Source organism: Bradyrhizobium sp. 87 (genome assembly GCF_023073015.1).
Lineage (GTDB): Bacteria > Pseudomonadota > Alphaproteobacteria > Rhizobiales > Xanthobacteraceae > Bradyrhizobium > Bradyrhizobium canariense_D.
In genome coordinates this window covers 457501-512722 of sequence record NZ_JADPIQ010000128.1, presented here as the reverse complement: position 1 = coordinate 512722, position 55222 = coordinate 457501, and the positions used below count along the sequence as shown (strand labels likewise).

General features: G+C 63.9%; 56 protein-coding genes and 2 pseudogenes (2 of these 58 running past the window's edge). 23 read left to right on the top strand and 35 right to left on the bottom strand.

Annotation, left to right across the window (positions count from 1 at the left end):
- Window positions 1–236 carry the 3' portion of an MAPEG family protein gene (locus IVB50_RS33880; protein ID WP_018453326.1) on the top strand. It extends 163 nt beyond the left edge of the window, so 236 of the gene's 399 nt are visible here — the last part of the coding sequence; its start codon lies off the left edge, out of view; its stop codon occupies window positions 234–236.
- 153 nt (window positions 237–389) lie between these two features.
- Here the strand turns inward: IVB50_RS33880 and IVB50_RS33875 are convergent, their stop codons facing one another.
- From IVB50_RS33875 to IVB50_RS33865, 3 genes are read right to left on the bottom strand one after another with little or no spacing between them, the layout of a single operon-like run.
- Window positions 390–1490, bottom strand: a complete 1101-nt coding sequence (locus IVB50_RS33875; protein ID WP_018453325.1) for a nickel/cobalt transporter — start codon at window positions 1488–1490, stop codon at window positions 390–392.
- Window positions 1487–2125 (bottom strand): DUF1007 family protein, encoded by a 639-nt coding sequence (locus tag IVB50_RS33870; protein WP_247299312.1) that lies wholly within the window; start codon window positions 2123–2125, stop codon window positions 1487–1489. The genes IVB50_RS33875 and IVB50_RS33870 overlap by 4 nt, the downstream gene beginning before the upstream one ends.
- The gene (locus IVB50_RS33865) at window positions 2125–4206 is read right to left on the bottom strand and encodes a M3 family metallopeptidase (RefSeq protein WP_018453323.1); all 2082 of its coding nucleotides are present in this window, start codon (window positions 4204–4206) and stop codon (window positions 2125–2127) included. The genes IVB50_RS33870 and IVB50_RS33865 overlap by 1 nt, the downstream gene beginning before the upstream one ends.
- 135 nt (window positions 4207–4341) lie before the next feature.
- Between IVB50_RS33865 and IVB50_RS33860 the strand changes: the two genes are divergently transcribed.
- The 5 genes from IVB50_RS33860 to IVB50_RS33840 all read left to right on the top strand — a co-directional run bounded on the left by IVB50_RS33860 (window position 4342) and on the right by IVB50_RS33840 (window position 9156).
- Complete coding sequence (locus IVB50_RS33860) at window positions 4342–4596, top strand: hypothetical protein (RefSeq protein WP_018453322.1); 255 nt, start codon at window positions 4342–4344, stop codon at window positions 4594–4596.
- A gap of 672 nt (window positions 4597–5268) precedes the next feature.
- A complete protein-coding gene (locus IVB50_RS33855; protein WP_018453321.1) occupies window positions 5269–6411 on the top strand; it encodes a type III PLP-dependent enzyme in 1143 nt (380 codons plus the stop codon).
- A 132-nt stretch (window positions 6412–6543) separates the two neighbouring features.
- Window positions 6544–7131 (top strand): N-acetyltransferase, encoded by a 588-nt coding sequence (locus IVB50_RS33850; RefSeq protein ID WP_026232510.1) that lies wholly within the window; start codon window positions 6544–6546, stop codon window positions 7129–7131.
- Between the two features lie 144 nt (window positions 7132–7275).
- Entirely contained in the window at window positions 7276–7665 is a 390-nt protein-coding gene (locus IVB50_RS33845; RefSeq protein WP_018453319.1) for a RidA family protein, read from the top strand.
- A gap of 48 nt (window positions 7666–7713) precedes the next feature.
- On the top strand, window positions 7714–9156 hold the full coding sequence (locus IVB50_RS33840) for a homospermidine synthase (RefSeq protein ID WP_247299311.1): 1443 nt from the start codon (window positions 7714–7716) through the stop codon (window positions 9154–9156).
- A 213-nt stretch (window positions 9157–9369) separates the two neighbouring features.
- Here the strand turns inward: IVB50_RS33840 and IVB50_RS33835 are convergent, their stop codons facing one another.
- The 10 genes from IVB50_RS33835 to IVB50_RS33790 all read right to left on the bottom strand — a co-directional run bounded on the left by IVB50_RS33835 (window position 9370) and on the right by IVB50_RS33790 (window position 16660).
- A complete protein-coding gene (locus IVB50_RS33835; RefSeq protein WP_026232509.1) occupies window positions 9370–9705 on the bottom strand; it encodes a hypothetical protein in 336 nt (111 codons plus the stop codon).
- Window positions 9706–9827: 122 nt separating this feature from the next.
- Window positions 9828–10847: a WD40 repeat domain-containing protein gene (locus tag IVB50_RS33830; RefSeq protein WP_018453316.1), complete on the bottom strand. Its 1020-nt coding sequence runs from the start codon at window positions 10845–10847 to the stop codon at window positions 9828–9830.
- Window positions 10847–11890, bottom strand: coding sequence for a GTP-binding protein (locus tag IVB50_RS33825; RefSeq protein ID WP_026232508.1), 1044 nt, complete (start codon window positions 11888–11890; stop codon window positions 10847–10849). The genes IVB50_RS33830 and IVB50_RS33825 overlap by 1 nt, the downstream gene beginning before the upstream one ends.
- Before the next feature lie 54 nt (window positions 11891–11944).
- Window positions 11945–12808: a metal ABC transporter substrate-binding protein gene (locus tag IVB50_RS33820; RefSeq protein WP_018453314.1), complete on the bottom strand. Its 864-nt coding sequence runs from the start codon at window positions 12806–12808 to the stop codon at window positions 11945–11947.
- Between the two features lie 5 nt (window positions 12809–12813).
- Window positions 12814–13683 (bottom strand): metal ABC transporter permease, encoded by an 870-nt coding sequence (locus IVB50_RS33815; protein WP_007597190.1) that lies wholly within the window; start codon window positions 13681–13683, stop codon window positions 12814–12816.
- Between the two features lie 6 nt (window positions 13684–13689).
- On the bottom strand, window positions 13690–14445 hold the full coding sequence (locus IVB50_RS33810; RefSeq protein ID WP_018453313.1) for an ABC transporter ATP-binding protein: 756 nt from the start codon (window positions 14443–14445) through the stop codon (window positions 13690–13692).
- A 2-nt stretch (window positions 14446–14447) separates the two neighbouring features.
- On the bottom strand, window positions 14448–14684 hold the full coding sequence (locus IVB50_RS33805; RefSeq protein WP_039798633.1) for a hypothetical protein: 237 nt from the start codon (window positions 14682–14684) through the stop codon (window positions 14448–14450).
- A 43-nt stretch (window positions 14685–14727) separates the two neighbouring features.
- Window positions 14728–15228: a hypothetical protein gene (locus tag IVB50_RS33800; RefSeq protein ID WP_018453311.1), complete on the bottom strand. Its 501-nt coding sequence runs from the start codon at window positions 15226–15228 to the stop codon at window positions 14728–14730.
- Window positions 15225–15836 carry a permease gene (locus IVB50_RS33795; RefSeq protein ID WP_018453310.1) on the bottom strand — a complete coding sequence of 204 codons (612 nt, stop codon included), beginning with the start codon at window positions 15834–15836 and terminating at the stop codon, window positions 15225–15227. Before IVB50_RS33795 ends, IVB50_RS33800 begins: the two co-directional genes overlap by 4 nt.
- 227 nt (window positions 15837–16063) lie before the next feature.
- On the bottom strand, window positions 16064–16660 hold the full coding sequence (locus IVB50_RS33790) for a superoxide dismutase (protein WP_007597204.1): 597 nt from the start codon (window positions 16658–16660) through the stop codon (window positions 16064–16066).
- A 238-nt stretch (window positions 16661–16898) separates the two neighbouring features.
- Between IVB50_RS33790 and IVB50_RS33785 the strand changes: the two genes are divergently transcribed.
- The 3 genes and pseudogenes from IVB50_RS33785 to IVB50_RS33775 all read left to right on the top strand — a co-directional run.
- A complete protein-coding gene (locus IVB50_RS33785; protein ID WP_018453309.1) occupies window positions 16899–17426 on the top strand; it encodes a GNAT family N-acetyltransferase in 528 nt (175 codons plus the stop codon).
- 82 nt (window positions 17427–17508) lie between these two features.
- Window positions 17509–18894 (top strand): MATE family efflux transporter, encoded by a 1386-nt coding sequence (locus IVB50_RS33780; protein ID WP_018453308.1) that lies wholly within the window; start codon window positions 17509–17511, stop codon window positions 18892–18894.
- Between the two features lie 51 nt (window positions 18895–18945).
- Window positions 18946–19017 (top strand): annotated as a pseudogene (locus IVB50_RS33775) (DUF2147 domain-containing protein); the annotation flags it as partial.
- Between the two features lie 4 nt (window positions 19018–19021).
- Here IVB50_RS33775 and IVB50_RS33770 read toward each other — a convergent pair.
- A complete protein-coding gene (locus IVB50_RS33770) occupies window positions 19022–20161 on the bottom strand; it encodes a DUF3095 domain-containing protein (RefSeq protein ID WP_018453307.1) in 1140 nt (379 codons plus the stop codon).
- Between the two features lie 166 nt (window positions 20162–20327).
- On the opposite strand from IVB50_RS33770, the pseudogene IVB50_RS33765 reads away from it, so the two are divergent.
- Window positions 20328–20753, top strand: a pseudogene (locus IVB50_RS33765) (hypothetical protein).
- A gap of 4 nt (window positions 20754–20757) precedes the next feature.
- Here the strand turns inward: IVB50_RS33765 and IVB50_RS33760 are convergent.
- From IVB50_RS33760 to IVB50_RS33740, 5 genes are all read right to left on the bottom strand, one after another.
- Window positions 20758–20973: a hypothetical protein gene (locus IVB50_RS33760; RefSeq protein WP_026232507.1), complete on the bottom strand. Its 216-nt coding sequence runs from the start codon at window positions 20971–20973 to the stop codon at window positions 20758–20760.
- A gap of 124 nt (window positions 20974–21097) precedes the next feature.
- Window positions 21098–21820 (bottom strand): SDR family NAD(P)-dependent oxidoreductase, encoded by a 723-nt coding sequence (locus tag IVB50_RS33755; protein ID WP_247299310.1) that lies wholly within the window; start codon window positions 21818–21820, stop codon window positions 21098–21100.
- Entirely contained in the window at window positions 21813–23195 is a 1383-nt protein-coding gene (locus IVB50_RS33750) for a fatty acid--CoA ligase family protein (RefSeq protein ID WP_018453302.1), read from the bottom strand. Before IVB50_RS33750 ends, IVB50_RS33755 begins: the two co-directional genes overlap by 8 nt.
- Complete coding sequence (locus tag IVB50_RS33745; protein WP_018453301.1) at window positions 23182–23427, bottom strand: acyl carrier protein; 246 nt, start codon at window positions 23425–23427, stop codon at window positions 23182–23184. Before IVB50_RS33745 ends, IVB50_RS33750 begins: the two co-directional genes overlap by 14 nt.
- 141 nt (window positions 23428–23568) lie before the next feature.
- A complete protein-coding gene (locus IVB50_RS33740) occupies window positions 23569–25383 on the bottom strand; it encodes a long-chain-acyl-CoA synthetase (RefSeq protein ID WP_018453300.1) in 1815 nt (604 codons plus the stop codon).
- A 251-nt stretch (window positions 25384–25634) separates the two neighbouring features.
- On the opposite strand from IVB50_RS33740, the gene IVB50_RS33735 reads away from it, so the two are divergent.
- A complete protein-coding gene (locus IVB50_RS33735; RefSeq protein ID WP_018453299.1) occupies window positions 25635–26348 on the top strand; it encodes an SGNH/GDSL hydrolase family protein in 714 nt (237 codons plus the stop codon).
- Window positions 26349–26392: 44 nt separating this feature from the next.
- On the opposite strand, the gene IVB50_RS33730 is transcribed toward IVB50_RS33735, so the two are convergent.
- From IVB50_RS33730 to IVB50_RS33705, 6 genes are all read right to left on the bottom strand, one after another.
- Window positions 26393–26662 (bottom strand): DUF3551 domain-containing protein, encoded by a 270-nt coding sequence (locus tag IVB50_RS33730; protein ID WP_007597230.1) that lies wholly within the window; start codon window positions 26660–26662, stop codon window positions 26393–26395.
- Between the two features lie 31 nt (window positions 26663–26693).
- Window positions 26694–26975, bottom strand: coding sequence for a DUF3551 domain-containing protein (locus IVB50_RS33725; protein ID WP_018453298.1), 282 nt, complete (start codon window positions 26973–26975; stop codon window positions 26694–26696).
- A gap of 137 nt (window positions 26976–27112) precedes the next feature.
- Complete coding sequence (gene htpG / locus IVB50_RS33720; RefSeq protein WP_247299309.1) at window positions 27113–28990, bottom strand: molecular chaperone HtpG; 1878 nt, start codon at window positions 28988–28990, stop codon at window positions 27113–27115.
- 122 nt (window positions 28991–29112) lie between these two features.
- Window positions 29113–29526 (bottom strand): hypothetical protein, encoded by a 414-nt coding sequence (locus IVB50_RS33715; protein ID WP_018453296.1) that lies wholly within the window; start codon window positions 29524–29526, stop codon window positions 29113–29115.
- A gap of 262 nt (window positions 29527–29788) precedes the next feature.
- Entirely contained in the window at window positions 29789–30388 is a 600-nt protein-coding gene (locus tag IVB50_RS33710; RefSeq protein WP_026232506.1) for a nuclear transport factor 2 family protein, read from the bottom strand.
- Window positions 30389–30550: 162 nt separating this feature from the next.
- On the bottom strand, window positions 30551–31357 hold the full coding sequence (locus IVB50_RS33705; RefSeq protein WP_007597237.1) for a response regulator: 807 nt from the start codon (window positions 31355–31357) through the stop codon (window positions 30551–30553).
- Window positions 31358–31578: 221 nt separating this feature from the next.
- On the opposite strand from IVB50_RS33705, the gene IVB50_RS33700 reads away from it, so the two are divergent.
- A complete protein-coding gene (locus IVB50_RS33700; protein ID WP_026232505.1) occupies window positions 31579–31809 on the top strand; it encodes a NepR family anti-sigma factor in 231 nt (76 codons plus the stop codon).
- Window positions 31809–32357: a sigma-70 family RNA polymerase sigma factor gene (locus IVB50_RS33695; RefSeq protein WP_007597240.1), complete on the top strand. Its 549-nt coding sequence runs from the start codon at window positions 31809–31811 to the stop codon at window positions 32355–32357. The genes IVB50_RS33700 and IVB50_RS33695 overlap by 1 nt, the downstream gene beginning before the upstream one ends.
- A 105-nt stretch (window positions 32358–32462) precedes the next feature.
- On the opposite strand, the gene IVB50_RS33690 is transcribed toward IVB50_RS33695, so the two are convergent.
- From IVB50_RS33690 to IVB50_RS33655, 8 genes are all read right to left on the bottom strand, one after another.
- Window positions 32463–33161 (bottom strand): nitroreductase, encoded by a 699-nt coding sequence (locus IVB50_RS33690; protein ID WP_018453292.1) that lies wholly within the window; start codon window positions 33159–33161, stop codon window positions 32463–32465.
- Window positions 33162–33295: 134 nt separating this feature from the next.
- Window positions 33296–34540: an acyl-CoA dehydrogenase gene (locus IVB50_RS33685; RefSeq protein ID WP_018453291.1), complete on the bottom strand. Its 1245-nt coding sequence runs from the start codon at window positions 34538–34540 to the stop codon at window positions 33296–33298.
- Window positions 34541–34676: 136 nt separating this feature from the next.
- Window positions 34677–35924 carry an acyl-CoA dehydrogenase gene (locus IVB50_RS33680; RefSeq protein ID WP_018453290.1) on the bottom strand — a complete coding sequence of 416 codons (1248 nt, stop codon included), beginning with the start codon at window positions 35922–35924 and terminating at the stop codon, window positions 34677–34679.
- A 15-nt stretch (window positions 35925–35939) separates the two neighbouring features.
- Window positions 35940–37067, bottom strand: a complete 1128-nt coding sequence (locus IVB50_RS33675) for an acyl-CoA dehydrogenase family protein (RefSeq protein ID WP_018453289.1) — start codon at window positions 37065–37067, stop codon at window positions 35940–35942.
- Between the two features lie 27 nt (window positions 37068–37094).
- Window positions 37095–38966, bottom strand: a complete 1872-nt coding sequence (locus IVB50_RS33670; RefSeq protein ID WP_018453288.1) for an AMP-binding protein — start codon at window positions 38964–38966, stop codon at window positions 37095–37097.
- Window positions 38967–39009: 43 nt separating this feature from the next.
- The gene (locus tag IVB50_RS33665) at window positions 39010–39816 is read right to left on the bottom strand and encodes an enoyl-CoA hydratase/isomerase family protein (RefSeq protein ID WP_026232504.1); all 807 of its coding nucleotides are present in this window, start codon (window positions 39814–39816) and stop codon (window positions 39010–39012) included.
- A gap of 200 nt (window positions 39817–40016) precedes the next feature.
- Complete coding sequence (locus IVB50_RS33660) at window positions 40017–40775, bottom strand: SDR family NAD(P)-dependent oxidoreductase (protein WP_018453286.1); 759 nt, start codon at window positions 40773–40775, stop codon at window positions 40017–40019.
- A gap of 67 nt (window positions 40776–40842) precedes the next feature.
- Window positions 40843–41445, bottom strand: a complete 603-nt coding sequence (locus tag IVB50_RS33655; RefSeq protein ID WP_018453285.1) for a TetR family transcriptional regulator — start codon at window positions 41443–41445, stop codon at window positions 40843–40845.
- A gap of 210 nt (window positions 41446–41655) precedes the next feature.
- Between IVB50_RS33655 and IVB50_RS33650 the strand changes: the two genes are divergently transcribed.
- Together IVB50_RS33650 and IVB50_RS33645 are read left to right on the top strand one after the other, a co-directional pair.
- The gene (locus IVB50_RS33650; protein ID WP_018453284.1) at window positions 41656–42828 is read left to right on the top strand and encodes an acetyl-CoA C-acetyltransferase; all 1173 of its coding nucleotides are present in this window, start codon (window positions 41656–41658) and stop codon (window positions 42826–42828) included.
- Window positions 42829–42948: 120 nt separating this feature from the next.
- The gene (locus IVB50_RS33645) at window positions 42949–44493 is read left to right on the top strand and encodes an acyl-CoA synthetase (RefSeq protein WP_026232503.1); all 1545 of its coding nucleotides are present in this window, start codon (window positions 42949–42951) and stop codon (window positions 44491–44493) included.
- A gap of 17 nt (window positions 44494–44510) precedes the next feature.
- Here IVB50_RS33645 and IVB50_RS33640 read toward each other — a convergent pair whose 3' ends face one another.
- Window positions 44511–45053: a methylated-DNA--[protein]-cysteine S-methyltransferase gene (locus tag IVB50_RS33640; RefSeq protein ID WP_018453282.1), complete on the bottom strand. Its 543-nt coding sequence runs from the start codon at window positions 45051–45053 to the stop codon at window positions 44511–44513.
- Window positions 45054–45192: 139 nt separating this feature from the next.
- Between IVB50_RS33640 and IVB50_RS33635 the strand changes: the two genes are divergently transcribed.
- From IVB50_RS33635 to IVB50_RS33605, 7 genes are all read left to right on the top strand, one after another.
- A complete protein-coding gene (locus IVB50_RS33635) occupies window positions 45193–46011 on the top strand; it encodes an alpha/beta hydrolase (protein ID WP_247299308.1) in 819 nt (272 codons plus the stop codon).
- A gap of 2 nt (window positions 46012–46013) precedes the next feature.
- Window positions 46014–46826 carry an alpha/beta hydrolase gene (locus tag IVB50_RS33630; protein ID WP_247299307.1) on the top strand — a complete coding sequence of 271 codons (813 nt, stop codon included), beginning with the start codon at window positions 46014–46016 and terminating at the stop codon, window positions 46824–46826.
- Window positions 46827–47014: 188 nt separating this feature from the next.
- On the top strand, window positions 47015–47689 hold the full coding sequence (locus IVB50_RS33625) for a GntR family transcriptional regulator (RefSeq protein ID WP_018453281.1): 675 nt from the start codon (window positions 47015–47017) through the stop codon (window positions 47687–47689).
- A 71-nt stretch (window positions 47690–47760) separates the two neighbouring features.
- The gene (locus IVB50_RS33620) at window positions 47761–48561 is read left to right on the top strand and encodes a phytanoyl-CoA dioxygenase family protein (RefSeq protein ID WP_018453280.1); all 801 of its coding nucleotides are present in this window, start codon (window positions 47761–47763) and stop codon (window positions 48559–48561) included.
- Window positions 48562–48750: 189 nt separating this feature from the next.
- Entirely contained in the window at window positions 48751–50064 is a 1314-nt protein-coding gene (locus IVB50_RS33615) for a Gfo/Idh/MocA family oxidoreductase (protein ID WP_018453279.1), read from the top strand.
- Between the two features lie 44 nt (window positions 50065–50108).
- Complete coding sequence (locus tag IVB50_RS33610) at window positions 50109–53180, top strand: winged helix-turn-helix domain-containing protein (RefSeq protein ID WP_083926317.1); 3072 nt, start codon at window positions 50109–50111, stop codon at window positions 53178–53180.
- A gap of 64 nt (window positions 53181–53244) precedes the next feature.
- Entirely contained in the window at window positions 53245–53586 is a 342-nt protein-coding gene (locus tag IVB50_RS33605) for a hypothetical protein (RefSeq protein WP_026232500.1), read from the top strand.
- Window positions 53587–53686: 100 nt separating this feature from the next.
- On the opposite strand, the gene IVB50_RS33600 is transcribed toward IVB50_RS33605, so the two are convergent.
- Complete coding sequence (locus IVB50_RS33600) at window positions 53687–54772, bottom strand: NAD-dependent epimerase/dehydratase family protein (RefSeq protein ID WP_018453276.1); 1086 nt, start codon at window positions 54770–54772, stop codon at window positions 53687–53689.
- Between the two features lie 288 nt (window positions 54773–55060).
- Here IVB50_RS33600 and IVB50_RS33595 point away from each other — a divergent pair, with 288 nt between their 5' ends.
- Window positions 55061–55222 carry the 5' portion of an ABC transporter substrate-binding protein gene (locus IVB50_RS33595; RefSeq protein WP_018453275.1) on the top strand. It continues 927 nt past the right edge of the window, so only the first 162 of its 1089 coding nucleotides appear in the window; it begins with the start codon at window positions 55061–55063; the stop codon falls past the right edge of the window.

Below are 55222 nucleotides of genomic sequence, written 5' to 3'. Positions count from 1 at the left end.
ATGGTATCGAGACCTTTCCGTTCTTCGCCTTCGCGGTGCTGCTGGCCGAATTCCGGGACTCGCCGCAGCGGATGATCGACGAGCTCGCGGTGCTGTTCCTGATCGTACGGATCGCCTATGTGCTGACCTATCTCGGGAACCGCCCGACGCTGCGCTCCATCCTCTGGAGCATCGGCTTTGCGATCAATCTCGGGATCTTCTTCATGCCGGCGTTGAAGCAGTTCTTGCCGGTGTGACTCTCCCTTTGTGGGAGAAGGTGGCGCGAAGCGCCGGATGAGGGGTTCTATCGGCGAACGCAGCTGCAAGAGGATCGCTCGCGGAGACAACCCCTCACCCGTCTCGCCGCTACGCGGCGAGCCACCCTCGCCCACAAGGGGAGAGGGAAAAACTCAGAAACACGTCGTCCGTTCGGCCGCGATGTAACCCAACAACAGGCCTGCACCGAACAGCAGCACGAGGCCGGCGGCGGCGAATTCGATGCCGCGCATGAACAGCGCGCCGTTGCCGTCGCGTCCGGCGCTCAGGCGGGCGGCGATGTCCTTGGCGGAGACGGCGACCACGGCAATGACCGCGACGGTGATCGCGGTGCCGAGCCCCATCAGCAGAGTTGCGGCGATGCCGGCCCAGAACAGGCCTTGGGCCAACGCGAACACCAGCACCAGGATCGCGCCCGAACAGGGACGGATGCCGACGGTCAGGATCGCGGTAAAGCCGCGTCCCCAGCCTCCGAGGCCGGCGAGCTCGCTCGGCATGGGGCCGTGGGAATGGCCGCAATGCTCGTCATGGACGTGGTGATGCGCGTGGTGATGATGGGCGTGCGCATGATCGTGACGATGATGATCATGCGCATCATGATGGTGGTGACCGTGATCATGATGGTCATGCGGCACGCCCGCGATCGCCGACACCGGCTGAACCGCCTGCAGCGCACGGATGAAGGTGCGGCCCTTGACCCAGACCAGGCGCAGGCCGAAAAGCGCGATCAGGGCGTAGCTTGCGATCTCGATCGCGCCTTCCGCCTTGCACATGGTCCTGGCGGTCGCATTCAGCACCCAGGCCGAGATACCGACGATCAGGATCGCCACCAGCGACTGCATCAACGCGGATGCAAACGACAGCACGATGCCGCGCCTGACAGTCTCGCGATTGGCGACGAGATAGGAGGCGATCACCGCCTTGCCGTGGCCGGGCCCTGCGGCGTGGAAGATGCCGTAGGCAAAGGAGATGACGAGCAGCGTCCACACCGCCGAGCCGTCGGACTTGGCGGCGCGAATGGTCGCCGACATCTGGCGATAAAATTCCGATTGTTTTGCCAAGAGCCAGCCGATGAGGCCACTGGCCTCAGGCTCAGCCGCCCGCGCGGGTCTTGGTGCGCCAAACGGGTTCTGCGCGACGAGTTCGTGGAGGGCCGCGTCGGCCACGCCCGCAACCAGCAGAACGGCGGCACAGGTGAGCAGCCCACGTGCGAGCGGGGAGAGTTTCGACTTCAAGGGCAATCCACCGTGATCTTGTTGGCGAACATCATGCCGAAATTGGAGTTCTCGCCGTTCATGAAGGTCTGCTCGTTGAGCTTCTGCGCACTCGCGGTGCCGTCGCTCGGCCGCTCAAGTTTCATCTGGCAGCCGGCGGGCGCGCCGACCAGCTTGATCGGGTTGTCCTTGGCCATCTGGAAGTCAATGAAGAAGGAGCGGTCGAACACTTCGAGCATCAATTGCTTGGACCTGACCGGATTCTTCAGCGGCAGCGTGAAGTGCAGGGTCAGGACCGTATCCTTGTAGTCGAGGAAGTAGTCGACCGGCTCCTGGAATCGCTCCTTCTTGCCGTCGGCTCGCGCGAAGGTGAAGTAGGCATATTCCTTCAGCGACTCGACATTGGTCTGCGCCAGCGGTCCGAGCTCCTCGCGGGTATAGACGCCCTTGGTCTTGCTCTCGAGCCCCTGCACGGCATAGGCCGAGAACATGTCGTCAAACGTCCAGGCGTGGCGCACGCCGGTGATGGTGCCGTCCGCGGCATAGAGCAACTCGCTGGTCGCGGTGATCCAGACATGCGGGTGCGCCTGCGCCGCCCCGGCCACAAAGGTGAGGCCAGCGGCGAGCAGCAGCCCGAGCAGGGCGCGCACGCCCATCAGGCCGCCTTCGGGGCGTCAAGCAGACCTCGGCGACGCAGCAGCGCATCGGGCTCCGGCGGGCGGCCGCGGAAGGCCTCATAGGCGGCTTCCGGATCGACCGATCCGCCGCTCGAGTAGATGTCGTCGTGCAGGCGTTTTGCGACGGCGGGATCGAAGATGTCGCCGGCTTCCTCGAATGCGCCGAAGGCGTCGGCGTCCATCACCTCCGACCACATGTAGCTGTAATAGCCGGCGGCATAATGATCGCCGGTGAAGATGTGACCGAATTGCGTCGGACGGTGACGCAGCGAGATCTCCTCGGGCATGCCGATCTTCTCCAGCTCGCGTCTCTCGAAGGCGCGGACGTCCTGCGCGGCGGAGGCCGGCTGGGTGTGGAATTCGAGATCGATCAGCGCCGAGGAGACGAACTCGACCGTGGCGAAACCCTGGTTGAATTTTCGCGCGGCCAGGAACCGTTGCAGCAGATCGTCCGGCAGCGGCTCGCCGGTCTGGTAGTGGCGGGCAAACTTTTGCAGCACCTCGGGCCGCTCCTGCCAATGCTCGTACAGCTGGGAGGGCAATTCGACGAAGTCGGTGAACACGGAGGTGCCCGACAGCGACGGATAGGTCACGTTGGAGAGCATGCCGTGCAGGCCATGGCCGAACTCGTGGAACAGGGTGCGGGCATCGTCGGGCGACAGCAGCGAGGGTTCCCCGTCCGCGCCCTTGGAGAAGTTGCAGATGTTGAGGATCAGCGGCGCGACCTCGCCGTCGAGCTTCTGCTGGTCGCGCAGCGAGGTCATCCAGGCGCCGGAGCGCTTCGACGGCCGGGCGAAGTAATCGCCATAGAACAGCGCCTTGTGCTTGCCGTCCCGCCCCTTCATCTCCCAGACCCGGACGTCCGGATGCCAGACCGGCACGTTCTTGCGCTCCTCGAAAGTGACGCCGAACAGGCGCGTGGCACAGTCGAAGGCGGCGGCGATCATGTGATCGAGCGCGAGATACGGCTTGATCGCGGCGTCGTCGAAATTGGCGCGCTGAAGGCGCAGCTTTTCGGCATAGAAGCGCCAGTCCCAGGGGGCGAGCTTGAAATTGCCGCCCTCCTCCGTGATCAGCGCCTGCATGTCGTCGCGGTCGGCGAGCGCCCGCGCCCGGGCCGGCTTCCAGACCCGCTCCAGAAGGCCGCGCACCGCTTCCGGCGTCTTGGCCATGGAATCCTCGAGCCGGTAGGCCGCGAAGGTCGGATAACCCAGGAGATTGGCGCTCTCCTCGCGCAGCTTCAGGACCTCGACGATGGTCGCGTTGTTGTCGTTGGCATTGCCGTTGTCGCCCCGCGCGGTGAAGGCCTTGTAGACCTTCTCGCGCAGGTCACGCCGGGCCGAGCTCTTCAGGAACTGTTCGACCGAGGAGCGCGACAGGGTGACGATGGCCTTGCCGGCCATGCCGCGTTCTTCCGCCGCAGCCTTGGCGCTGGCGACAAAACTCTCCGGCAGGCCCTGGCGGTCGGCTTCGCCGAGCTCCATGAACCATTCCTGCTCGTCGCCGAGCAGATGATGACTGAAGCTGGTGCCGAGCTGGGCGAGTCTCTCGTTGATCTCCGCCATCCGCGTCTTGGCCTCTTCGGAGAGGCCGGCGCCGGAGCGGTGGAAGCGGGTGTAGGTGCGCTCGAGCAGGCGGAGCTGTTCCGGTGTCAGACCGAGATTGGCGCGGTTCTCGTGTAGCTGGGCAATGCGGCCAAACAGCACGGCGTTCATCATGATCGGATTCCAGTGCCGCGCCATCCGCAAGGAAACCTCCTTGTCGATCTCCAGAATGGCCGGGTTGGAATGCGCCGAGACGAGGTCGTAGAAGACCGACGCGACCTTGCTGAGCAGCTTGCCCGAGCGCTCCAGCGCCGTGATGGTGTTGGCGAAGTCGGGCGCGGTCGGGTCGTTGGTGATCGCTGCGATCTCGGCGGAGTGGTCGGCGAAGGCCTGCTCGAAGGCCGGGAGGAAGTGCTCCGGCTTGATTTCGTCGAAGGGCGGGGTCGCAAACGGCGTCACCCACGCCTTCAGCAGCGGGTTGGTCTCGGAGTCCGTAGTTTGGCGGGGTTCTGACATTACAAGTCCCGATTTGTGGCTCGATTGTTGCGGCCAGCTATAGCACGCGATAGGGCTTTTTTGGGCCGTTTGCCCTTGCTCCCGGCTGCCTTTTCGGTGAGATTGCGGCCCTCCAAGCCTAGGACCCCTGAGCTCATGAACGCGACCTCCTCGTCTTCCCGTCGGATCGTCTGGCCGAGCGTCATCACCGTCGTCAGCGCCGCCATCCTGATCGGCGCCGAGGTGTTCGGCGCGGCGTTTGCCGGCGGCTGGGCGCTCGCGATCCTGTTCGGGCTGGGCGAGCAAGGCACGCACATCCTTCAGGCCACGCTGTTTGCGCTCGGCGTGCTCGTGATGACGGCCTTCATCCGCGCCGCTCAACGCGTCGAGCCGTTCACGAAGCGCGGCTGAAGCGCGGACGCTCGCGAGTGACGCGCGCCGCGCAGAAAACTTAACGCGCGTTCATCTTTCGCGTCGCGCGCGCAACACTGCGCAAGCAGATGTTAGGCAATTCTGTTCGCAGCCTAAAAAATCTCTTGCGAAGCAGAGTCAAAACACTTATGTGCGGATTGCCCAATTTCGCACGTGCCTGTGGTCGTGTGTCAGTCGGTAGGTATCCGGACAAGAGGCCGGACAGCCGCCAAGGGGTGAAGAAGCCGAGGGGCTCTTCGGAAGTGTGGAAGTCGGAAGGCTCATCGCCGGAAGACGAAAGCAAACCCGGAGCGTCCAGCATCTCTCTCAAAGAGATGCCTTGTCGAAGGTGACTTTGCTCTTTGCAACCGTGACTGGCAGCCGGAGGCGAACCGGCGCACCCCGCTCTCAACGGGGGACGCGACTTAAAGCAACGACGGATCGGGCTTTTTTGGTCTCTACCGGCAGTCCAACGCCGGCGCGGGCTACTGAAAAGGCTTGTCCTTCATTGCCAGGTGTGCGGGCGGGAACATTCCCAACCAATCCACGGCAGCACAGTCTGATGTGAGTCTTTGGCTCGTCGCGCCTCCATCGCGCGATCTGGCCGGAGCGCTCTTATCCGACGTCATTTTTTGAACGGATCCCCGTCGCTGGGCCGTTTGGGAGAGTGCTATGACCGACCGTATCCAGGAATTCCTGCGCAACCGCCGCAGCGAGGGCCTCGACACCGAGCCGTGCCTCGTCGTCGACCTCGAAGTCGTGCGCGACAATTACCAGACCTTTGCCAAGGCGCTGCCCGACAGCCGCGTGTTCTATGCCGTCAAGGCGAACCCGGCGCCGGAAGTGCTGGCTTTGCTCGCCTCCATGGGCTCCTGCTTCGACACCGCGACGGTCGCCGAGATCGAGATGGCGCTGGCCGCCGGTGCGACGCCCGACCGCATCTCCTTCGGCAACACGATCAAAAAGGAGCGCGACATCGCGCGCGCCTTCGCGCTCGGCATTCGGCTGTTCGCGGTCGATTGCGCCGCCGAAGTCGAGAAGGTCGCCCGTGCCGCGCCCGGCGCAAAGGTGTTCTGCCGCATCCTCTATGACTGCGCCGGCGCCGAATGGCCGCTGTCGCGCAAGTTCGGCTGCGACCCGGAGATGGCCGTCGACGTGCTCGACGTTGCCAAGCGTCTGGGCCTGGAGCCGTGCGGCATCTCCTTCCATGTCGGCTCGCAGCAGCGCAAGGTGAAGGCGTGGGACCGTGCGCTGGCAATGGCCTCGCAGGTGTTCCGCGACTGCGCCGAGCGCGGCATCAACCTGACCATGGTCAACATGGGCGGCGGTTTCCCGACCAAGTACCTGAAGGACGTACCGCCGGTGGTGACCTACGGGCGCTCGATCTTCCGCGCGCTGCGCAAGCACTTCGGCAACCAGATTCCGGAGACCATCATCGAGCCGGGCCGCGGCATGGTGGGCAACGCCGGCATCATCGAGTCCGAAGTCGTGCTCATCTCGAAGAAGAGCGACGAGGACGAGGTGCGCTGGGTCTATCTGGACATCGGCAAGTTCGGCGGTCTCGCCGAGACCATGGACGAGTCGATCCGTTACGCCATCCGCACCCCGCATGACGGCGCGGACATGACGCCGTGCGTGCTCGCGGGCCCGACCTGTGACAGCGCCGACGTGCTGTACGAGAAGAACCCGTATCCGCTTCCGGTGACGCTCGAGATCGGCGACAAGCTGCTGATCGAAGGCACCGGGGCCTATACGTCGACCTACTCGGCGGTGGCTTTCAACGGCATCCCGCCGCTGAAAACCTACCACATCTGATCCGCCTCGCGTCTGAGGCCTGACGAACCCGGGAACCGGCTTGCCGGCTCCCTCCCTGACATTTCGATTTCTGACGACGCCTTGAACCGGCGTGCTTTGCGCACGTCAGTTTCAAGCGGGGACTGACGCGCCATGACTGCTCTTCGGAAGACACAAATTGACCCCACTTCGAAAGCCGCTCCGTTCGCGATCCGTGCGGAGCGTGCTGTCGACGTTGCGATGCGTGAAGCGCTGCTCGATGCGTCCTTTGGCGAGAACCGCCATGGCCGTACCTGTCAGCGCCTGCGTGACGGACGCGCCCCCGCTGCCGGCCTTGCGCTGGCCGCGATGCGCGAGGGGAAGCTCGTGGGAACCGTGCGGCTGTGGCACGTCAGCGCCGGAGGCAGGCCCGCTCTGGTCCTCGGACCGCTGGCGGTGGACCCTGCCTGCCGCGAGCTCGGGATCGGCGCCGCGCTGATGCAACAAGCGCTGGCTGCCGCCCGGGCGCGCGGGCATGCCGCCGTGATCCTGCTCGGCGATGCCCCCTATTACGCCCGCTTCGGCTTCTCGGCCGCCAACACCGGCGAGCTGTCGCTGCCCGGTCCGTTCGAGCGCGACCGCCTGCTGGCGATCGAATTCACGACAGGCGCGCTGGACGGCGCCGCCGGGATGATCGTCCCGACTGGTGCGGCCCTGCCCAAACGGAGGGTAGTTCGCGCCCTCCAGGCGCGCGCGGCTTAAGGGATCGCCATGATGGCGACGACCTAGCCGCGTTAAGCGGCAACGCCCGGCTGTGCCTGCGTTAAGCTCCATTCCTTTGGGGTTGCGCAGGCCGGCAAATTGCGTAAACCCCACGAAATTCCTCTTCAGTCGAGGCCTACGACCATGTCCCGCCGCCTGATTTCCACCGGCTCCCCGTTCGAGAAGACCGCCGGCTACAGCCGCGCCGTGATCGACGGCGAGTTCGCCTTCGTCGCGGGTACCACCGGCTACGACTACACCACCATGACGATGCCGGCCGATGTCACGAGCCAGTCACGCAACTGCTTCAAGACCATCGAAGCTGCCCTGAAGGAGGGCGGCTTCGAGATGGCCGACATTGTCCGCGTCACCTATTACCTCACCGACGCCAAGAACGCAGACGCGCATTTCGCGGTCTGCGGCGAAGTCCTCGGCGAGATCCGCCCGGCCGCCACGCTTCTCGTCGTCTCGGCGCTCTACAAGCCCGAGATGAAAGTCGAGATCGAAGCCACTGCCAAGCGCCGCAGCACCTGAGCCATCCCTCACCATTTGCTCGCCAGCACGTTCCGGAGAAACCATCCTATGAGCCCCGCCTCGCAGATCTACGCGAAGATCACTGGCCCCATCGTCATGGTCGGCTTCGGCTCCATCGGCAAAGGCACGCTGCCGCTGATCGAGCGGCATCTCGATTACGACAAATCGCGCATCACCGTGATCGATCCCAAGGACGAGGGTCGCAAGGCGCATTGCGAGAAGCACAATGTGCGCTTCATCCAGAAGGGTGTGACCAAGGACAATTACCGCGAGTTGCTGACCCCGCTGCTCACCGAAGGCGGCGGCCAGGGCTTTTGCGTCAATCTCTCGGTCGACACCGGCTCCACCGACATCATGGAGCTCTGCAACGAGCTCGGCGCTCTCTATATCGACACCGTCAACGAGCCCTGGCTCGGCTTCTATTTCGATTCGTCGAAGGGCCCGGAGGCGCGCTCCAACTACGCCCTTCGCGAAGCGACGCTGGCCGCCAAGAAGGCGCGCCCCGCGGGGTCGACGACGGCCGTCTCCTGCTGTGGCGCCAATCCCGGCATGGTCTCGTTTTTCGTCAAGCAGGCGTTGCTCAACGTCGCCGCCGATCTGAAGCTCAATGCCCCCAAGCCGAAGACCAAAGCCGAATGGGCGGACTTGATGCGACAGGCCGGTATCAAGGGCATCCATATCGCCGAACGCGACACCCAGCGCTCCAAGAAGCCGAAAGAGCCCGATGTCTTCGTCAACACCTGGTCGGTGGAAGGTTTCCTGTCGGAAGGCGTGCAGCCCTCCGAGCTCGGCTGGGGCACCCACGAAAAATGGATGCCCGAGAATGCGCGGACTCACGAAGCCGGCTGCGGCGCTGCCATCTATCTGATGCAGCCCGGCGCCAACACGCGCGTGCGCACCTGGTGCCCGACCCGCGGCGCGCAATATGGCTTCCTCGTCACCCACAACGAGTCGATCTCGATTGCCGACTATTTCACCGTGCGCGACGCATCGGGCACGGCGGTCTATCGGCCGACCTGCCACTACGCCTATCATCCGGCTGACGATGCCGTGCTGTCGCTGCATGAAATGTTCGGCCGCGCCGCGAAGATGCAGGAAAAGCACCACATCCTCGACGAGAACGAAATCGTCGACGGCATCGACGAACTCGGCGTGCTGCTGTTCGGCCATGACAACAATGCCTACTGGTACGGCTCGCAGCTCTCGATCGAAGAGACCCGCAAGCTCGCGCCCTATCAGAACGCCACCGGTCTGCAAGTGACCTCCGCCGTGCTCGGCGGCATGGTGTGGGCGCTAGAAAACCCGAACGAGGGCATCGTCGAAGCCGACGAGATGGATTTCGATCGTCTGCTGGAAATTCAGCTGCCGTATCTCGGCCCGGTGAAGGGTTTTTATATCGACTGGACGCCGCTGACGGATCGTCCGGGACTGTTCCCGGAGGACATCGACACGAGCGATCCCTGGCAGTTCCGGAATGTTCTGGTGCGGTGAGGCGGCGTCGCGCCACGGCCACTGCTGTCATGCCCCGCGACCCGGCTACGCCAAGGCTTAGCCGAGGTTGAGGTCCAGGCGCGCCGAAGCTTTAGCGTAAGCGGCAGGCGGGGCATCCAGTACGCCGCAGCATCTCCGTATCCACGCACAGCCTCTGGAATACTGGATCGTCCGCCTTCGCGGACGATGACAGCACCCGCGTAGATGCAGAACCTACTTCCTCTCGATCGGCGGCGCGATCTTCTCGGCTGGGGCTGGCGGCAATGCTGGTTTCGCCGCGCCGGCAGCGCCCTGCGTCTGCGGTTCGGGCCGCGCGGGCTCTGGGGCGGGCGTGGTCGGCCGGTCGCCGCCGGGCTTGGCTTCCGCGGGCTTATTCTGATCGTCGGACGGCGTGCCCTGAAGGGGTTGCGTCGCTTGGGCTGTCTGCATCCGGGTCTCGGCGCGGATTTGCGCCAGCGACATGCCTGACACCACGACGCCTGCCGCGAACAGCGAGCAGGCGACCATCAAGTCGAGCTTCAGTCTGCGCTTGTCATATTGGCCGGGCATGTCGATCACCGCCTTTGTCTGCGGGATCAACGAAATTGCCGCTCTGCGGTTCCCGCCCGTGGCGGCCGGAACTCGACGGCTGCGCGCCACATGGCCCCATCCACGGTCGGAACGATGACAGATTAAAGCTCGAGCAGGCCGCCATCACCATTTTCGTCGGCGAACGCCAACAGCGTCCCCTTCGCGTTCCAGGCGAGCGCGGCGACTGCGGGCGTGCCGTTGCGGCGGACGAGGATCTCGGCGCCGTCCTCCAGACGGACCATCAGCACGGTGCCGTCGCTGTAGCCGGCGGCGAAGATGTCGTTCCTGGGGTGGCAGGCGACGACCGACACGCGCGCCTGCAGCGGCGCGAGCATCGCTGGCTCCTTGCCCATCGGGCCATCCTTGCTAGCGAACGGCCACAGGATCACCGTGTCGGCGCCCGAGGTCGCCAGCGCCTTGCCGCCCGCGCTCCACGACATCGAGCGGACGCGGCTGGGATAGCCGGTCATGCGCATGTGCCTGTTGTCGGCAAGCCGCCAGCCGTGCAGCGCCGATTCGTGCATCGTGGTGACCAGGAATTTGTTGTCCGGGCTGAAGGTGACGCCGAGATGCGAGCCGGCCCAAGGCAGGAATTCGGCCGACCCCGCCATGTTGGGAAACCACAGCGTCGCGCCGTTGTAATGGGCGATCGCGAGACGCTGGCCCTTCGGCGCAAACGCGAGGCCGCCGACGGTCGAGGGCACCTCGAGCGACTTCTCCTCGCTCTTGCCGCTCTTGAAGAAAGCAGTCTTGCCAGCCGACCAGGCGTAGGCACCGTCCGGATGCAGCGCCACCGCATCGATCCAGCGCCGTTTCGGGTCGGTCGCAAGCAGCGTCACTTCGCCTTTGGCCTCGAGCGACACGACTTTTCCATCGTCGCCGCCCATCACGAGGCGCTTGCCGTCGGAGGCGGCCGAGAGAATGCCGCCGCTGTGCACGGCGATCTTGCTGATCTCACCCTGGCTATCCACGAGCGCGACATTCTCCTCGCCGCCGACGAAGGCGGCGCGGTTGCCAAGGAAATGCACGGAGGTCACGACCATGCCGAGCGCGAGCGGTTTGACGCGCTCGGTGACGGAGACGATCGAGGCGGAATCGGCGGGTGGCGTAAACTCTTTCATCACGAGACGATGCAGCTCTCAAAACCCTGGCGAATGAGGTCTTGCGGCAATTCGCGACCGATGAAGACGAGGCGGCTCTCGCGCGGCTCGCCGTCCTTCCATTTGCGCTGGTGGTTGCCCTCCAGCATCATGTGGACACCCTGAAAGACGTAGCGGTCATCATCGTCGTGGAAAGCAAGGATGCCCTTGGAGCGCAGGATCTTGCCGCCCTCCACCTGCACCAGGTTCTGAAGCCAGGGCATGAACACGTTCGGATCGAGCGGCTTGTCGGTCTTGAGTGACAGCGACTGCATGTCCTCGTCGTGATAGTGCTTCAGGCCGTGGCTGTGATCATGATTGTGATGATGGTCGTGATGGTGATGATCATGGTCGTGGTCATGATCCTCGGCATTCAGGAAGTCCGGCTCGATGTCGAGGATGCGGTCGAGGTCGAAAGCGCCGCGGTCGAGCACGTCCGCCAAAGCCACCGAGCAGCGCTCGGTGCGATGCAGTTTCGCATAGGGATTGATGGCGCGGATGCGGGCCTCGACCTCGGCAAGTTCTCCCTTGGAAACGAGATCGATCTTGTTCAGCACGATGACGTCGGCAAAGGCGATCTGGTTCTTGGCCTCAGGTGCATCCTTGAGGCGGTCGGATAGCCATTTGGCGTCCGCAACCGTGACCACCGCATCGAGGCGCGCGCTCTTCTGCACGTCCTCGTCGACGAAGAAGGTCTGGGCGACGGGGGCCGGATCGGCAAGACCGGTGGTCTCGACGATGATGGCGTCGAACTTGCCCTTGCGCTTCATCAGGCCTTCCATGATGCGCACGAGATCGCCGCGCACGGTGCAGCAGATGCAGCCGTTGTTCATTTCGAACACTTCCTCATCGGCACCGATGATGAGGTCGTTGTCGATGCCGATCTCGCCGAATTCGTTGACGATGACGGCGTATTTCTTGCCGTGGTTTTCCGACAGGATGCGGTTCAACAGCGTGGTCTTGCCCGCACCGAGATAGCCGGTCAGGACGGTCACGGGAATTTTTGGGGCGGTCGCTTCAGACATAACAACTCCGGACTTCGGGCTTTTCGCGCGACGCGAGGCGGGGTGGCCCCTGCCCTAGTGGTCAAGCGCACTGGTCAGGGCCTTTATATTGTGCCTGACCATATCAATGTAAGTGGGTGCAGGCCCCTTTTCGCCGGTCAAACCGTCCGAAATCAGGGTCCCGCCGACTTTTGAGCCGGTCTCCGCCGCGATCCGCCGGATCAGCCGGTCGTCGCTGATATTTTCCAGGAACACGGCTGGGATTTTTTGGGCCTTGATCTGGCCGATGATGGTGGCGATGTCCCGCGCGCTGGGCTCGGTTTCCGTGGAGACGCCGAGCGGCGCGATGAACTGGACGCCGTATTCGGCGGCGAAATAGCCGAAAGCGTCATGGGTCGAAATCACCTTGCGACGCTCCTGCGGGATCTTGGCCACGGCTGCGCGGACCTCGCGGTCGAGCGTTTCGAGCTTTTCCAAATAGGCCTTGGCCCGGGCGCGGAAGAACTCCGCATCGTCAGGGTCGACCGCGGCCAGCGCATTGGCGATGTCGGTGACGTAGATTTTGGCGTTGGGGACCGACTGCCAGCCATGCGGATCTGCGGCCGAGCCGAGCTTGAGCGGCGCGATGCCGGCGCTCACGATAACCACCTGCGCCTTGCTGCCCGAGGACTGCACGAGCCGTGGCAGCCAGCCCTCGAGACCAAGCCCGTTGACGATGACCAGCTTTGCGTCCGCGATCCGCTTCGCATCGCTTGGCGCGGGCGCGTAGACATGGACGTCGCTGTCGGCCCCGACCAACGTCGTCAGATTGATCCGGTCGCCGCCGACATTACGGACGAAGTCGGCCAGGATCGAGAAGCTCGCGACGACTTTCAGTTGCTCAGCGGCGTGCAGCGGCGAGGCGATCAGCATAAGCACACAAAGCAGGATGCGCCGCATCGCTATCACGCTTCCAAATGCCGGCCGGGAAACAGCTGCCTAACGACGCCGCCGACCCGGCCGAACAGGACGGAGACGGTGTAGAGCGCGCTTGCCACCAGAATGATCGCAGGACCCGACGGCACACGGGTCTGGAACGACAGCACGAGACCTGCATAGCCGGACACGGCGGCAGCGACGACCGCGATGCAGATCATGACGGTGAGATCGCGCGACCAGAACCGCGCGATGCCGGCCGGCAGGATCATCAGGCCGACCGCGAGCAGCGTGCCGAGCGCCTGAAAGCCGTTGACGAGGTTGATCACGACCAGCGCGAGGAAAGCGAGATGCGCAGGCCCGCCGGCCCGGCTGACGGTGCGCAAAAACAGCGGATCGACGCTTTCGATCACCAGCGGACGGTAGATCACGGCGAGCACCAGCAGCGTGACCGTGGCGTTGAATGCGACGACCAGCAGCGTCTGGTCGTCCATCGCGAGAATATTGCCGAACAGCACGTGCAGCAGGTCGATATTGGTGCCCTTGATCGAGACGATGGTGACGCCGAGCGCCAGCGAGGCCAGATAGAAGGTCGCGAGCGAGGCATCCTCCTTCAACCCGGTCGAGCGCGCGACGAGGCCTGCGAGGATTGCGACGGCAAAACCTGCGATCAGGCCTCCGGCCGTCATCGCGAACAGATTGAGGCCGGAGAGCAGGAAACCGACAGCGGCGCCGGGGAGGATTGCATGTGCCATGGCGTCGCCGACCAGGCTCATCCGCCGCAACATCAGGAACACGCCGATCGGCGCACCCGCGAGCGACAGCGCGATAACGGCCGCGAGCGCACGTCGCATGAACTCGAATTCGGTGAACGGGCCGATCAACGCGTCATAGAGCATCGGATATCAAGCCGCCCGTGAGCGGGCATCATCGGCCGAGCAGGTGGCGGCGCTGTCGTCGAAGGCTTCGCACATCCGCATTGCGACCAGCAGGTTTTCCGGCGTCAGCACCTCCGCCGTCGGCCCCCACACCACGGGACCGCGCGCCAGCACCAGCGTCTCGCTGAAATGGGTGCGCACCATCTCCATGTCGTGCAGTGCGGCGAGCACTGTGCGGCCCTCGCCATGCCAGTGCTTCACCAGCGTCAGCAGATCAGCCGTGGTCTTGCTGTCGATGGCGTTGAAGGGCTCGTCCAGCACGATCAGCCGCGCGTCCTGGAGCAGTACGCGCGCGAACAGCACGCGCTGCATCTGGCCGCCCGAGAGCGTGCCGATTGGGCGGTTTTCGAAACCGTTGAGGCCAACGGAAGCGATCGCGCGGAGGATCTTTTCGCGCGCCGCCTTGCCGATGCCGCCGAACAGGCCGGTCCCACGCCACAGCCCGGTGGCGACGAAGTCCAGCACCGAGATCGGGAAGCTGCGGTCGATCTCCGCACTCTGCGGCAGATAGGCGATATCGCGGCTGTCGAGCCCGCCGAGATGGATGCTGCCGTCGAGCGGCCTGAGGATGCCGACGATGCCCCGCAGCAGCGTCGACTTGCCGGCGCCGTTCGGGCCGATCACGGCCAGCAGCGCGCCCGGCGCGACCTCCCCATTGAGGTGGTGCACGGCCGGATGGCGGTCATAGCCGAGCGTAACGTTGTGGAAATGCAGCGCCGCCATGGTCACCTCATCGCCAGGAAGACCACGCCCCAAAGCACGGCGCAGACCGCGAGCGCGGCCGCGAGACGGGCGGCCATCGTCATGCGCAGGATCGACCAGTGCGCCGCCTGAGCCGGATGCGGAGAGGCCGCACCGTGGACATGTGCGTGGGTGTGATCGTGTCCATGCGAATGCCCGTCGTCATGGGAATGGCTATGAGCATGATCGCTATGATGGGCTTGGGACGCGGCGGGAACCATTCCTGGATGTTATATTATAACATTACAGCTGTCCATGCCGGGCTCAGGGTTTGCCGATCAGCATGGCGATGGCGGCGGCGACGAACGGGAACGGCACCGAAACCGCGCAGCGGAACCAGACGAAACGGGCCGGCATGAACGGAATTTCCCACAAAATCACCCGTTGGAAGGCAAATAGCGCCCAAGCGACGACATAGGCGACCACCTGCGGCACCCCACCACCCGATTTCAGGGCCACCGTCCCGATCGAGAACCCGATCACCGGGCCACCGGGCGTCGCGGCCCCGGCGACCACGGCAGTCGCGACCCCGAGCCAGCCGCTGTCCGGGCCGAGCCAGCCGCTGATCACCTCCTGTGGGATGATAGCGGCGATGTAGCCGGAGCCGATCACCCCCAGCGCGATCCGCGGCACGATGTTGATGAAGTCCATCGAGCCTTCGCGCAGCGAGGCCTTGAACACTGGTGGGCCGCGGCGAAAGGCGATCAGGCCGACGCCGAACACCGAACCCCACAACAGGATGTCGATCAGGAGCGCGGCGCTCATGTCTCGTCGTCCTTCATGGCCGGCTTCGGATAAAGCCGGACATAGACGAAGCGGCCGAGCGCGCCTGCGAGCACCGGCAACGGCAGCGAGATGACGATGCGCCACAGCGTGAAGTCGGTGCCCATAATCGGGATTTCCCAGGCGACCGCCCGGCCATAGCCGATCAAGGTCCAACTCACGACCATGGCGATGGTGGCACCGAAATCGGCGCCGACCGCCAGCAGCGCACTCGCCACGGGATAGGCGGTGAAGGGACCGCCGGGCAGGATCGCGCCGAAGGCGGTGCCGATCAGAAGGCCTTTCAGGCCCGATTTCGGCCCGAGCGCGCGCGAGACTTTTTCGTGCGGCAGGATCTCGGAGATGAACGCACCGAGCAGGCAGCCGGCCAGCACGCGGGGCAGGATGCCGCCGAACAGCGAGAGATCGTGGGTCAGTATCTCGAGAACACCGTCGGTGCCATCACGCCGCCAGACCAGACCTGCGCTCACCGCCACAAGGGCTGCGATGATGATGGTCGACCAGCCGATCGGCTTGCGCACGCGACCCGGCCGCGGCTCGGATTCCGCGTCCTCGGCGGATGCCGGGTCTTTCGAGGAAGGATCTGACAACGGGCGCGTTCGGCTCGAGGGCGATGCCCGTCCTGCTTAAGGGCGCCGCAGATGCGATGCAAACAGTACGATGACGGGAGCGATGCGCACCTCGCGCAGGGCCATGCGAGGCGAAGTGCGAATTCCGCACAACAAAAAGGCGGCCGCGCCTCGACCGCCTTTCAATTCCGTCATTCCGGAGCGGCAAAGCCGGCCCCGGAATGCGTGAAGCCCAGGCCTCGTCGAACTCAGGCCTTGTCGAACAGCGACTCGACGTATTCCCAGTTCACGAGGTTCTCGACAAACGCCTTCAGATAGTCGGGACGGCGGTTGCGGTAGTCGATGTAGTAGGAGTGCTCCCAGACGTCGCAGCCGAGGATCGGGGTGGCGCCGTGCACCAGCGGATTCTCGCCGTTCGGGGTCTTGGAAATCTCGAGCTTGCCGTTCTTGACCTGGAGCCAGCACCAGCCGGAGCCGAACTGGCCGACGCCGGCCGCCTGGAAGTCCGTCTTGAACTTCTCGAAGCCGCCGAGGTCCTCGTTGATCTTCTTCTCGATCTTGCCCGGCAGCTTGGTGCCGCCGCCATTGGGCTTCATCCAGCTCCAGAAATGGATGTGGTTGTAGTGCTGGCCGGCATTGTTGAACACCGCGGGGTTCTTGCCGAACGAGCCCTTGACGATCTCCTCAAGGGACTTGCCTTCCCATTCGGTGCCCTTGAGCGCGTTGTTGCCGTTGGTGACATAGGCCTGATGATGCTTGTCGTGGTGGAATTCGAGCGTTTCCTTCGACATGAATTGTCCGAGGGCGTCATAGGCGTAGGGGAGTGGGGGCAGCGTAAAGGTCATGGGTGTTGTCCGCGACTGATGGGGGAACGAGACTTAACGGTCACCCCTTATAGAAGGTTCCGCGGCTGTTAAATACCGTGAATTTTCCAAAAGGCATGGTGCGGCGGCTTGGCCGGATTGCATAAAATCGTCGCAAGGATGTAGGGCGTTTCAACCAGGCCATAAAATATCATTGCCTTTGAGGTGCTTATGGCAGAACGAAACGCACCGACGGCGCGGAGATGCGAAGGTGAGAGCGATGAGCATCGAGATCGACATTTTGAACGGCGACGCCTCCTGGCGGATGGCGGAGCCACTGCACCAGGCGGTCTTCGGACCTGATATCGTCGCGAAGCAGCCCTGGGCTCACGTCAAATGGGCCAATGCCGACCTGCGCGTCCTCATCGAGACGCCCGAGGATGGTCTCGTCTGCCACGTCGGCATCTACTTCCGCACCGTCACTTGGAATGGGCAGAAGGTTCACATCGGCGGCATCGGCGGCGTCTGCACGCGGGAGGATCGGCGCGGCCGCGGCTATGCGACCATGGCGATCGATGCCGCGGTGCATACCATGCGCGCCAACGAGGCGGTCCGCTTCGCGCTGCTGTTCTGCGAGCCGCACAATGTCGCGTTCTACGAAGCCCGCAGCTGGCTCCCCTTCAAGGGCGAGGTCTATTGCGAGCAGCCGGAGGGGCGGATCCGCTTCACTCACATGGCGCCCTATGTCTGCAACATCGTCAGCGCGCCGACACTCGGCACTATCGACCTCTGCGGCCTGCCCTGGTGAGCCCTGCGTGAGGCGCGGCTGGTGCCGGGGCTGCCCGCCATATAATATGTCGATCATCATCCAATATTCCGCGCGGTGACACATGACGATCGACGCCTCGATAGACGCCGTGCCGCTGCCTGCCCCGGTCGCCTCCCCCATCGCCGGCTTGCTGACGGCCCCGATCCTGCCGACGCTGCTGCGGCTCGCGATCCCCAACATGATCGCGATGGTGGGCAGCACGCTGGTCGCGGTCGCCGAGACCTCCTATATCGGCCGGCTCGGCACCATTCCGCTCGCCGCGATCGCGCTGGTGTTCCCATTCGCCATGCTGACGCAGATGATGAGCGCAGGCGCGATGGGCGGCGGCGTCTCGTCTGCGATCAGCCGCGCGCTCGGCGCAGGCGACCGGAACCGTGCGGCGACGCTGGCGCTGCATGCCGCCATCATCGGCCTCTGCGGCGGGCTTTTCTTCACGGTGACGATGCTCGTCTTCGGCCGCTCGTTCTTCGCGCTGCTGGGCGGGCGCGAGCGTGTGCTCGAGGAAGCCAGCGGCTATTCGCAAATGCTGTTCTCCGGCGCGGTCGCGATCTGGCTCGTCAACACGTTGGCGTCGGTGATCCGCGGCACCGGCGACATGCGTCTGCCCTCGATGGCGCTGATCGGGACGAGCGTGCTCCAGATCGCGCTCGGCGGCACGCTGGGGCTCGGCCTGTTCGGCGTGCCGCAATTCGGCATGCCCGGAGTGGCCGCCGGTCAGTTGATCGCATTCACCTGCGCTGCGATCTTCTTCCTCTGGTACCTCTGGTCCGGCCGCAGCCGGCTGCCGCTGGATTTCGGCGCCTTCCATTTCGATCGCGCGTTGTTCTTCGACATCCTCAAGGTCGGCGCGGTCGCCTGCCTGTCGCCGCTCCAGACCGTGCTCACCATTTTGATCTTCACCAAGATCCTGGCGACCTTCGGCACCGAGATGCTCGCCGGTTACGGCATCGGCTCGCGACTGGAATTCTTGCTGATCCCGATCACCTTCGCCTTCGGCATCGCATCGGTGCCGATGGTCGGCATGGCGATGGGCGCCGGACAGGTGAAGCGCGCGCGGCGCGTGGCCTGGACCGCGGCCGGGGCCTCGGGACTTACCGTCGGCCTGATCGGCCTCATCATCGCGCTCGATCCATCCCTGTGGGTTTCGCTCTTCACCAGGGATCCCGGCGTTGCCGCCGCCGCGCACAGCTACTTCCACTGGGCAGGCCCAACCTTCGTGTTCTTCGGCGTGGGCGTGTCGCTGTATTTCTCCTCGCAAGGCGCGGCGCGGGTCGGCGGTGCCGTGCTCGCCTCCACCGCACGGCTTCTGATCGTCGCGATCGGCGGCGGCGGCCTCATGATGGTGCAGGCTCCGGCCTGGACCCTGTTCGCGCTGGTCGGCGGCGCCATGGCGGTATTCGGGCTGTCGACCGCGGCCTCGGTCGCCTTCGTGCGCTGGGTCAAATAAGCGCAGGTCATTGCACGCAGGCAAATAAACGCGGGAATGTGATTCCATCCGGATTCGCTGCGGGTCGAAGGCTGCGTCGGCGCGCTCTGCGGCGGCGAAACCTGGACGCGGGCGGGGCGCTAGCGCTTCACGCCGTCATCGCCTTCAGCGCCGTCGCCGCCGAGGCGTAGCCGCCCCGCGCGCCGTCGATAAAATGGACGTGATCGCTGCGCAACGCCGACGGGGTGAAGCAGGTCATCATCGCAGCGTCCTGCTGATAGAGGCCGTAACGCACGATGCCGTCGCGCGCGGCAATCGCGAGGCGATCGCTGAGGGCGCGTTCGAGCTCCGGCGTACAGTCGAGGATCATGCGCAGGCCGTCGTCATATTTTCGGAAGTCGGAGTTCTCCACGACCTGCCGTGTATAGAGCTTCGGCACGAAGCCGCCGACCTTGAGATCGAAGCGCATGATCAGATAGACGAAAAGGGTGTAGGCCAGCACGCTGGCGCGGCGTGCGAGCAACGGACCTCCGCGCTTGGTGCGCGCCTCATATTCCAGCCCTTGCGGCGGCCATGTCAGCGGCGGCCCTTGTGGCGGCACGGGACGACCGGCATCCGGGCTGCGCTCGACGAGATGGATGATGTCCTCGATCACGTTGCGGAATGCCGAGGGATCGGCGCCTTGGGCCGGCATGACCAGCACGGACAGGATCAGGCCGCGCGCAGCCGGAATCACCTCGAAGCGGCAGGACAGGCCGGAGAGATCGGGCTGCGTCCCCGCGGGCGCTTCGGTGATCGCAAACTCGCCGCGCTTCATCGCTGCGTCCGCCCAGGCGAGCCCGCCGCCAGAAAACATCGCATAGGACAAATTGGCCGACGGTCCGAAGCGCGCGACGCGCACGTCTAGGCCATGCGCGCGAATGGCGCTCACCGGCACCAGCGCGACGCGCATCCGCAAGTCGAGATCTTCCCGCACCCAGGTCGCGGTCGCAGCCAAAGCCTCGCGGGCCAGTTCGAGATCATTAGGCGCGACCGCAAAACTCGCGCCGTCGCCGCCGAACACGAAGGGAAATTCGCGTCCCTCCAATGCATTCGTCACGGCTGCGATCACGGCGGCACCGGCCATGTTCACCGCCTTGTAGCGCTGCGCCGCGATGGCCTTGGTCGAATCCACGATGTCGGCAACGCCGACGCTCCAGTCGTCGGGCAGCGGCGAATACAAAGCGGGGTCCATCAGACTGGTGAAGCCGCGAAAGACCGGAATGCCGCTATAGAACGCTGATGTCATCGGATGATGCCGGATGGTTGGGACGCACGTCCAAAGGGACATACGTAGAAGAATCGATTCGGTTCGCCAGGCGCGCGCCCTTGCAACCATTGGCCGAAATGGACCCGGACAACAAGATGAGGGCGCACTGCAATGCCACAGAAGGTCATTAAACGGTTGACCGTAAATGGCGTCTAGTCTCGATGATCTGACATGGTTGCGCGGGAACATCGACGTGTCCGACTTCGACAGGAAGGACTCCATCGCTCCGGCAAGCCGGCGCACTGGGCGTGATCCGATCAGCGCGGTGAAGACGCCGGAAAGCCTGACCGCGGCCGTGGATAGCTGGGCCGAAACCCATCACCTGTAGCGCTCGGAAGCCATCGGTAAGCTGGTCGAGCTCGGCCTGAAGGTCGCGCCCCCGGCACTCCCGCCAGGGCACCCGCTCGCTTCGGATGCCACCAGGATCGAAGAGCTTGCGGTGCGTGAACTCGAGGGACTGCTCGATCCTGCGCTGTCTGAAGACGAACGCGAGCGCCGGATCCGCCGCCTGACCGAGGGCCCGCCGGAGTTCTCACACGAACGGATTGACCTGCCGAAGCATCGGACCTGAATGTCTAGTGCAGCTTCTCGCCCACGCGCTTGCGTAGCGCGGAGGCGGGAACGTCATGGCAGCCGACAAGACGCACGAATTTCTGCGGATACATTTCGTAACCGTGGTCACCGGAATTTTGGTGAGACATCGGCTCGCAGTGAACGGGCTCGCAGTGAACGTCGCTTTGCTCTGCGCAAGATGGCTTTACCGACGCCTTGTCCGGGCTCGAAGCGGTCATGGACTGCTCCCTATCGATTAGGGCAGATCGATTGACGTAACCCAATCGATTGCGCGGGATCTTACGACCAAATCCGGACGATGTCATTGCGCCGGATCAATGCAATTGTGGCGATGAGTTCCACCTACGCCGTGTTGCCCGCGTCGACCGTAAACACGGTACCCGTCACATTGCGACCGCCCTCTCCCAGCAAATACTCCACCATCCGCGCGACGTCGTCGGTCTCCGGCAGGCGGCGCAGCGCGCTGCGGCCGGCGATGCGCTTGCGGCTGTCGTCAGACAGGTTGTGCGTCAGCTCGGTGTCGATGAAACCGGGCGCGATCGCGTTCACGGTGATGCCGAGCTTGCCGACCTCGCGCGCGAGCGAACGGGTGAAGCCGGTGGCGGCGGCCTTGGTCGCACCGTAAACCGAGAGGCCATTATAGCCGGTCGTCGCGATAATCGAGGAGATGTTGATGATGCGGCCGGCGCCGTCGGCCATCATCTGGCGCGCGACATATTTGGTGAGAATGATCGGCGACAGCACGTTGAGCTGCACCAGCGCCTCGATCTCGGAATTGTGCATGGTCGCGAGCAAGCCTTCGGTGCCGAGGCCGGCATTGTTGACGAGGCCGTAGATCGGGCCGAATTCATCGCGCACGAGTTTTGCGTAGGCGGGGATCGCGTCGATCACGGCGAGGTCGCAAGCGCGAAAATGCAGGCGCCCCTCCGACCCGGCAATCGCCGCCTTGAGCTCGTCGCTCTCGCGCCGCGCCGCCGCGATCACGTTGTAGCCGCCATTAACAAGCCGCTGGCCGATCGCAAGGCCGATACCGCGGCTACCGCCGGTGACGAGAACATTATGCATCGGTGCGCGCCAGTTTGCCGGCCGGGGTGACGTCGAGCGCCTCGACGAAGCGGATCACCGCCGGCACCTTGTGGGAGGCGAGCTGAGCGCGGCACTGATCCAGAATCTGGTCGCGGATCTCTTTCGCGCGCGCCGGATCGGTGCCGTCGGCGAGGATCACGTCGGCGACGACGATGCCGCCGGTGATCGGGCTCTTGCGTGACTTCGCCCGCGACATCCGCACATCGAGATGACGGTTGATCACCGCCTCGATCTCTTCGGGGTGAACCTTCAGCCCACCGATATTGATGATGCCGCCGCGGCGGCCAACGAAATAGTAGCGGTCGCCGCGCAATTCGACGATATCGCCGCTATCGACATACCCGTCTGCATCGGTGAGCGCAGCCGCGTCGCGGCCGATATAGGCGTGCGCCGTGCGCGTCGAACGGATACGTAGCGAGCCGTCGACGACCTTCATTTCGACGCCGTTGCGGTTGCCGAGGTAGTCCGCCGGAAAGCCTTCCAGCCCGTCATTGACGGCAAAGCCGACGCCGGCCTCGGTTGACGCATAGGCATGGCCGACGGAGGAATTCGGGAACGCCGCTTTCAGGCCGTCCAGCACCGCCTGGTCGGCGATCTCGCCGGAGAGGCGGACATAGCGCGGCGCGAACTGCGCGGCCGAGCCGCTCATCAACAGCTTGCGCCAGTGCGAGGGCGTGCCGGAGATGTGGGAGACGCCCCGCGCGTTCAGCCGCGTGACGTGATCGGCGAGCGCCTCATGCGGATCGGACAGCACCATCGAGCCGCCCGAGAGGACGGCGCGGAGGAATATCTGCAGGCCGCCATAGCGGCGGATGTCGTAGAACGTCGCCCATACCGGCGCGGGTCCGCGCGCCGGGCCTTCGGCGACGATGGCGCCGGTGAGTGCTTCCAGCGTATGGCCGACGATTTTCGGCACGCCCGACGTGCCCGAGGTGAGCATCAGCCATTCCGTGGCGCGTTCGGTCCTGGCCGGCGCTGTGGCTTGAAGCGGCAGTTGTGCGGTGACGACCAGCGGCACGCCAGTCTCGGCCCAGCGATCGGGCTCGTCGGTGACAACGGCATCGATCCCGGCATTCGCCATCAGCGCGTCGAGATGCGCCGGGTTGAGATCCGGCGGGCACAGCAGCATGCGGCGGGCAATACCGTCGAGCTCGATCATGGCAAGACCCGATCGGAGCTGGTCGGACAATTTCAGCAGCACCGCGCGGCCGGACAGCTCGCCCAGGCGGCCACCCAGGACCGTCTGCGACAGGATATCCGTCAACGACACGACATCGTGCGCGTCCGACAGCGTGCGGCCGGTCAGCTCCGCGCCGAGATGGTCGCGGAGCGCAAAGATCTCACGCGGGGACATTTTCGTAGGCCCGCACGAAATCGCCCACGGTGGCGGGGAACGCTGCGTCCTCGGAAATGGTGAAAGGGTCGACGCCGGTCTCGTCCTCGAGGCGCGCCACCAGGATGGCGAAGGCGAGCGAGTCGAAGCCCGTCTCGTGCAGGGACAGCTCGTCCGAGAGTGCGGGAAGCGCGACGTGCTGCTCTTTGGCGATCTGCTGGATCGCTTCAATGACCTTAGACCGTACCGACATGGCTGGCTCGCTTCTGTTGTCGTTCGTGTTGCGGCGGTTCTTGATGACCGCCTCCCTTGCCCGTTTGTTTACCCGACAGAAGTAAATGGCTTCTTGGACAATTCGGATAAAATTGGACCTATCTGGCGGATTTTCGCGCGGCTAGAGCCGGATCGTACCCTGGTTGATTTGCGCATACGTCTCCGCGTCCAGCGCGACATAGGCGCCGGTCTTCGGGTCCAGCATGAACAGCGGATCGGAGACCGCGCCGGGATCAAATCCCTCGCGCGCGAGCTCGCCCTTCTTCTGCTTGAACGTCTCGGTCGCATCGAGCTCGCGCGAGATGCGTATGAAGACGGGATGAGCATAGGCGGGCAGGCGCTGTGCGAGATGGGCGGGCAGTGCCTCGACGGCGAAGCCTTCGTTCACCACGATCGCACTCATGCCGGCGCGGCCGTCGGTGCCGGGAATGCCGACGCCGTAGGTGGTGGCGTCGATCACGCCAGTGAAACCCCGCATGGCGTCGTTGACCTCCGAAGTCGCGACGTTCTCGCCCTTCCAGCGAAAGGTGTCGCCGATGCGGTCGACGAAGTGGAAGAAGCCCTTCTCGTCGAGCCGCATCAGGTCGCCGGTGCGGAACCAGGAATCGCCCTTGGCAAAGACATCGCGCAGGATCTTCTTCTCGGTCTCGCTCGCCTCGGTGTAGCCCTCGAAGCGGCCGCCGCCCTCATCCGCCGTGCCGATGCGGCCTATGGCTTCGCCGGCCTCGCCGCGCGCGCAGGGGATACAAAACCCCTCCGCATTGCGCAGCGGGGCGCCGTTATCGGGCTCGAGCTTGACGAGACCGGCAGGGAAACGATGCGCAAGCAACGGCGGAACGCGGCCGATCGCGCCGGGCTGGCCCTCGACGTTGAACAGCGAGAAATTGCCTTCCGTCGCCGCGTAGAATTCGAGGATGCGCGGAATGGCGAAACGCGCCTGAAAATCGTCCCAGATGTCACCGCGTAGGCCGTTGCCGCAGACGAGCCGCAGGCGATGCCGGTTCTCGTATTCCGACGGCGGCGCCTTGAGCAGATAGCGGCAGAGCTCGCCGATATACTGGAACAGCGTACAGTCGTGGCGCACGATGTCGGGCCAGAAATTCGAGGCTGAGAATTTATCTGCGATCACAACCGAGCCCCCGGCAGCGAGCATGCTGCATGGTGCCACGATGCCGCCAACCGAGTGGAACAGCGGCAGGCAATCGTAGAGCCGGTCCTGCGGCGTCGCGCCGGTGAGGCCGGCGAACCAAAAGCCCCAATTGAGGATGCGGCGGTGGCTGATGCTTGCGGCTTTCGGCAGGCCGGTCGTCCCGGACGTGTAGATCAGCAGGGCCCGGTCGTCGATGGTGACGTCACCACGCTCGTCCGGCGAAAGCGGCCGGTCATCGAGGGCGTCGAGCGCGACATCGATCGGACGCTCGCTGCGGGCATCGCCGTGGGTCCAGACCTTTGCTTCCGTCTTCAAGTGCGGCAACGCGCCGGACAGCTCCGCTGCAAGCTCATGCGCAACAATGATGTGAGCGGGCTTTGCGACTCCGACGCAATGCGCGAGCGAGTGCCCGACGAGCTTGGTGTTGATCAGCGCGACCACGCCGCCGACGCGGCTGATGCCGAGCCAGGCCGCGACATAATCGATGCCGTTCGGCATGATCAGCGCGACAGTGCCGCCCTTGGCCACACCGGCCGAGCGCGCCCAGCGCGCATAACGATTGATGCGTTTCGAAAGTCCCTCATAGTCGAGGCTCGCGTCATCGGTGGTCAGCGCAACGCGATCTGGCTGGCGCTGCGCCCAATCGTCGACGACATCGGCGAACAGCCGGCCCGGCAACGTCTCGATCCGTGCGGTGAGCTCGATCGCCTTCAGCCAGATTTTCGAAGCCGAAGGTGCGCGCGCGGCTTTCGGTTGCTCGATGACGCCGGTTGTCATGCCGTTCATTCTTTACGTGTCTGCGGGTTTCCGGCAGCTTAGCTCGCACGCCCTGCCCAGATGTTAAGAGACAAGGTAAAACCGGGTTAGTGCACGATTAACTCTAGTGATCCTTTACCAAACCGGAGGCGATCGAGGTGCGCCGCCTGGCAGTTCTTGCAATAGCAAAGCCAGTTGTCGAGGCGTGAGTATGCGGCTCCGGGCAAACGGGTTAGTCTTTTTGACCCTGCATTGTCCCGGTTGCGAAAGGGAGACGACCTGTGGCTCTCGGCTCGTCTGAATTTCCCGTCCAGGCCGCGCCGTTCGAGCAGCCGCTGACCAATTTTGCCAATGGCCTGAGGCGCGGACAGGTCAAGGTGGTCGCGATCGGCTCGTCGACCACGGCGGGCGAAGGAGGCATCGCGCCCTATCCGCAACGATTGCTGGCGGACCTTCGGAGCATATTTCCGAAGCCCGGGATCGATGTCATCAACCGGGGCGTCGGCGGCGAAGAGGCTCCCAAGGAGCTTTTGCGGTTCAAGCACGACGTCTTCGACCAGAAGCCGGATCTCGTGATCTGGCAGGTCGGCACCAATGCGGTGTGGCAATCGGCCGATCAGAATCCACCGACCTTCGACGAAACCAGGAGGGCCATCGCTGACGGCGTCGATCAGCTGCTTGTGGACGGAGGGATCGACGTCATCCTAATGGATCTGCAATATGTGCCGGCGGTGCTGACGCCGGCCAAGGCCGACAAGGCGAACGCGATGGTCGCAGCGATCAGCGAGATCGCGCATGCAAAGCGGGTCAACGTCTTTCGCCGCTTCGCGCTGATGAAGGGCTGGCACGACGTTGCAAGAATTTCGTTCGACCGCATGGTCGACCCGGGCGACGACAGCAGGCTGCACGCAAGCGACTGGACCACGGACAAGATGACCTGGCAGTTGACCGACGCGATCGTCACCGCGGCCAACGAGGCGCCCCACGGCAGCTAGCCCTGCATACTCCGTCTGATTGACGGCCGAACGGGCGGTGAGCCCTAGCCGCCTCGCTGATGGCGCAAGCGCTGCGGCGGTGCGTTGAACGGATAATACGGATTGAGATCGCAGCTGGCGGAGCGGCCGGAAGCCGTAGCTCGGCACTGCGGCACTGAGGTGAAGGAGCAATCGTACCACTCCCCGCCACCGCCGTTTGCACCGGAATAGACGTGCATGCAGACGGGATAGCGCGGATCGAAGGTCTGTGCATGCGACGGCGCGGCCGTGAGCAGGGCACCGACGGTCATGATCAGGCCGAACAAGCGATGCATGAAAATTCCCCCTGAAGGCCGTTGCGGATCGCTAGTGCACGTTCTTGTGGCGCCGGCGCGGCGGCGGCGGGGGTTGGTCGAACGCATAGTAGGGATTGACGTCGCAGCTTGCCGAGCGGCCCGAGGCCGTGGCGCGGCACTGCGGCAGCGAGGTGAAGGAGCAATCGAAATAATCGCCACCGCCCCCGCCAAAACTACCGGGCGTATAGACGTGCATGCACACCGGGTAACGCGGATCGTAGGTCTGGGCGCTGGCATCTGCCGCCACGAACAGCGTGGCAATTGCGGTCAGGGTCAGGATCGGCAAACGCATGGAGAAATCCTCGAATCTGTCATGTCGGCCATGTCGGCGGCCCGGATGCCGGCCACCTCGTATGGCATAACACCATGGCAGAGGCGACCGTTCCTGCGCGCAGATGACGGCAAGGTGAGTGCGGTGCACTGCGCCCGCTACGCGCCGAGCCCTTGCAACACCAGCCGGTTCAACCTTGCCGCAAACGCCGCAGGGTCCTCCGGCAGCTCGCCGTCTAGGATCTGCGCCTGTTCGAGCAGGAGCAGGCTGAGATCGTCAACCATCTTGGAGCCGGCCTGAGCCTTCGTGATCGCCGTCACCAGCGGATGGCGCAGGTTGATCTCAAGGATCGGCTTGGTGCGCATGCCACGGTTCTGCTGAGACAGGATGCGCTCGAGCTCGCGGCTCGGGCCCTGGCTGTCGGCGACGAGGCAGGACGCGGAGCTGGTAAGACGCGTCGAGGCCTTGACGTCGCTGACGCGCTCGCCGAGCGCGGCCTTGATCACCGCGATGGTGGCGGCCTCGTCGGCGGGCGGCTCGTCCTTTTTCGCCTCGTCGGCTTCGTCGACGCGCGGGATCAGGTCGAGATTGAGATCGCCTTGGCTCAGCGACTTCAGCGGCTTGCCGTCAAACTCCGAGGGCATCGAGGTCCAGAAGGCGTCGACGGGATCGGACAGCAGCAGAACTTCGATGCCGCGCGCAGTCGCCGCCTCGAGCCGGGGGTTCGACTTCAGCCGGTCGATGCTGTCGCCGACGAGATAATAGATCTCGGTCTGGTTCGGCTTGAAACCGGCGACGACGTCCTTGAGCGAGCGCTTCTCGCCCGAGGTCGTGGTGAAACGCGACAGCGCGAGCAGCTTTTCTCGGCGTTCGAAATCCTCGTAGATGCCTTCCTTCAGCACCGCGCCGAAGGCCTCCCAGATCTTCGCGAAGTTCTCCGGATCCTTCTCCGCCAGGCTTTCGAGCTCGGACAGCACGCGGGTCGCCACGGCCTTGCGGATCTGCGCGAGCTGCGGATTGTTCTGAAGCATCTCGCGGGAAATGTTGAGCGGGAGATCCTCGCTGTCGACGACGCCGCGGATGAAGCGGAGATAGCCCGGCAGCAGATCGGCATCGTCAGTGATGAACACGCGGCGGACATAGAGCTTGACGCGCCCCTTGCGGTTCGGTTCGAACAGGTCGAACGGCTTCGTCGAGGGCGCGAACAGCAGCACGGCGTAGGAGTAACGTCCCTCCGCGCGATAATGCAGCGTCATCGCGGGATCGTCGAAGGCGGAGGCGATCTGCTGATAGGCCTTCTTGTAGTCTTCCGGCGTGAGCTCGGATTTCGAGCGCTGCCACAGCGCGCTCGCAGAATTGATCTGACGCGGTTCGCCCCCTTCAGGCACGAGCTCGATGGGGAAGAGGATGTTGTCGGAATAAGCGCCGACGATACGTTCGATCTCGTAAGCTTCGAGATATTTCTTCGCATCGTCCTTGAGATGCAGGACGATCTCGGTGCCGCGCTGCACGCGGCCCGCATCCTCCTCGCTGGCACGCGCGATCTCGAAGCCCGAGCCGCCCGAGGACGTCCAGGTCCAGACGTCGCTCTCGCCGGCGCGGCGGCTCACCACGACGATCTTGTCGGCTACCATGAAGGCGGAATAGAAGCCGACGCCGAACTGGCCGATCAGGCCGAGACCATCCTTGGCCTCCTTGAGCTTCGATACGAAGGCCTTGGTGCCCGAGCGGGCGATGGTGCCGAGGTGGTCGATCAGCTCCTGCCGCTCCATGCCAATGCCATTGTCGGCGATCGCAAGCGTTCCGGCCGTCTTGTTCGGAATGATCCGGATCTTGAGCGCGTCGCCTTCGCCCAGCAGCGCCGGATTCGCGATGGCCTCATAGCGCAGCTTGTCGCAGGCGTCAGAGGCATTGGAGACGAGCTCGCGCAGGAAGATATCGGTCTCGGAATAGACGGAATGCACCATCAGGTGCAGAAGCTCGGAAACCTCGGCCTGGAAGGGCTGCGTATGCACAGCCGTGTCTGACGTCGTCATGCGTTTACCCGGTCAATCCAAAGAGGAAGAAACCCGGGATATAACGCGAGGGGGCAGGGGATCAAGTAGACGTCAGCAATCGCCCTCCGGGCGGAGGGCGACTTGTCCGTGGCCAAAGCCGATCAAGTCACACAGCGGCCGGGTTGGAGCAGCTTTGCGACCTCGGTCAGGGAGCTGACCATCGGCTCGCAGGCGATCGTCGGCTTTTTGCGGCTCTGCTTCTGGTCCGGGAGCAACACCGGCGGCTTGGCGTTGCCGGTCTCGATCACCGCGGGGACCCGCAGCAGCACCGACGTGTCGGCCAGATCGTTCAGCCGCATCGACACGGTGCGGGTCGGAACCTCAGCCTGCTTGATGTCGGCCAGCCGGTCCGCTTTGCTGGAGCGATTGACGTTATGGCCCGGCTTGTCAGCGACCGCCTGCCAGCGGTCGGCCGGATCATGGCCGGAGGCCAGCTGCACGGCGCCGACCTGGACGGCGCCAAGCGTCGCGGCGATCGCGACGGCGCCTAAAAATACCTTTTGAATCTGTGACATGGCTGTCGGTCCCTCGCCCCATGGCGATCGCGGGAACAACGCGAGGAGAGGACCCAGAGTTCTCAGGCGTTAAGATCACTTAACCGTGTGCGAAAAGGCAGGGTGCGAAAAGGATGGCCCCACGAAAAATTTTGCAACCCCCTGGAACGACTTTCAGGGACGGGAGTCGTATCAACAGCCGGCTATTCCCCCCTGCCCCATAAGCCGGCGACGTAGGGCGCGACTGTGGTGATGCCAGTCGCGCCTTACTTTTGTCTGGCGTTCAGTTCGCCTTCCCCGCAAGCCACTCCCGCCCCTCCGCATAGAGCTTCTCAACCTCGGGCCCGGTGAGGCCTGGCATGTCGCGCTTGACCTTGTAGCCGATCAGCTCCTGCATGTAGGCGAGGTGGCGGTAGCCTTCGGGCAGCGCGGCAAGGGCTTTCTGGTCGAGCTGAAGCGTCGCGGAGGGATCAACCGGGTCGATCCGGTCCTTCTCGTAGATCGGCTGGCGGCGGACGATGCCCCATTTTCCCTGCCGCTTCTCCAGGAAATCGTAGAAGCGCCCGGTGCAGACGACGTCGCAGGGCACGTCGTGCACCGGTGCGCGCTGCGAGATGGTCATCTTGGTCTGCGCGATGGCGCGCGCCCCCTCGAGATCGATGCTGCAGCCACCGAGGAAATGCAGGATGCGCACGCCCTTGGCGAACCCCTCCTGGCTGACCCGCATGAAATCCCGCGCCGGCCCCTGAAACCAGGTGGCGGACATCCAGCCTTCCTCGTGCCAGACGGTGGCAAAACGCTCCCAATCGCCGGCATCGCGCCACACCGCCCAGTTCTCGACGAGGTCGCGGATGGCGAGGCGATCGAGGAGTTGCTGGTCCATGAACACGTCTCCGATGGCACCGCGGCTGCAACGGCCGCTGCGCGAGGTATGAGCGGCGAATTCGATGGCCGTCAAGCGTGACAACCGGATCAACAAAAATCCGGCGCACCTTGCGGCACGCCGGATCGGATTTCGTCAAAATGCCGGGCGCTGGCGCCTTCGTTACGCCGCCGGTACCTTCGGCGCGCGGTTGCGGGAGTTGCGCTGGAAGAACAGCGCCTGGCTCGCCACCGCCGACACCATCGCCGGCTGGAACGGTTTCGAGATCAGGAAGGCCGGCTCCGGTCGCTCGCCGGTGAGGAAGCGCTCGGGGTATGCGGTGATGAACACCACCGGCACTTCGAAGGTGCGGAGCAGCTCGTTGACGGCGTCGAGGCCCGACGAGCCGTCGGCGAGCTGGATGTCGGCGAGGATCAGGCCCGGTCGCTTGTTCTTTGCCAGCGCGACCGCATCGGCGTGGGTGCGGGCGACGCCGACGACATTGTGGCCGAGGTTCTTCACCAGGCTCTCGAGATCCATGGCGATGAAGGTCTCATCCTCGATGATCAGCACGTCAGTGGCGATCTCGGCTGCCATCTCACGCCCTGCGGCATCCGCAAGCCGGCGCGTCTCACCGACGTCGGTGCCGAGAATGTAGCCGACCTCTTCTTCCGAAAATCCCTCGAGCGAGAGCAGCAGGAAGGCTTGCCGCGGCAAGGGCGTGATGTTGGACAGCCGCCGCTCCGGCGGCATCGGCAGGTTCGTCACCTCGGAATCGTCGTTGACGGAAACGGAATTCCAGATTTGGGTGAACAGCCGGAACAGGCCGGCGCGCGGCCCGTGGCTCTCGTCGAGCACCGACGGATCTCCCAGCATGGCTTCCAACATGGCTGCGACATAGGCGTCACCGGAGGACTGGCTGCCCGTCAGGGCGCGTGCGTACCGGCGCAACAACGGCAAGTGTTCAGCAACGAGCTGTGAACGGGACATCCCCACTCCATATCATCTTCGGGCCGACCTTGACGTGCAGGCGTTAGGCGGGGGGCCCGGGTTCCCCTGCTGGGCTGATTACGCCTCAGACCAAGAAAAGTTCCGCATGGGGGCGGAACTTTTTCTCGCAGCTCGCATTGAGCCTATCCAGGGAACGGCTCCCGGTTGAGAGAACTTCTCGATTTTACAGCTACTTAACTCGGGGAAACGTGGAACAGGTCATGAAAGATCTCAAGTCTCAAGCCAGCAAAAGCACGACCCCCGGCAAGGGAGGGCTCACTCCGGAGATCCAGTCCCGGATCGGGCACCAGCTGCGCGCCATGTACGACGACGTGGTGCGGCAGGGGGTTCCGGACCGGTTCGCGGAACTGATCAAGAAACTTGATGCGCCGGGAGCGACCCCCCAAGTGGAAAATGGTGGCGGCTCTAACGACAACAATGGGAGGGATTGATGCCTCTCACGGATTCCCTGCGTAACGACATCCTGGCGGCCGTGCCCAGTCTGCGCGCGTTTGCCATCTCGCTCAGCGGCAATGCGGACCGCGCCGACGATTTGGTCCAGGAGACGCTGTTGCGGGCGCTCGCCAACATCGACTCGTTCCAGCCCGGCTCCAATCTGCCGGCATGGCTGTTCACGATCCTGCGCAACCTGTTCCGCTCCGACTATCGCAAGCGGCGGCGGGAAGTCGAGGATGCCGAAGGCAATTATGCTAAGACGCTGAAGACGCAGCCCTCGCAGAACGCCCATCTTGAGTTCGAGGAATTCCGCACGGCGCTCGACAAGCTTCCGCAGGACCAGCGTGAAGCGCTGATCCTCGTCGGCGCCTCCGGCTTCTCCTATGAGGACGCGGCTTCGATCTGCGGCTGCGCAGTCGGCACGATCAAGAGCCGCGTCAACCGTGCGCGCTCCAAGCTCGCGGCGCTGCTCTATGTCGACGGCGCCGAGGATTTCGGGCCCGACGAGACCATTCGCGCCGTGATCGGCGGCAGCGGCGGCTGACGGCCGGCGTCAATCGAACTGAGACCGCGATGAAGGCGGCCGCATCCGCGGCCGTCTTTTCGCGCGAACGGGATCACGTCCAATACGAAGCGTGCATCGCCTCGATCACTCGTCCACGAAGGTCACGGTCTCGGCCAGGCTCGCACGCGACGTCCGGTAGCTGTTGACCTTGTGGGCATTGTCGGCATAGCCGAACGAGATACCGCAAACGATGCGGCGATCATCAGGCAAATTGAAATGGCGGCGGATCAGGCCGGAGTGGCGCGCGAGCGCCGCCTGCGGAATTGTGCCGAGCCCGAGCGCCTGCGCGACCAGCATGAAGTTCGAGACATAGGCGCCGCAATCGATCGCACCGTAGATGCCGAGCGGCTCGTCGGTATGGATGATGGCCACATGCGGCGCGCCGAAGAAATTGTAGTTCTCCAGCGCCTGCTTGGCATAGGCCATCTTGTCTCCGCGCGCGATGCCGAGCGTGTTGTAGAGCTGAAAACCGCTCTCGCGGCGGCGTTCGAGATAAGCGCCGAGATATTCGCGCGGCGGCGTGAAATCATAGTCGTCCCCGAGCCCGCCCGAAGCCTCCTTGTAGATCAGCTTGCGGAAACGCTCCTTGGCCTCGCCGCTGGCGATGACGACCTGCCAGGGCTGGCTGTTGCACCAGGACGCCGTGCGCTGGGCGGTGGTCAGCACGTGCTCGATCGTCGCGCGATCGACTTCCTTGGCCAGGAAGGCGCGCACCGAGTAGCGCTCGTTGAGCAGCTCTTCGAGCACGCCGATGCGGTTGTTATGATTGACTGCAGCGTCCATTGCTTAAGCTCGCTTTCGTGCCCCGGACGCGACGCAGCACGAAGTGATGCGGCGCTGAGGCGGGGCCCATTGTGGCCTGTCTATTATGGCTCTTGGGTCCCGGCTCGCGCTTCGCGCGTCCGGGACACGAGATGTCAACGCCCCTTGGTCGGAATCTTGTTGTACGGCACGTCCTTATCCACGCGGATGTCGCCCGGCAATCCCAGCACGCGCTCGGCGATGATGTTGCGCAAGATCTCGTCGGTGCCGCCCGCGATGCGCATCGAAGGCGAGGACAGCAGCATCTGCTGGAACTGGCCCTGCACGGTCTCCTCGTCCGTGCCGGTGAGAACGCCGGCCGCGCCCTGGAGGTCCATGGCATAGGTTGCGATGTCCTGTAGCATCATGCCGGAGACGAGCTTGCCGATCGAATTTTCCGGTCCCGGCCGCTCGCCCTTGGACAGCGCCGAGATCGCGCGGTAGCTGGTGTATTTCAGCCCGCTCGACTTCACCGCCCAGCTCGCGAGTTTTGAGCGCACGGCGGGATCGTCGATGGCGAGGCCATCCTCCAGCATCAGGTTGGAGCAGAACTCGAACATCTCCGGGACGCCGGTCGCAAGCCGCGAGCCGATCGACATGCGCTCGTTCATCAGCGTGGTCAGCGACACGCTCCAGCCCTCGCCGATGGCGCCAAGACGCTGGCTGTCGGGAATGACGACGTCGGTGAAATAGACCTCGTTGAACTCCTGCATGCCGTTGGCCTGCTTGATCGGGCGCACCTCGACGCCGGGGCTCTTCATGTCCAGGAAGAACATGGTGAGACCTTTGTGCTTGGGCACATTGGGATCGGTGCGCGCGATCAAAAGTCCGTAGTCGGAATAGTGCGCACCCGAGGTCCAGATCTTCTGGCCGTTGACGACCCAATTGTCGCCCTTCTTCTCCGCGCGCGTGCGCAAGCCCGCGACGTCAGAGCCCGCTGATGGCTCGGAGAACAGCTGGCACCAGATCTCCTCGCCCGCGGCCAGCTTCGGCAAATGGCGCCGCTTGGCCTCCTCGCTGCCAAAAGCCATCACGGTTGGCCCGCACATGCCCTCGCCGATCTGGAACGGCTGCGTCAGCTTGCCATAGACGCCTTCCTCCTGCTGCCAGATCACGCGCTCGATCGGCGTCGCACCGCGGCCGCCATATTCCTTGGGCCAATGCAGGCAGGCCCAATTGCCTTCGGCCTTCTTCTTCTGCCAGGCCTTGCCGACATCGACGATGTCGTGGTTGGCCAGCCGGATGCGGCCGAGCGAGGATTTTGACAGCTCAGCCAAAAACTCCTTCGGCGCGTTGGCCTCAACCCATTTGCGCGCGGTCTCGCGGAAGGCGGCTTCCTGCGGGGTGTCGTCGAAATTCATGGCGGACCTCTTCGTTCTTGCTCTGTCTTAGTCCCTCATGGTGAGTGGCGCGCAGCGCCGTCTCGACCCACGAGGCCCCCGTTGGGCCTGCATCCTTCGAGACGCCGCGCTCCGCGGCTCCTCAGGATGAGGATCATCAGCCTCTTCCCTTCGTCAGGATCCTGTTGAACGGCACGTCCTTGTCGACACGGATGTCGCCGGGCAGGCCCAGCACCCGCTCGGCGATGATGTTGCGCATGATCTCGTCAGTGCCGCCTTCGACACGGGTTCCCGGCGCGCGCAGCAGCATCGCCTGGAAGCGGCCGGCGAGTTCGGAATCTTCGGCACCGCTGATCACACCGGCAGCGCCTTGCAGATCCAGCGCATAGGTCGCGACATCCTGGATCATGGAGCCCGCGACCAGCTTGCCAATGGAGTTCTCCGGTCCCGGACGCTCGCCCTTCGACAGCGCCGAGATCGCGCGCATGCTGGTGTATTTCAGTCCGCTCGCTTTCGCCGCCCAGCTCGCCAGCTTCGCGCGCACCGCGCGGTCCTCGATTGCCGGGCCATCGTCCAGCATCAGGCTGGAGCAATATTCGAACAGCTCGGGGAAGCCGGTCGAGACGGCCGCGCCGATCGCGCTGCGCTCGTTCATCAGCGTGGTCAGCGAGACGTTCCAGCCGTCACCGACCTCGCCGAGGCGCTGGTGATCGGGAATGCGGACGTTGGTGAAATAGACTTCGTTGAAGTCGGAAGCGCCGCTCGCCTGCTTGATCGGCCGCACCTCGACGCCAGGGCTCTTCATGTCCAGGAAGAACATGGTAAGGCCCTTGTGCTTGGGCACGGTCGGATCGGTGCGGGTGAGCAGAATGCCGTAATCGGAATAGTGCGCGCCCGACGTCCAGATCTTCTGGCCGTTGATCACCCAGTCATCGCCATCCTTCTCGGCGCGCGTGCGTAGGCCCGCAACGTCGGAGCCGCCGGCGGGCTCGGAGAACAGCTGGCACCAGACCTTTTCGCCGGAGGCGAGTGGCGGCAAATAGGCGCGCTTATGCTCCTCGCGCGCGAACGCCATCATGGTCGGCCCGCACATGCCGTGGCCGATGATGAACATGCGGGATAGCTGGCCGAACGGCCCTTCTTCCTGCTGCCAGATCACACGTTCGATCGGCGACGAACCGCGGCCACCATACTCCTTCGGCCAATGCAGGCAGGCCCAGCCGGCATCTGCCTTCTTCTTCTGCCAGGCCTTTGCCACTTCCAGAATGTTGGCGTTCTTCAATTGCGTGCGGCCGAGCGAGGACTTGCGAAGCTCCTCCTCGTACTGCTTGGGCGCATTTGCCGCGATCCAGGCGCGAGCCGTGGCGCGAAATTCGGCTTCTTGCAGAGTGTCGTCGAAGTTCATGACGTTGCCTTTCGCCTACGCCGCGTTCTTCTTGCGCATGCGGTCGATCAACTGGTCTTCCCAATAGGACAGGCTGCCGAGCCCGAGCGCCATCGCGTTGGCGCGGCGGTAGTACATGTGGCAGTCGAACTCCCAGGTGAAACCCATGCCGCCGTGAACCTGGATGTTGTTCTTGGCGCAGTGCTGGAACGCCTGCGTCGCGCTGATGCGGGCCGCGGCGGCGGCTTCCGGCAGCTCCGCGGCGTTGGTCGAGAGCGCCCAGGCGCCGTAATAGCTGTTGGAACGCGCCAGCGTTGCCGACACGTACATGTCCGCCAGCATGTGCTTGACGGCCTGGAACGAGCCGATCTGTCGCCCGAAGGCGATGCGGTCGAGCGCGTAGTCGCGGCCCATCTCCAGCGCGCGGTCGGAGCCGCCCACCTGCTCGAATGCGCAGAGCACCGCAGCGCGATCGAGCACTTGAGTCAAGATGCTCCAGCCTTCGCCGGCCGCGCCCAGGGGCTCGGCCTTGCAATCCCTGAAAGTGATCTCCGCCTGCCCGCGGGTCGGATCGAGATTGGTCAGGCTTTTCACCTCGACTCCGCCGGCCCTGAGATCGACAATGAACAAGGAGATGTCGCCGTCGCGTCCGCTCGATCCCGTGCGTGCCGCCACCACCGCGAAGTCGGCGATCGTACCATCGGCGACCGGCTTCTTGACCCCGTTGAGCACGCCATTCGCAGCCGTGAGCTTGACGTTCTTCGGTGACGGATTGCCCTTGCCCTCGAACAGCGCCAGCGTGCCGATCGCCTCGCCCGAGGCAATGGCCGGCAACCATTTTTTCTTCTGCGCGTCACTGCCCGCGATCAGCAGCGCTTCGGCAGCCAGGTAAACAGTCGAGGAGAACGGCACCGGTGCGTTCGCCCGGCCCATCTCTTCGGCGATCACGCAAAGTTCGAGATGACCGGCGCCGGCGCCACCAAAATCCTCGGGAATGGCGACGCCGAGAAAACCCATCTCGGCGAGGCCTTTCCACAGCTCCTTGTCGTACGGCACCTTGCCGTCGAGGACTGCGCGCACTGCCTTGGGTGGGCACTTCTCGGTGAGGAATTTGCGCGCCTGATCGCGGAGCTGCTTCTGGTCGTCGGAGAAATCGAAATTCATGGCGCGTATCCGTGTTGCTGATGTCGATTACTTGAGAATGATGACGTCCTGGTCAGGCTTGTCAGCATAGAGCCGCCCCACCAGCGCGGCACGACGTTCCAGGCCGGCGCGCTGGTTGATGTAGCCCTTGTCGGTGAGCTCGTTGCCGTCGATCGAAGGCGGTTCCGCCATCAGCATGGCGCGCGCGATGATGCGGCTGCTGGCGCCTTCGCACTCCCGGTTGTGAGCTTCCAGCCCGCGCCTGAAGCAAGCGATCACCTCGGGATGCGTCACTGCATCCTCGAAGCTGAGATCAGGCTTGCCGACGAGTTGACGGCAGGCATGCAGGTTCGGCCAGGCCAGCAAGCCGATGAAGGCGCGATCCTGCCCCGCGACCAGGGCATCATGCACGACGGGCGTCGCGGCGGCGATCGCATCGGTGCGCAGCGAGCCGACATGGACGAAGGTGCCGGTGGTCAGCTTGAAATCTTCGACCACCCGGCCGGCAAAGATGATGCCCTTCACCGGATCGGTGTCGTCGACGAAGATTCCGGCGTCGCCGATGCAATAAAAACCTTCCTCGTCGAACATCTTCTTCGTCAGGTCAGGCTGGCCGAAATAGCCCGGCGTGACGTTGACGCCGCGCAGACGCAGCTCGTATTTCGAGCCGAACGGCACCATCTTCAACTCGACGCCGGGGAACGGCAGGCCGATCAGGCCGACGCGCTCGGTGTCCCAATAGGTACCGGTCGATGTCGGCGCGGTCTCGGTCGAGCCCCAGCCGGTGTAGAACACGATGCGCTCGCCGGTGGTCTTCACGGCGAGAGCCTGCATGCGGTCGTAGAGGTCATCAGGCAGCCGCGCGCCGCCATAGGCCATGATCGAGAGATTCTTGAAGAAGGAGCGGCACAGCGCCTCGTCCTTCTCCATGGCGGCGGCGAGCGCGGCATAGCCGGCGGGGACGTTGGCGTAATAGGTCGGCGAGATCTCGCGCAGATTCCGGAGAGTCTCCTCGAACTGCCCCGGCATCGGACGGCCGTCATCGATATAGAGCGTGCCGCCATCGACCAGGATCGGGTGGAACGCCGCATTGCCGCCCATGGTGTGGTTCCAGGGCATCCAGTCCAGCATGGTCGAGATCGGACCGCCGGGATCGCGTGGCCGCACCTGCATCATCATGGCCGCATTGGCGCACATCATCGCTTGCGTGTTGATGACGGCCTTGGGCATGCCGGTCGAGCCTGACGTGAACAGCAGTTTGCCGACGGTCTCAGGCGTGATCTTCGCGATCGACGCTTCGACATCGGCAGTCACAGCTGTCGCCGCGAGCTCGGCAAAACTGACGCTCTCGATGCCATCGCAGGGCCGCAAGACGTGAACGATGGTGACGCCGGTGAGATCGAGCGCTTTCAGCGCCTTCTCGAAGGTCGGGCCGTCCTGCACCATCACCACGCCGGGCTTGATCAGGTCGAACAGGTATTTCAGCTTGACGTGATCATGGCTCATCAAGGAGTAGGCCGGCGAGACCGGCGCGGCCGGCACGCGCGCCTGCATCGCGGCCTGCGTCATCAGCGCGTGCTCGATCGAATTGCCGGAGAGGATTGTGACCGGGCGGCCGTCGAGCGCAAGGTTAAGCAGGCCTTGCGTCAGCGCATCCACGATGCGCTTGGCTTCGCCATAGGACAATTTGCGCCATTCGCGGTTCGGGCCACCGCGCTGGGCAAGCCAGATCCGCTCTGGCGCTTCCTTCGCCCATTTTGCCAGCGAAGCCGGAATATGCTTCTCGTAGGTCTGCAGCGGGATGCGCGACTTCAGCACCACCGTGCCGTCGTCGCGGCGCTCGACGTCGATGTCGCGCCCAAGCCACTTGACCTTGCGAAAGGCGGGTTTCGTCATCACCGCCGCCGCGCTTCCACTCATAGTGCGTCTCCCGGAATTTCTCGTCCTTTACGGATCTTCATTGTCAGCGCCTGATATAGACAGGCTTTCGCTTCTCAAGGAAGGCCCTGATGCCTTCCGAAAATTCCTCGGAGCGGCTGCACAGGACCTGGTTGCGATCCTCCATCGCGATTACGGCTTCCAGCGATCCGGCATCGACGCTCATGTTGAGACATTCTTTGGACAGGCGTAGGCCCACGGGCGAGGCCGTGATCATCGCGTCGACATAGGGTTCGGCGGCCTCATCGAGCTTGTCCTCGTCGACGACCTCGGAGACCAGCCCGACCGCGAGCGCCCGCTCGGCGCCGATGAAGCGTCCCGTGAGGATCAGCTCCGATGCCACGGTGACACCGACAAGGCGTGGAAGAAAATAACTGGTGCCAATGTCGCAGCCGCCAAGGCCGAGCTTGATGAAGGCGCAGTTCATCCGCGCCGATCTCGTCGCAATGCGGATGTCGGAGGCGAGCGCCAGCGCAAAGCCGCCGCCGGCCGCCGCGCCCTGTACCAGCGCGAGGATCGGCTGCGGACAGCGCCGCATCAGCATCACGATGTCGGCGATGCGCCGCTGCGAATCCAGCGACTCGGTGACATCAGGCGGCTCCTGCTGGCCGGCACGGCGCGCCATCGCCGCCTTGAGGTCGAGGCCCGCACAGAAATTCTTGCCGGCGCCCTTCAACACCACGACGCGCGTGTCGCGGTTGCGCTGAAGGCCTTGGAAGTAGACGTTGAGCGCGTCGATCAACGCAGGATCGAGCGCGTTGAGGTGTTCAGGACGATTGAGCGTCACGGTGTCGACGCCGTCATTGTGCTCGATCAACAGCGGTTGGGACATGCGCGCGACTTCCTTCATCCGCAACGATGGTGCCGATTACTGCGCCCTCTCCCTTGTGGGAGAGGGCATGTACGTCACGCGCCGCGCATTCGCTCGGGTGAGGGGTCTGCCTCCACAGGTGAGATCGTGGAGAGAACCCCTCATCCGGCGCGCTCAGGAGCGCGCCACCTTCTCCCACAAGGGGAGAAGGAAAAAGAGCTCTACCGCGGCGCCATGCGGATCGCGCCGTCGAGGCGAATGGTTTCGCCATTGAGCATTGGGTTCTCGACGATGTGCACGGCCAGCGACCCGTATTCATTGGCGTCGCCGAGACGCGCGGGATGCGGCACCTGGGCACCGAGGCTCTTGCGGGCCTCTTCGTTCAAGCCCATCAGCAGCGGCGTCAGGAATAGCCCGGGGGCGATGGTGTTGACGCGGATCTTCTGGCTCGCGAGGTCGCGCGCGGCCGGCAGCGTGAGACCGACGACGCCGCCCTTCGACGCTGCATAGGCGATCTGGCCGATCTGGCCTTCGTAAGCCGCGACCGAAGCAGTGTTGACGATGACGCCGCGCTCTTCACCGACCGGCTCGATCGTGACCAAGCGCTCGGCGAACAGACGCAGGCAGTTGAACGTGCCGATCAAATTGACGTTGATGATGCGCGCGAACTTTTCCAGCGGGTAGACTCCATCGCGGCCGACGATGCGCTGCGAGCCGCCGATGCCGGCGCAGTTCATCAGCACGCGCGCGACGCCGTGCGCGGCTTCCGCATTGGCGATCGCCGCCTTGATCTGCTCCTCGCTGGTGACGTCGGCATGAAGCGCGATGCCCTTCACTTCGGCGGCGACCTTCTCGGCGTTTTCCTTGCTCTGGTCGATCACGCCGATCTTGGCGCCCTTCGCGGCCATGGCGCGGGCGGTCGCGGCACCAAGGCCCGACCCGCCGCCGGTGATGAGAACGGCTACGTCTTTCAACTGCATCGCTTGTACCTTTCCTCGAACCTTTTCCTTGGGCGTTTCTTCTCTAGACTTCTGCGTTCTGGCCGGATCATCCGGCCGCGGCGGCTTCCTCGATATTCGTGAGAATGCCGCCGCAGATCAGCGTTTCCATGTGCTTGATATATTGCCGGCAGACGTCGTCGGTGACCGGGCCGACGCCGGTCGCGCGTGACATCGCGTGCCGGCCGAAGAACAAATGATCGCAGGCGCCGATCAGGCTGGTGTAGAACAGCACGGGATCGGTGGCGCGGAATTCGCCCTGACTGACACCTTCGGCGAGCAGGCGGCGATGGAAATCCAGCAGCGGTGCGACGAAGAATTTCGAGACTTCGTCCGCGGAGCCCGCGACGCTCTCGTGCAGCAGATAGTGAATCAACCGGTTCATGTAGGGAAACCGGTGATAGGCGCGGATGATGCCGCCGATGTGCAGCTTCAGCTTCGCGGTCGGCGTGATCGGCTGCGCCAGCAGATATTCCAGGTTGGACAGTTCCGTTCCTGCGTCGCGCTCGAGCAGCGCCAGCAGCAGGCCGTCCTTGTTGCCGAAGTGATATTTGACCAGCGCGGCGTTGGCGCCGGACTTCTGGGCGATGTCGCTCAGGGAAATCTCGATCGAGGAGCGTTCGATCATCAGCTCGCTCGCGGCCACGAGCAATTTCTCTGCCGTGGAATTCTTTCCGCTGGGGAGCCTGTTCGGTACGCTGGTAGTCACGGAGATCCCTGATTTTGGCGGAAGAGCGGCCGCAGATAAGCCCAAGCAGCGCCTCCCCACAAGAGTTAATTGATCGATTGACTAAACAACCGGTCGCCCCTTAAATCCCGCCCCGACAACCAACCGTTCAAAATAATCCAGGGAGAAACCGACATGGCCGAGGCTTATATCGTCGCCGCTGCGCGTACCGCCGGTGGGCGCAAGGGGGGCCGCCTCGCCGGATGGCATCCGGCCGATCTCGCCGCGAAGGTGCTGGACGAGTTGGTCGACCGCACCAAGGTCGATCCCGCGCTGGTCGAGGATGTGATCATGGGCTGCGTCATGCAGGTCGGCGAGCAGTCCAACAACGTGGCGCGCAACGCCATCATGGCCTCGAAACTGCCGGAGAGCGTGCCGGGCACCTCGATCGACCGCCAATGCGGCTCGTCGCAGCAGGCGCTGCATTTTGCTGCGCAGGCCGTTATGTCGGGCGCGATGGACGTGGTGATCGCCGCCGGCGTGGAATCGATGACGCGCGTGCCGATGGGCCTGTCGTCGCAGCTTCCCGCCAAGAACGGCTTTGGCAATTACAAGAGCCCGGGTATCGAGCAGCGTTATCCCAACATCGTGTTCAGCCAGTTCACCGGCGCCGAGATGATGGCCGAGAAGTACGGCCTCTCCAAGGATGAGCTCGACGAGTACTCCTACAACAGTCATCAGCGCGCGATCGCGGCGACGCAGGCCGGCCGTTTCAAGACGGAGATCGTGCCGCTTGAGATCACCCGCGCCGACGGCTCCAAGGACACCCACCACATCGACGAGGGCATCCGCTTCGACGCCACACTCGACGGCATCAAGGGCGTCAAGCTGATCGCCGAGAATGGCAAGCTCTCCGCGGCCAGCGCCAGCCAGATCTGCGACGGCGCTTCCGGCGTGATGGTGGTGAACGAGCGTGGCCTGAAGCAGCTCGGCGTGAAGCCGCTGGCGCGCGTCCACCACATGACCATGATGGGTGGCGATCCCGTGATCATGCTCGACGCACCGCTGCACGCCACCAAGCGCGCGCTGGAGAAGGCCGGCATGGCGATCGACGACATCGACCTGTTCGAGGTCAACGAGGCCTTTGCCTCGGTGCCGACCGCGTGGCTGAAGACCACCGGCGCCGATTCGGAACGTCTCAATGTCAATGGCGGCGCCATCGCGCTCGGCCATCCGCTCGGCGGCTCCGGCACCAAGCTGATGACGACGCTGGTGCATGCCTTGCATCAGCGCGGCAAACGCTATGGCCTGCAGACCATGTGCGAAGGCGGCGGCATGGCGAATGTGACGATCGTGGAGCGGCTGTAAGCCCTCTCGTGTCCCGGACGCGCTGCAGCGTGAAACGCTGCGGCGCAGAGCCGGGACCCATGCCTCACAATGGACCCCGGATATCCGGGGAACGTTACTCCCAGCCGCGTAAACAGAGACATGACACACCCCTCCATCCACGCCCGCGCCACACCCGACAAGATCGCCTATCAAATGGCCGGGACCGGCAAGGCGATTACCTATCGCGAGCTCGACGAGCTCTCGAACCAGGGCGCGCACCTGTTCCGCTCGCTCGGGCTGAAGGCCGGCGACCACATCGCGCTGCTGATGGAGAACCGCCTCGCCTTTATGGAGATCTGCTGGGCTGCGCAACGCAGCGGGCTCTATTACACCGCGATCAGCCGCTATTTAAAGCAGGACGAGATCGACTACATCATCGCCGATTGCGGCGCCAAGGTCGTGATCACGACACCGAAATGTGCCGACCAGATCAAGACGCTGATCAAGGGTGCGCCCGGCGAGCCGGTCTTCTACATGATGGACGAGCCGCAAGCCGGCTTCCGCTCCTACGACAAGGAAGCCGCCGCACAGCCGACAACCCCGATTGCCGACGAGGTTGCCGGCTATGACATGCTGTATTCGTCGGGCACCACGGGCCGGCCCAAGGGTATCAAGAAGGCTTTCGAGGGCAAGCCGATCGACGAGCCGAACGCGTTTCTGCGCGTGCTCTGCGCCAGCATGTGCGGCATGAACGCCGAGACTATTTATCTCTCACCGGCACCGCTCTATCACGCCGCTCCCTTGCGCTTCAACATGATGGCTGTCCTGCTCGGCGGCACCTCCATCATCATGGAGCACTTTGACGCCGAAGATTTCCTGAAACTGGTCGAAAAGTACAAGGTGACCCAGGCGCAGCTGGTGCCGACCATGTTCGTGCGCATGCTGAAGCTGCCGAACGAGGTCCGTAACCGCTACGAAGTCTCGACACTGAAGGGCGCGATCCACGCCGCCGCCCCCTGCCCGGTCGAGGTCAAGGCCAAGATGATCGAATGGTGGGGGCCGATCCTGATCGAATATTACGCGGGCTCCGAAGGCAACGGCGTCACCGTCTGCAACTCGAAAGAATGGCTGGAGCACCGCGGCAGCGTCGGCCGCGCCGTGGTCGGCAAGATCAAGATTCTGGACGAGAACGATGAGGAGCTGCCGACGGGCGAGATCGGCACGGTCTATTTCGCCGATGCGCCGGTTTTCGCCTATCACAACGATCCCGAGAAGACGAAGAAGGCCTATAACGCAAAAGGCTGGTCGACGCTCGGCGACGTCGGCTATCTCGACAGGGATGGCTTTCTCTTTCTCACCGACCGCAAGTCCTACATGATCATCTCGGGCGGCGTGAACATTTACCCGCAGGAGACCGAGGACGTGCTCATCACCCACCCCGAGGTCGCCGACGTCGCCGTGTTCGGTGTGCCGAACGAGGAGATGGGCGAAGAGGTCAAGGCGGTGGTGCAGCCGCACGATCCCAAGCGCGCCGGCAAGGAGCTCGAGGCCGACCTGATCGCCTATTGCAGGAGCCGCCTCTCGACGATCAAATGCCCGCGCTCGATCGATTTCGAAGCCGAGCTGCCGCGCACGCCCACTGGGAAGCTGGTGAAGCGGCATTTGCGCGACAAATATTGGCCGATGGCGGCGGCGAAGATCTAGCCAGCGGCGTCATCGCCTCAATCAAACAAGCTCGGCGTGTGGTTCACCAGCGCGCCTTCGATCTCCAGCATCTTCAGCTTCGTCACCACGCCGCCATTCGCGGAGAAGCCGCCGGGCTTGTTGCCGGCCGCCAGCACGCGATGGCAGGGCACGACGATCGGGCACGGGTTGCGGCCGAGCGCCTGGCCCACGTCGCGCGACAGCTCGACACCGCCGAGTTGCTTGGCGATGTCGCCATAGGTGACGGTCTTGCCCGGCGGAATGGTGCGGGCGATCGCGTAGACCCCGCGGTTGAAGTCGGGCACGCCATCGAGATCGAGCGGGATGTCGGTGAGGTCATCCGGCTCGCCCGCGAGCAGTTTTGTGATGCGGTCGATCGCCTGCTGTACTTCGGCGGTCGGCGCGGCTTCGCTGGCATCGGCATGGCGCTGGCTGATGCGGGTGCGGATCTTCTGCTCACCGCCCATCGGCAGTTGCGTGCCGTTGATGCCGCGCGGACCCCAGGCAATGGCGCAAAGGCCGATCTTGCTGTCGAAGAGGGCAAAATGCTGGTCGGTCATAACTTCGTCCTTGGCTTGCGTTCCCCTCGCATGCCCCAATGTGAACTGAGCTCAAATCTAGACTTGGAAATAGTTGCGATCCACCCGGTTTCCGGGAATCTTGCACAGGAGTTCCGCCTTCCCTGTTTGCGAGCCCAGAATGCAAAGCCTCCACGTCAACGGATACGACATGCCCTATCTCGACGTGGGCGAAGACCGAGGGCGGCCGCCGCTGGTCTGCGTGCATGGTTCGCTCAACGACTTTCGTGTCTGGGGCTGCGTGCTCGGTCCGCTGTCCCAGCGGCACCGGCTGATGGCCGTCAGCCTGCGGCACTTCTTCCCCGATCGCTGGGATGGCGTTGGCGACACCTATTCGATCGCCCAGCATGTCGACGACGTCATCGCCTTCATCGAGGAGCTCGACCTCGGCCCGGTTGATTTGATGGGCCATTCCCGCGGCGGGCACATCTGCTTCCGCGTGGCGCAGCGGCGGCCGGACCTGCTCCGGCGGCTGGTGCTGGCCGAGCCCGGCGGGGAGCTCGACGCGAGCCTCGATCCAGACTATGCCGGCGGCCCCTCGCCGTTGCTGGCGCGGTTCACGGCCTCGGCCGAGAAGATCGCGGCCGGCGACATCGACGGCGGCCTTGCAGTCTTCGTCGACACGCTGGAAGGGCCCGGCACCTGGCCGCGGCTGCCGGCCCTGGTGAAGCAGAATCTGCGTGACAACGCCTTCACGCTGATCGGCCAGGTCCGCGACAACCGCCCGCCGTTCTCGAGGGCCGACGCGGAGTCCATCAGGATGCCGACGCTGTTCATCCTGGGCGCGCGGACCAAGGGCCTGCTGCCGAAAGTGCTGCATGCGCTCGCGGCGCATGTGTCGTATTCCAGGACGGCGGTCATCCCAAACGCAACGCACCCGATGTTCGAGCAGGCGCCGCAGAAATTCTCCGAACTGGTGCTGGATTTTCTGGCGGGCTGATCATGCAGACACTTCGCGTCAATGGTTACGACATGGCCTATCTCGAAGTGGGCGAGGGGCCGCCGCTGGTCTGCGTGCACGGCACGCTCGGCGATTTCCGCACCTGGTACTCCGTGCTCGGTCCGCTGTCGAAATCGCATCGCGTGATCTCGGTCAGCCTGCGGCATTTCTTTCCCGAACATTGGGATGCCGTCGGCGACGATTACAAGATGGCCCAGCACGTCGCTGACGTGATCGCTTTCATCGAGCAGGTCGAACCCGCGCCGGTCGATCTGATGGGCCATTCGCGCGGCGGTCACATCGCCTTTCGCGTGGCGCAGGCGCGGCCCGATCTGTTGCGAAAGCTGGTGCTTGCAGAACCCGGCGGCGATCTCGATGCGAGCCTGCCGGTGCCCGCAGGCACGCCCGCGCACCCGCCGCTGGCGGCGCGCACGGCGCGCTCGGTCGAGATGATCCGCGCCGGCGACATCGAGGGCGCGCTGCAGAACTTCTACGAAGGCATCGAAGGCGACGGCTCGTGGCGGCGCGTGCCGGCGGCGGCGAAGCAGCAATTGCGCGACAACGCGATCACCTTCCTCGGCCAGATCAACGAGCAGCGCAGGCCCTACACGCTCGCGGACGCGCAGGCGATCACGACCCCGACACTCCTGATCGGCGGCGGGGCGACGACAGGGAGCCTGTCGGTGATGTGGCGTGTGCTGGCCGAGCACATCACCGGGGCGAAGACAGCCGTGATCCCCAATGCCGGCCACTGGATGTTCGAGCAGGCGCCCCTGGAGTTCGGCGAGGCGGTGGACGCGTTTTTGGCGGAGTAAGTGGCCTCACACTCTTTTTTCCTCAAAAACAACCCCATGCACAGTAGCTGAGCCCAGCAATATCAATGACTTAGGTGGCGCGAAATGAGGCTGGACGCCCCCTTGGCCGCGCTTGACGCCCTTATCCCCTCGCCGTATCCTTGAATACGGAATTCCGTATTCCCTCTCATGGTCTCGGAGCTGCCGGCGTGATCCCTCTCGACCCGCTTCCGAACTTGATCGACCAGGTCTATGCGCGGATCCTGGAGGCGATCTCCGACCGCACGCTGCAGCCCGGCCAGCGCATCCGGCAGAACGAGCTCGCCGACAGGCTCGGCGTATCGCGCCAGCCGGTGTCGCATGCGCTGCACCTGTTGCACCGGCAGGGACTTGTCGCCGAGAGCGGCCGGCGCGGCTTTGAAGTCACCCAGCTCGATCCCGCACGCATCCGCCAGCTCTACGAGGTGCGCGGCGCAATCGATGCCTTGGCGGCGCGGCTGGCAGCGGAGCGCGCAGGCGATGCGGCGGGACGCGCGCGGCTGGAGGCGGCGCTCGCCGCCGGACGCGGGATCGATGGCAAGACCACGCTCGCCGAGCTGATCGCGCTCGACGTCGCGTTTCATCGCGCGATCTATCGGCTCGCCGGCAATCCCGTGATCGAGGAGACGATTACGCCGCAATGGCCCCATATGCGCCGCTCGATGGCGACGGTGCTGTCGGAGCTCGATTATCGCGGCAGCGCCTGGGCCGAGCATGCCGACATTGCCGGACATATTCTCGCAGGAGATGCGAAGGCGGCCGAACGTGCGGCGCTTGCGCACGCGCAGACGGCGGGACGGATGACTGAGGAGAGATTGAGGGCGACGGAAGAGGCGGCGGCGTAGCGACCGCCACTGCCAAGACGTGGATGGCCGGCCAAGACGAGCGACAACAAATCAAAACAGGAGGACGCGCCGTGAAACTGTCCCAGGAGCAATTGGAGTTCTTCCACCACGAGGGCTGGCTGTTCCTGCCCGAACTGTTCAGTCCGGAGGAGGTCGATCTCCTCGCGCGCGAGGCGGTCGGCATCTATGACACGAACCGGCCGGAAGTCTGGCGCGAGAAGAGCGGCGCGCCACGCACCGCCTTTGCCGCGCATCTCTACAACGAGGCGTTCGGCATTCTGGGTGCTCATCCGCGCATGATCGGCCCGGTCGAGCAGCTGTTCGGCGAGCAGGTCTACATGCACCAGTTCAAGATCAACGCGAAATCCGCCTTCACCGGCGATGTCTGGCAATGGCACCAGGATTACGGCACCTGGAAGCGCGACGACGGCATGCCCGAGCCGCGCGCGATGAACATCGCGATCTTCCTGGACGAGGTGATGCCGATCAACGGCCCGCTGATGCTGGTACCGCAGAGCCAGAACGCCGGCGACCTCAAGGCCTCGCATGACCTCGCGACGACCTCCTATCCGCTGTGGACGCTGGACGAGGAGACCGTGACGCGGCTGGTCAAGCAGGGCGGCATCGTTGCGCCGACGGGAAAGCCCGGCGGCATGCTGATGTTCCACGGCAATCTCGTGCACGGCTCGGCCGGCAACATCACGCCCTATCCGCGCAAGATCGTGTACCTGACGCTGAACGCGGTTTCGAATTACATCCGTACCCCGACGCGGCCGGAGTACATCGCGCATCGCGATTTTGCGCCGATCAAGACGGTGGAGGACGACGCACTGGTGCGGCTCGCCCGTGCGCCGCGGCAGGCGGCGGAGTAGGACACTCTCGTGCCCCGGACGCAGCGCAGCGCGAAGCGGTGCGCTGCAGAGCCGGGCCCATACCACACGGATAGTTTTCTTTCTGGGTGCCGGCTCTGCGGAGTAGCGCCATAGTGCGTCGAAGACGCGCGTGAACGCGCTTATGGCGCTGCACCGCGTCCGGACCAACATACTTGATCGGGTAACAACATGAACCTCTTCCGCCTCCTCCAGGCCCGCGCTGCCGCCGGCAAGCCCGTCCGTGTGGCGCTGATCGGCGCCGGCAAATTCGGCTCGATGTTCCTGGCGCAGGTGCCGCACACGACGGGGCTGGAGGTACCCATCATCGTCGACATCGATCGCGACCGCGCGCGCGAGGCCTGCCGCACGGTGGGCTGGAGCGCCGAGCGGATCGCCGCCACCGTCTTCACCGATGATGGCGCGCGCGCCATCGCCGGCGGCGCGATGGACGTGGTGGTGGAGGCGACCGGCAATCCCGCCGTCGGCATCAAACACGCCCGCGCGGCGATCGCGGCCGGCAAGCATATCGTGATGGTCAATGTCGAGGCCGACGTGCTTGCCGGTCCGCTGCTCGCCCAGGAAGCCCGCAAGGCCGGCGTGGTCTACTCGCTCGCCTATGGCGACCAGCCGGCGCTGACCGCGGAAATGGTGGATTGGGCGCGCGCCACCGGTTTTCATGTGGTTGCCGCCGGCAAAGGCACAAAATATCTGCCGGCCTATCACGACGTGACGCCCGACAGCGTCTGGCAGCATTACGGGTTGACCGCGGGCGAGGCGCAATCGGCCGGGATGAATCCGCAGATGTTCAACTCGTTCCTCGACGGTACCAAATCGGCGATCGAGATGGCCGCGATTGCGAACGCCTGCGGACTGGACGTGCCTGCGGAGGGCCTGCTGTTTCCACCCTGCGGCGTCGACGACCTGCCGCATATCATGCGGCCGGGCAGCAAGGGCGGCGTGCTGGAGCGATCGGGCGTCGTGGAGGTGGTCTCCTCGCTCGAGCGCGATGGAAGGCCGGTGTTTCGCGATCTGCGCTGGGGCGTCTACGTCGTGCTGGAGGCGCCGAACGACTACGCCGCCGACTGCTTCAGGCAATACGGCCTCAAGACCGACGGCAGCGGACGGTACGCGGCGATGTACAAGCCCTACCATTTGATCGGCCTCGAGCTGAACATCTCGGTGCTGTCGGCCGCGCTGCGGGGCGAGCCGACCGGGCAGCCCCATGGTTTCCGCGGCGACGTCGCCGCCGTGGCAAAACGCAATCTGCGCGCCGGCGAGATGTTGGACGGCGAAGGCGGCTACACGGTGTGGGGCAAGCTGTTGCCGGCGGCCGCGAGCCTCAAGGCCGGCGCGCTGCCTATCGGGCTGGCGCATCGCGTGAGGCTGAAGCACGACGTCGCCCATGGCGAGATCGTGCGCTGGAGCGATGTCGAGTTCGACGCGGGCAACGAGACGATCAGGACGCGGAAGGCCATGGAAGCGGCGTTCATTAGCGCAGAGTAGGCCCTGTACTCATAAAATCGAGATTTATTGGTGCGGACTGAGCGATGTCCGCTGGCCGCCACATGTGCGCGACAGAGGGGCGAACATGCTCTGCTGAGTTCCGCCGCCTTCACCAGTCCATTGATTTCAGTGGCAACCATGGCAAGGTAGCTCGCGCGGCACAACCAGTTGGACGCATGATGATGGTGGGCTCGGTCGTCAATGAAGATCGGCTCGCGAAAGAAAGTTTTTCTTTTGGGCCCTTTGAATTAATCCCGGAGCGGAGACGTCTAGAAAAATCGGGTGTACCACTTCAGTTGGGCGCCCGTAGCTTGGACATCCTTACAGTTCTTGTCGAGCATGCTGGCGAAGTTGTCAGCAAGAAGACTCTGCTAGCTCGGGTTTGGGCCGGCGTCACCGTCGACGAGGGTAGCCTTAGATTTCATATGGCGGGCTTGCGCAAGGTGCTCGGCGATGGAGAGGCCGGAGCGACGTATGTCACGACCGTGCCAGGACAAGGGTATAGCTTCGTGGCGCCTGTCTCACGAACGCTCAAGCCTGTTGCTGAAATCGCAAAATCGGGTCGACGCTCAACATTTCCGAATCGCCTTGGCAGGATGATTGGCAGGGACGACGCCGTGCAAGCGATCTCCTCGCATCTTATGGCCGAACGATTCGTGTCCATTGTCGGTCCGGGCGGGATCGGAAAAACAACTCTGGCAATATCTGTCGGCCACCAACTCACTACAGAGTTTGCCGATCTGGTTCACCTTATTGACCTGGGCTCACTTTCTGATCCGCATCTCGTGGCGGGTACGATCGGCTCGGCGCTCGGACTTGCCGTTGACGATCGCGATCCTATCCCCGGCCTTCTGGCCGCACTGCGAGACATTCGAGTTTTGCTGGTGCTCGATAGCTGCGAGCGTGTGATTGAGGCGGCTTCTGCGCTGGCAGAAACCATCTTCGAGGAAACGCCGCAAGTTTACATCTTGGCAACAAGCCGTGAAACCTTGCGGGTCAGAGGCGAGCACGTTCATTGGATAGCTCCCCTCGAGTTTCCGCCTGAGGGTCCCAATGCACGAGAGGCGATGGCATACGCTGCAGTACAGCTTTTTGTCGAACGCGTTACAGCAAGTCAGCCTCAGTTCATACTCAACGACGTCGATGCACCGGTCGTGGCCGAGATCTGCCGAAAGCTCGACGGAATCCCCCTCGCAATCGAACTCGCAGCTGGTCGTGTGGGCGCTTACGGAGTCCATGACGTTTTGCGGCTCCTCGACCACAAGTTCGAGCTCTGGCGAGGCCGGCGAACGGCGTTGCCGCGACACCAGACTCTGGCTGCAACGCTCGACTGGAGCTACGATCTTTTGCCGGAGCTTGAGCAGATTATCCTGCGCCGACTATCTGTTTTCGTTGGGCCGTTTACGATCGAGGCTGCCTTCGCGATCGCGGCCGGAGATGATTTGGACGATTCGCAGGTGATCGAGTCCGTTGCCAGTCTTGCCGCCAAGTCACTTCTGACAGCGAACGCTCGTCTCGCCATCCCGCTATACCGATTGCTGGATACCACCCGCGGGTATGTGCAGGAAAAGTTGGCCAGAAGCGATGATGCAAACCTCGTTGCTCGCCGTCATGCTGTCTATCATTTAACTTTATTCGAGCGGATTGGGGTCGAGCTGTCCGGTTTCCGGAAGAGCGAAAATGCGTCTGCCTCCAAGCTCGTTCGGTCCCTGAAAGGGGCAGGAAGCAACAATCTGACCGAAGCATCGGTTGCCACTAATGGTCGGCCGATCGATGAGATCCGCGTTGCCCTCGACTGGGCGCATGGCAAGTCTGGTGATTCGCTGCTAGCGCTCGACCTCACGGCCGCTGCCGCACCGGTCTGGATTCATCATATGCTCATAGACGAATGTCGGGAGCGGACAGAGCAAGCGGTTTTCCAAATCGACGAAAAGCTGGGTCGTGACGCGCGCCGGGAGCTCCGCCTCTTCTTCACTTTGGCGGTTGCGCATATGGAATCGACCGGGGACGCTGCGATCATCGACGATGCGTGGTTGCGTGTATCCCGATTGGCTGAAGAACTGGACGACAACGAATATCAGCTGAGGAGCTTATGGGGTCTCTGGATAGGGCGATACCTAAGAGGCGATTTCCCCGGTGCACTGCAGATCGCCGAAAAATTCGTCAACCTGCCTGATGGCGCTATCGATGTCGCTGATCGTTTCGTCGGAGAGCGGATTTTGGGAGTGACGCGGCACATTCTAGGGGACCAAGCCGGCGCCCGGCGACATCTGGAAAAAATGCTGGCAGGCTACGTCGCGCCGCCAGGGCAAATGCACGCCCTGCGATATCAGTTTGATCAACATGTGGCTGCCCGAACGTACTACAGCCAAACGCTTTGGTTGTTGGGTTTTCCGGACCAGGCAGCCGCGGTCGGCAAACACGCCTTCGATCATGCGACGGCACTTGGACACGATTTTTCTCTTCTCTATGCGATTGCCTTCGGCGCTTGCCCTCTAGCGCTTGAGATCGGCAATTTTGATGCTGCGGAAGCGCTCATCTCAACTATGCTTCATCGAGAAGCGACGTTCAGAGCAATGGGAGTATGGGGCCGCTGTTATGCGGGTATTCTGGAGATGAAGGGTGGCCACACCGCTGCGGGCCTTGCCCTGCTTCGCGAAGGCTTGAATGGCTTCCCCCCGACCGGCTTTCAAAGCCGCTATTTATTCCTTCTGGGCAATCTCGCACTCGGTGAGTCTGATATCGGCGATCACCGCGGAGCCAATACAACGATCGAAAGGGCGCTGGCTCAATCGGAAAGGAACGAGGACCGCTGGTTCGTCGCTGAACTGCTGCGCATCAAGGGTATCCTGGCGCTCAATCAAGGTGGCGCGGAGGCGCTCGTGTCGGCCGAAGCGCACCTCAATCACTCTCTCGAGTGGTCACGCCGCCAAGGCGCAATATCCTGGGAGCTCAGGACGGCGACAACTCTGGCATCCCTGATGCAGAAGCAGTCGCGTATCGGTGAGGCACGGGAGCTGCTAGCGCCCCTTTACGTTCGTTTCTCCGAGGGACTTGCCACTGCAGATTTAGTCAAAGCTCGTTCTCTGCTGACATTGTTGAACGAGCCAACCTAGCTTGGATCAATAAGGATTCGCAGCGTGATAGAGCCAATGCACGCCAGCCGCTACGAGAAAGAAGATGCCACGCCCACTCACCCCCGCAGAGCGTGATCTGGTTGCCTTTATTCTAGGTCAGCATTCGCCCTTGCAGGACCATTTTGGGCTCGTCGAGGAAATGAACGACGGTGGGATGGGTAGCCTTCTCTTTGTCGGCGCGGCAGATCGGCGTTTCGGCCGATGTATTGGCGAATGCGAATTCGACGATGCCGATGGAGTGCTGGTGTCGGTCGCGCTGAACCTCGGCCAGCGCGACGAGTTGTTTGAACTTGATCTGTGGAAAGTCGACTTTTCGCCGCTACAGAGGATCGCCGTCCTAGGTGATGTCCGTCCCTCACGGTGGTTGCGACACACGCTCAGATAAGCCAGATCTGAAGCCGTTCGAACCGGCTCGGCCAGCGGACCGCTCCGGGTCACAGTCTGACCTGGGCAACGATCCCGGACGTATCCGCTTTGGCTCTCGGTCAGGGAAGCAGTCGCTCTTGCTTTGCCTGCCTGAACCACTTCCGGAACATGTCTTCCGTATCCATCATCTCGGTGAAGCCGGCGCGGTTGATCTTCACGGTCGAGACGATCGAGGGCGGACCGGATTCGGTGTGGCCATAGCGCAGGCTGTAATCGGCGTATTGGAACGAGAGGCCGACGAATTCGGCCAGCGCAGGCGATGCTAGGTCGTGCTTGCGCCGCAGCGCATCCCAGGGAGCGACCCAGCTCGGGAATTCCCTCGCGAGCGACAGCGGGACCGGCCTGCCCGGCTTCATCTCCAGTGCATCGGCGACCGCAGGCCAGATGTTCTCCCAGGTAAAGACGTCGCCATTGGTCACATTGAAGGCCTCGTTGCGCGCGGCCTCGGCCTCGCCCGACCAGGCGATGGCGCGGGCGAGAAGATCGACGTCGACGGCCTGCCCCACCCGCGGAGCGCCGCCGGGGTAGTCGAGCGGCCTGCCCTGCTCGCGCAGCATCGCGGCATAGACGCCGAGCGGCGGGATCAGGTCCATGGCGCCGCCCATGGCGAGACCGACGATCAGCACCGGCCGCAGGATGCTCCAATGCCAAGCCTTGCCGGTTTGGAGGTCGCGCAAGAAGTTTTCCTGCGCCCAGTAGAAGTTGGGCTGCTCGTACATTTCGGAGCGGCCTTCGCGGGCCGGCACGGTCAAGGGGCGAACGTGGACACCATAGGCCTTGGTGCCCTGCAGCAGGGCGACGTGCCTGAGGCCGGGCGCCACAGGCTCGAGCGCACCCATCAAATTGCGCAGCATCAAATCGTTGGTCTTGATTTGCTGCGGGTCGCGCCAGCCGTCGACGAGCTGCGGCGCCTCGTAGAGCGCGGCGTAGATCAGATGCGTTGCGCCGCTCAGTTCCGAGGCGGCACGCCCGCAATCCGCTGCGCTGGTCAGGTCGATCGGTACATGACGGGCACCGTAGAGGTCGCGCGGCTTCCGCCGGGACAGGGCAATGACATCGCACCCGCCCGAGACGCCGAAGTGTCGCAACGCGGCATTGCCGACGAGACCGCTCGCTCCGGCGACCACGATTTTCTTGCCCGTCATGCGCGAGCCTCCCTAGTTTTTGAATGACCGAATAGCAGATCGCTTGCAGGCCCGACTTGCGTCAGGCCGGCGTTCGCACCTGCGAGGCGCCCATGAGACTTGATTCCGGCGAAGCGCCCGGTCATCCTCGCCGCGGAACCGCAACGATCGGAATTCCATCTTCGAGTGCCCGCAAGGGCCGTTCGGAAACGCCACAACGTCTCAACAGACAACGTCGAGCGTCGACGAAGACAAGACGACACCAAGATCGGTCCCTGGTCGAAGCATCGACTTAACGGAGGGAAGCGCATGGAACGTCGTAAATTCCTGACGGCAGGCGGATTGGGCCTCGCCGCCAGTGCCGTCGCTGCGCCGGCGATCGCGCAGTCGATGCCCGAGATCAAATGGCGATACGCCGCGAGCTGGCCGAAGGCGCTGGATACGCTCTACGGCGGCTGCGAGTATTTCGCC

What these genes read in the sequence shown, in the direction of transcription:
- IVB50_RS33810 (WP_018453313.1), bottom strand. Translation starts at nt 14,445, where the DNA reads ATGGCGGCGCTGCATTTCCACAACGTTACGCTCGGCTATGACCGCCAT.
- IVB50_RS33825 (WP_026232508.1), bottom strand. Translation starts at nt 11,890, where the DNA reads ATGTCTGAAGCGACCGCCCCAAAAATTCCCGTGACCGTCCTGACCGGC.
- IVB50_RS33715 (WP_018453296.1), bottom strand. Translation starts at nt 29,526, where the DNA reads ATGTCACAGATTCAAAAGGTATTTTTAGGCGCCGTCGCGATCGCCGCG.
- IVB50_RS33745 (WP_018453301.1), bottom strand. Translation starts at nt 23,427, where the DNA reads ATGTCGGTACGGTCTAAGGTCATTGAAGCGATCCAGCAGATCGCCAAA.
- IVB50_RS33725 (WP_018453298.1), bottom strand. Translation starts at nt 26,975, where the DNA reads ATGCGTTTGCCGATCCTGACCCTGACCGCAATTGCCACGCTGTTCGTG.
- IVB50_RS33755 (WP_247299310.1), bottom strand. Translation starts at nt 21,820, where the DNA reads ATGCATAATGTTCTCGTCACCGGCGGTAGCCGCGGTATCGGCCTTGCG.
- IVB50_RS33855 (WP_018453321.1), top strand. Translation starts at nt 5,269, where the DNA reads ATGACCGACCGTATCCAGGAATTCCTGCGCAACCGCCGCAGCGAGGGC.
- IVB50_RS33600 (WP_018453276.1), bottom strand. Translation starts at nt 54,772, where the DNA reads ATGACGGGCAAGAAAATCGTGGTCGCCGGAGCGAGCGGTCTCGTCGGC.
- IVB50_RS33680 (WP_018453290.1), bottom strand. Translation starts at nt 35,924, where the DNA reads ATGAACTTCGACGACACTCTGCAAGAAGCCGAATTTCGCGCCACGGCT.
- IVB50_RS33850 (WP_026232510.1), top strand. Translation starts at nt 6,544, where the DNA reads ATGACTGCTCTTCGGAAGACACAAATTGACCCCACTTCGAAAGCCGCT.
- IVB50_RS33805 (WP_039798633.1), bottom strand. Translation starts at nt 14,684, where the DNA reads ATGGTTCCCGCCGCGTCCCAAGCCCATCATAGCGATCATGCTCATAGC.
- IVB50_RS33700 (WP_026232505.1), top strand. Translation starts at nt 31,579, where the DNA reads ATGAAAGATCTCAAGTCTCAAGCCAGCAAAAGCACGACCCCCGGCAAG.
- IVB50_RS33845 (WP_018453319.1), top strand. Translation starts at nt 7,276, where the DNA reads ATGTCCCGCCGCCTGATTTCCACCGGCTCCCCGTTCGAGAAGACCGCC.
- IVB50_RS33695 (WP_007597240.1), top strand. Translation starts at nt 31,809, where the DNA reads ATGCCTCTCACGGATTCCCTGCGTAACGACATCCTGGCGGCCGTGCCC.
- IVB50_RS33780 (WP_018453308.1), top strand. Translation starts at nt 17,509, where the DNA reads ATGACGATCGACGCCTCGATAGACGCCGTGCCGCTGCCTGCCCCGGTC.
- IVB50_RS33770 (WP_018453307.1), bottom strand. Translation starts at nt 20,161, where the DNA reads ATGACATCAGCGTTCTATAGCGGCATTCCGGTCTTTCGCGGCTTCACC.
- IVB50_RS33710 (WP_026232506.1), bottom strand. Translation starts at nt 30,388, where the DNA reads ATGGACCAGCAACTCCTCGATCGCCTCGCCATCCGCGACCTCGTCGAG.
- IVB50_RS33645 (WP_026232503.1), top strand. Translation starts at nt 42,949, where the DNA reads ATGACACACCCCTCCATCCACGCCCGCGCCACACCCGACAAGATCGCC.
- IVB50_RS33865 (WP_018453323.1), bottom strand. Translation starts at nt 4,206, where the DNA reads ATGTCAGAACCCCGCCAAACTACGGACTCCGAGACCAACCCGCTGCTG.
- IVB50_RS33675 (WP_018453289.1), bottom strand. Translation starts at nt 37,067, where the DNA reads ATGAATTTCGATTTCTCCGACGACCAGAAGCAGCTCCGCGATCAGGCG.
- IVB50_RS33785 (WP_018453309.1), top strand. Translation starts at nt 16,899, where the DNA reads ATGAGCATCGAGATCGACATTTTGAACGGCGACGCCTCCTGGCGGATG.
- IVB50_RS33870 (WP_247299312.1), bottom strand. Translation starts at nt 2,125, where the DNA reads ATGGGCGTGCGCGCCCTGCTCGGGCTGCTGCTCGCCGCTGGCCTCACC.
- IVB50_RS33800 (WP_018453311.1), bottom strand. Translation starts at nt 15,228, where the DNA reads ATGAGCGCCGCGCTCCTGATCGACATCCTGTTGTGGGGTTCGGTGTTC.
- IVB50_RS33840 (WP_247299311.1), top strand. Translation starts at nt 7,714, where the DNA reads ATGAGCCCCGCCTCGCAGATCTACGCGAAGATCACTGGCCCCATCGTC.
- IVB50_RS33750 (WP_018453302.1), bottom strand. Translation starts at nt 23,195, where the DNA reads ATGTCCCCGCGTGAGATCTTTGCGCTCCGCGACCATCTCGGCGCGGAG.
- IVB50_RS33670 (WP_018453288.1), bottom strand. Translation starts at nt 38,966, where the DNA reads ATGAGTGGAAGCGCGGCGGCGGTGATGACGAAACCCGCCTTTCGCAAG.
- IVB50_RS33740 (WP_018453300.1), bottom strand. Translation starts at nt 25,383, where the DNA reads ATGAACGGCATGACAACCGGCGTCATCGAGCAACCGAAAGCCGCGCGC.
- IVB50_RS33685 (WP_018453291.1), bottom strand. Translation starts at nt 34,540, where the DNA reads ATGAATTTCGACGACACCCCGCAGGAAGCCGCCTTCCGCGAGACCGCG.
- IVB50_RS33615 (WP_018453279.1), top strand. Translation starts at nt 48,751, where the DNA reads ATGAACCTCTTCCGCCTCCTCCAGGCCCGCGCTGCCGCCGGCAAGCCC.
- IVB50_RS33665 (WP_026232504.1), bottom strand. Translation starts at nt 39,816, where the DNA reads ATGTCCCAACCGCTGTTGATCGAGCACAATGACGGCGTCGACACCGTG.
- IVB50_RS33705 (WP_007597237.1), bottom strand. Translation starts at nt 31,357, where the DNA reads ATGTCCCGTTCACAGCTCGTTGCTGAACACTTGCCGTTGTTGCGCCGG.
- IVB50_RS33610 (WP_083926317.1), top strand. Translation starts at nt 50,109, where the DNA reads ATGTCCGCTGGCCGCCACATGTGCGCGACAGAGGGGCGAACATGCTCT.
- IVB50_RS33640 (WP_018453282.1), bottom strand. Translation starts at nt 45,053, where the DNA reads ATGACCGACCAGCATTTTGCCCTCTTCGACAGCAAGATCGGCCTTTGC.
- IVB50_RS33815 (WP_007597190.1), bottom strand. Translation starts at nt 13,683, where the DNA reads ATGCTCTATGACGCGTTGATCGGCCCGTTCACCGAATTCGAGTTCATG.
- IVB50_RS33650 (WP_018453284.1), top strand. Translation starts at nt 41,656, where the DNA reads ATGGCCGAGGCTTATATCGTCGCCGCTGCGCGTACCGCCGGTGGGCGC.
- IVB50_RS33635 (WP_247299308.1), top strand. Translation starts at nt 45,193, where the DNA reads ATGCAAAGCCTCCACGTCAACGGATACGACATGCCCTATCTCGACGTG.
- IVB50_RS33690 (WP_018453292.1), bottom strand. Translation starts at nt 33,161, where the DNA reads ATGGACGCTGCAGTCAATCATAACAACCGCATCGGCGTGCTCGAAGAG.
- IVB50_RS33630 (WP_247299307.1), top strand. Translation starts at nt 46,014, where the DNA reads ATGCAGACACTTCGCGTCAATGGTTACGACATGGCCTATCTCGAAGTG.
- IVB50_RS33820 (WP_018453314.1), bottom strand. Translation starts at nt 12,808, where the DNA reads ATGCGGCGCATCCTGCTTTGTGTGCTTATGCTGATCGCCTCGCCGCTG.
- IVB50_RS33660 (WP_018453286.1), bottom strand. Translation starts at nt 40,775, where the DNA reads ATGCAGTTGAAAGACGTAGCCGTTCTCATCACCGGCGGCGGGTCGGGC.
- IVB50_RS33835 (WP_026232509.1), bottom strand. Translation starts at nt 9,705, where the DNA reads ATGCCCGGCCAATATGACAAGCGCAGACTGAAGCTCGACTTGATGGTC.
- IVB50_RS33830 (WP_018453316.1), bottom strand. Translation starts at nt 10,847, where the DNA reads ATGAAAGAGTTTACGCCACCCGCCGATTCCGCCTCGATCGTCTCCGTC.
- IVB50_RS33860 (WP_018453322.1), top strand. Translation starts at nt 4,342, where the DNA reads ATGAACGCGACCTCCTCGTCTTCCCGTCGGATCGTCTGGCCGAGCGTC.
- IVB50_RS33760 (WP_026232507.1), bottom strand. Translation starts at nt 20,973, where the DNA reads ATGACCGCTTCGAGCCCGGACAAGGCGTCGGTAAAGCCATCTTGCGCA.
- IVB50_RS33605 (WP_026232500.1), top strand. Translation starts at nt 53,245, where the DNA reads ATGCCACGCCCACTCACCCCCGCAGAGCGTGATCTGGTTGCCTTTATT.
- IVB50_RS33730 (WP_007597230.1), bottom strand. Translation starts at nt 26,662, where the DNA reads ATGCATCGCTTGTTCGGCCTGATCATGACCGTCGGTGCCCTGCTCACG.
- htpG (WP_247299309.1), bottom strand. Translation starts at nt 28,990, where the DNA reads ATGACGACGTCAGACACGGCTGTGCATACGCAGCCCTTCCAGGCCGAG.
- IVB50_RS33790 (WP_007597204.1), bottom strand. Translation starts at nt 16,660, where the DNA reads ATGACCTTTACGCTGCCCCCACTCCCCTACGCCTATGACGCCCTCGGA.